The 57,671-nt window shown below is 70.2% G+C and carries 48 protein-coding genes and 1 pseudogene (2 of these 49 cut by a window edge); 16 read left to right on the top strand and 33 right to left on the bottom strand.

Annotation, left to right across the window (positions count from 1 at the left end; genetic code table 11):
* Window positions 1–1,448: the 5' portion of a glycoside hydrolase family 2 protein gene (locus BR70_RS19270; RefSeq protein WP_051596582.1), read on the bottom strand. The gene continues 1,243 nt to the left of window position 1, outside the view; 1,448 of the gene's 2,691 nt are visible here — the first part of the coding sequence; it begins with the start codon at window positions 1,446–1,448; its stop codon lies beyond the left edge, outside the window.
* A 238-nt stretch (window positions 1,449–1,686) separates the two neighbouring features.
* Between BR70_RS19270 and BR70_RS0103135 the strand changes: the two genes are divergently transcribed.
* Both BR70_RS0103135 and BR70_RS0103140 read left to right on the top strand, forming a co-directional pair.
* Window positions 1,687–2,106: a hypothetical protein gene (locus BR70_RS0103135; protein ID WP_027464885.1), complete on the top strand. Its 420-nt coding sequence runs from the start codon at window positions 1,687–1,689 to the stop codon at window positions 2,104–2,106.
* 73 nt (window positions 2,107–2,179) lie between these two features.
* Window positions 2,180–3,010 carry an aldo/keto reductase gene (locus BR70_RS0103140; protein WP_027464886.1) on the top strand — a complete coding sequence of 277 codons (831 nt, stop codon included), beginning with the start codon at window positions 2,180–2,182 and terminating at the stop codon, window positions 3,008–3,010.
* Between the two features lie 55 nt (window positions 3,011–3,065).
* On the opposite strand, the gene BR70_RS0103145 is transcribed toward BR70_RS0103140, so the two are convergent.
* Entirely contained in the window at window positions 3,066–4,211 is a 1,146-nt protein-coding gene (locus BR70_RS0103145) for a class I SAM-dependent methyltransferase (RefSeq protein WP_027464887.1), read from the bottom strand.
* A gap of 122 nt (window positions 4,212–4,333) precedes the next feature.
* Between BR70_RS0103145 and BR70_RS0103150 the strand changes: the two genes are divergently transcribed.
* Complete coding sequence (locus tag BR70_RS0103150) at window positions 4,334–6,418, top strand: Ig-like domain-containing protein (protein ID WP_027464888.1); 2,085 nt, start codon at window positions 4,334–4,336, stop codon at window positions 6,416–6,418.
* Window positions 6,419–6,457: 39 nt separating this feature from the next.
* On the opposite strand, the gene BR70_RS0103155 is transcribed toward BR70_RS0103150, so the two are convergent.
* The 4 genes from BR70_RS0103155 to dnaK all read right to left on the bottom strand — a co-directional run bounded on the left by BR70_RS0103155 (window position 6,458) and on the right by dnaK (window position 10,568).
* Window positions 6,458–6,868 carry a heat shock protein transcriptional repressor HspR gene (locus BR70_RS0103155; RefSeq protein WP_027464889.1) on the bottom strand — a complete coding sequence of 137 codons (411 nt, stop codon included), beginning with the start codon at window positions 6,866–6,868 and terminating at the stop codon, window positions 6,458–6,460.
* Window positions 6,869–6,994: 126 nt separating this feature from the next.
* Window positions 6,995–7,999: a DnaJ C-terminal domain-containing protein gene (locus BR70_RS0103160; RefSeq protein WP_027464890.1), complete on the bottom strand. Its 1,005-nt coding sequence runs from the start codon at window positions 7,997–7,999 to the stop codon at window positions 6,995–6,997.
* A gap of 41 nt (window positions 8,000–8,040) precedes the next feature.
* Window positions 8,041–8,700, bottom strand: a complete 660-nt coding sequence (locus BR70_RS19275) for a nucleotide exchange factor GrpE (RefSeq protein WP_081827213.1) — start codon at window positions 8,698–8,700, stop codon at window positions 8,041–8,043.
* Window positions 8,701–8,702: 2 nt separating this feature from the next.
* The gene (gene dnaK, locus BR70_RS0103170) at window positions 8,703–10,568 is read right to left on the bottom strand and encodes a molecular chaperone DnaK (protein WP_027464891.1); all 1,866 of its coding nucleotides are present in this window, start codon (window positions 10,566–10,568) and stop codon (window positions 8,703–8,705) included.
* 264 nt (window positions 10,569–10,832) lie between these two features.
* On the opposite strand from dnaK, the gene BR70_RS0103185 reads away from it, so the two are divergent.
* A complete protein-coding gene (locus BR70_RS0103185) occupies window positions 10,833–14,366 on the top strand; it encodes an Ig-like domain-containing protein (RefSeq protein WP_155896751.1) in 3,534 nt (1,177 codons plus the stop codon).
* Between the two features lie 102 nt (window positions 14,367–14,468).
* A complete protein-coding gene (locus tag BR70_RS0103190; protein ID WP_027464893.1) occupies window positions 14,469–14,894 on the top strand; it encodes a DUF3060 domain-containing protein in 426 nt (141 codons plus the stop codon).
* 212 nt (window positions 14,895–15,106) lie between these two features.
* Here BR70_RS0103190 and BR70_RS0103195 read toward each other — a convergent pair whose 3' ends face one another.
* The 5 genes from BR70_RS0103195 to BR70_RS0103215 form a co-directional block, all read right to left on the bottom strand.
* Complete coding sequence (locus BR70_RS0103195; RefSeq protein ID WP_027464894.1) at window positions 15,107–16,198, bottom strand: NAD-dependent epimerase/dehydratase family protein; 1,092 nt, start codon at window positions 16,196–16,198, stop codon at window positions 15,107–15,109.
* A complete protein-coding gene (locus BR70_RS22070; protein ID WP_027464895.1) occupies window positions 16,195–17,061 on the bottom strand; it encodes a glycosyltransferase family 2 protein in 867 nt (288 codons plus the stop codon). The genes BR70_RS0103195 and BR70_RS22070 overlap by 4 nt, the downstream gene beginning before the upstream one ends.
* The gene (locus BR70_RS22075) at window positions 17,058–18,203 is read right to left on the bottom strand and encodes an O-antigen ligase family protein (protein WP_197019610.1); all 1,146 of its coding nucleotides are present in this window, start codon (window positions 18,201–18,203) and stop codon (window positions 17,058–17,060) included. Before BR70_RS22075 ends, BR70_RS22070 begins: the two co-directional genes overlap by 4 nt.
* Before the next feature lie 110 nt (window positions 18,204–18,313).
* On the bottom strand, window positions 18,314–19,357 hold the full coding sequence (locus BR70_RS22080; RefSeq protein ID WP_027464897.1) for a glycosyltransferase family 4 protein: 1,044 nt from the start codon (window positions 19,355–19,357) through the stop codon (window positions 18,314–18,316).
* A 41-nt stretch (window positions 19,358–19,398) separates the two neighbouring features.
* Entirely contained in the window at window positions 19,399–20,151 is a 753-nt protein-coding gene (locus tag BR70_RS0103215; protein ID WP_027464898.1) for a WecB/TagA/CpsF family glycosyltransferase, read from the bottom strand.
* Window positions 20,152–20,234: 83 nt separating this feature from the next.
* On the opposite strand from BR70_RS0103215, the gene BR70_RS0103220 reads away from it, so the two are divergent.
* Window positions 20,235–21,497, top strand: coding sequence for an MATE family efflux transporter (locus tag BR70_RS0103220; protein ID WP_027464899.1), 1,263 nt, complete (start codon window positions 20,235–20,237; stop codon window positions 21,495–21,497).
* Window positions 21,498–21,573: 76 nt separating this feature from the next.
* Here BR70_RS0103220 and galE read toward each other — a convergent pair whose 3' ends face one another.
* From galE to BR70_RS0103235, 3 genes are all read right to left on the bottom strand, one after another.
* Entirely contained in the window at window positions 21,574–22,533 is a 960-nt protein-coding gene (galE, locus tag BR70_RS0103225) for a UDP-glucose 4-epimerase GalE (protein WP_027464900.1), read from the bottom strand.
* 76 nt (window positions 22,534–22,609) lie between these two features.
* Window positions 22,610–24,028, bottom strand: coding sequence for a tyrosine-protein kinase domain-containing protein (locus BR70_RS0103230; protein ID WP_027464901.1), 1,419 nt, complete (start codon window positions 24,026–24,028; stop codon window positions 22,610–22,612).
* Window positions 24,028–25,134: a polysaccharide pyruvyl transferase family protein gene (locus tag BR70_RS0103235; RefSeq protein ID WP_027464902.1), complete on the bottom strand. Its 1,107-nt coding sequence runs from the start codon at window positions 25,132–25,134 to the stop codon at window positions 24,028–24,030. The genes BR70_RS0103230 and BR70_RS0103235 overlap by 1 nt, the downstream gene beginning before the upstream one ends.
* Before the next feature lie 83 nt (window positions 25,135–25,217).
* On the opposite strand from BR70_RS0103235, the gene BR70_RS0103240 reads away from it, so the two are divergent.
* Together BR70_RS0103240 and BR70_RS22085 are read left to right on the top strand one after the other, a co-directional pair.
* Window positions 25,218–26,402, top strand: a complete 1,185-nt coding sequence (locus tag BR70_RS0103240; protein WP_027464903.1) for an acyltransferase family protein — start codon at window positions 25,218–25,220, stop codon at window positions 26,400–26,402.
* An 86-nt stretch (window positions 26,403–26,488) separates the two neighbouring features.
* Window positions 26,489–27,676: an ankyrin repeat domain-containing protein gene (locus BR70_RS22085; RefSeq protein ID WP_081827214.1), complete on the top strand. Its 1,188-nt coding sequence runs from the start codon at window positions 26,489–26,491 to the stop codon at window positions 27,674–27,676.
* Between the two features lie 106 nt (window positions 27,677–27,782).
* Here BR70_RS22085 and BR70_RS0103250 read toward each other — a convergent pair whose 3' ends face one another.
* The 7 genes from BR70_RS0103250 to BR70_RS0103280 all read right to left on the bottom strand — a co-directional run bounded on the left by BR70_RS0103250 (window position 27,783) and on the right by BR70_RS0103280 (window position 36,636).
* Window positions 27,783–28,979 carry a glycoside hydrolase family 1 protein gene (locus BR70_RS0103250; RefSeq protein ID WP_155896753.1) on the bottom strand — a complete coding sequence of 399 codons (1,197 nt, stop codon included), beginning with the start codon at window positions 28,977–28,979 and terminating at the stop codon, window positions 27,783–27,785.
* A gap of 24 nt (window positions 28,980–29,003) precedes the next feature.
* On the bottom strand, window positions 29,004–29,876 hold the full coding sequence (locus tag BR70_RS19300) for an alpha/beta fold hydrolase (protein ID WP_051596585.1): 873 nt from the start codon (window positions 29,874–29,876) through the stop codon (window positions 29,004–29,006).
* Window positions 29,873–31,669: an ABC transporter ATP-binding protein gene (locus tag BR70_RS0103260; RefSeq protein ID WP_027464905.1), complete on the bottom strand. Its 1,797-nt coding sequence runs from the start codon at window positions 31,667–31,669 to the stop codon at window positions 29,873–29,875. Before BR70_RS0103260 ends, BR70_RS19300 begins: the two co-directional genes overlap by 4 nt.
* Window positions 31,666–32,607 (bottom strand): ABC transporter permease, encoded by a 942-nt coding sequence (locus BR70_RS0103265; RefSeq protein WP_027464906.1) that lies wholly within the window; start codon window positions 32,605–32,607, stop codon window positions 31,666–31,668. The genes BR70_RS0103260 and BR70_RS0103265 overlap by 4 nt, the downstream gene beginning before the upstream one ends.
* Complete coding sequence (locus tag BR70_RS0103270) at window positions 32,604–33,584, bottom strand: ABC transporter permease (protein ID WP_027464907.1); 981 nt, start codon at window positions 33,582–33,584, stop codon at window positions 32,604–32,606. The genes BR70_RS0103265 and BR70_RS0103270 overlap by 4 nt, the downstream gene beginning before the upstream one ends.
* Window positions 33,581–35,323, bottom strand: a complete 1,743-nt coding sequence (locus tag BR70_RS0103275) for an ABC transporter substrate-binding protein (RefSeq protein WP_231495633.1) — start codon at window positions 35,321–35,323, stop codon at window positions 33,581–33,583. Before BR70_RS0103275 ends, BR70_RS0103270 begins: the two co-directional genes overlap by 4 nt.
* Before the next feature lie 212 nt (window positions 35,324–35,535).
* The gene (locus BR70_RS0103280; RefSeq protein WP_027464909.1) at window positions 35,536–36,636 is read right to left on the bottom strand and encodes a LacI family DNA-binding transcriptional regulator; all 1,101 of its coding nucleotides are present in this window, start codon (window positions 36,634–36,636) and stop codon (window positions 35,536–35,538) included.
* Between the two features lie 228 nt (window positions 36,637–36,864).
* On the opposite strand from BR70_RS0103280, the gene BR70_RS23085 reads away from it, so the two are divergent.
* Complete coding sequence (locus tag BR70_RS23085) at window positions 36,865–37,014, top strand: hypothetical protein (RefSeq protein ID WP_155896754.1); 150 nt, start codon at window positions 36,865–36,867, stop codon at window positions 37,012–37,014.
* A 79-nt stretch (window positions 37,015–37,093) separates the two neighbouring features.
* On the opposite strand, the gene BR70_RS0103290 is transcribed toward BR70_RS23085, so the two are convergent.
* Window positions 37,094–37,795, bottom strand: a complete 702-nt coding sequence (locus tag BR70_RS0103290) for a GntR family transcriptional regulator (protein ID WP_231495634.1) — start codon at window positions 37,793–37,795, stop codon at window positions 37,094–37,096.
* Window positions 37,796–37,893: 98 nt separating this feature from the next.
* Between BR70_RS0103290 and BR70_RS0103295 the strand changes: the two genes are divergently transcribed.
* A complete protein-coding gene (locus BR70_RS0103295) occupies window positions 37,894–39,105 on the top strand; it encodes an MFS transporter (RefSeq protein WP_027464911.1) in 1,212 nt (403 codons plus the stop codon).
* A 138-nt stretch (window positions 39,106–39,243) separates the two neighbouring features.
* Here the strand turns inward: BR70_RS0103295 and BR70_RS19305 are convergent, their stop codons facing one another.
* On the bottom strand, window positions 39,244–40,407 hold the full coding sequence (locus tag BR70_RS19305; protein WP_051596586.1) for a baeRF2 domain-containing protein: 1,164 nt from the start codon (window positions 40,405–40,407) through the stop codon (window positions 39,244–39,246).
* Between the two features lie 231 nt (window positions 40,408–40,638).
* Between BR70_RS19305 and BR70_RS0103305 the strand changes: the two genes are divergently transcribed.
* The 4 genes and pseudogenes from BR70_RS0103305 (at window position 40,639) to BR70_RS0103320 (ending at window position 47,070) form a co-directional block, all read left to right on the top strand.
* Complete coding sequence (locus BR70_RS0103305) at window positions 40,639–41,997, top strand: extracellular solute-binding protein (RefSeq protein WP_035807941.1); 1,359 nt, start codon at window positions 40,639–40,641, stop codon at window positions 41,995–41,997.
* A pseudogene (locus BR70_RS0103310) lies at window positions 41,994–42,953 on the top strand (carbohydrate ABC transporter permease); the annotation flags it as partial. The gene BR70_RS0103305 and the pseudogene BR70_RS0103310, both read left to right, overlap by 4 nt.
* A gap of 152 nt (window positions 42,954–43,105) precedes the next feature.
* Complete coding sequence (locus BR70_RS0103315; protein WP_027464914.1) at window positions 43,106–44,041, top strand: carbohydrate ABC transporter permease; 936 nt, start codon at window positions 43,106–43,108, stop codon at window positions 44,039–44,041.
* Complete coding sequence (locus BR70_RS0103320; RefSeq protein ID WP_027464915.1) at window positions 44,038–47,070, top strand: glycoside hydrolase family 2 TIM barrel-domain containing protein; 3,033 nt, start codon at window positions 44,038–44,040, stop codon at window positions 47,068–47,070. Before BR70_RS0103315 ends, BR70_RS0103320 begins: the two co-directional genes overlap by 4 nt.
* Before the next feature lie 106 nt (window positions 47,071–47,176).
* Here the strand turns inward: BR70_RS0103320 and BR70_RS0103325 are convergent, their stop codons facing one another.
* Window positions 47,177–47,602: a DUF3151 domain-containing protein gene (locus BR70_RS0103325; RefSeq protein ID WP_051596587.1), complete on the bottom strand. Its 426-nt coding sequence runs from the start codon at window positions 47,600–47,602 to the stop codon at window positions 47,177–47,179.
* Between the two features lie 274 nt (window positions 47,603–47,876).
* On the opposite strand from BR70_RS0103325, the gene BR70_RS0103330 reads away from it, so the two are divergent.
* Window positions 47,877–49,448, top strand: coding sequence for an ABC-F family ATP-binding cassette domain-containing protein (locus BR70_RS0103330; protein WP_027464917.1), 1,572 nt, complete (start codon window positions 47,877–47,879; stop codon window positions 49,446–49,448).
* Between the two features lie 18 nt (window positions 49,449–49,466).
* On the opposite strand, the gene BR70_RS0103335 is transcribed toward BR70_RS0103330, so the two are convergent.
* The 4 genes from BR70_RS0103335 to BR70_RS0103350 form a co-directional block, all read right to left on the bottom strand.
* Complete coding sequence (locus BR70_RS0103335) at window positions 49,467–50,162, bottom strand: SDR family oxidoreductase (protein ID WP_027464918.1); 696 nt, start codon at window positions 50,160–50,162, stop codon at window positions 49,467–49,469.
* Between the two features lie 10 nt (window positions 50,163–50,172).
* Entirely contained in the window at window positions 50,173–50,664 is a 492-nt protein-coding gene (locus BR70_RS0103340; protein ID WP_027464919.1) for a VTT domain-containing protein, read from the bottom strand.
* 70 nt (window positions 50,665–50,734) lie between these two features.
* Window positions 50,735–51,766, bottom strand: a complete 1,032-nt coding sequence (locus BR70_RS0103345; RefSeq protein WP_027464920.1) for a YihY/virulence factor BrkB family protein — start codon at window positions 51,764–51,766, stop codon at window positions 50,735–50,737.
* A gap of 4 nt (window positions 51,767–51,770) precedes the next feature.
* Window positions 51,771–52,286, bottom strand: a complete 516-nt coding sequence (locus BR70_RS0103350; protein WP_027464921.1) for a hypothetical protein — start codon at window positions 52,284–52,286, stop codon at window positions 51,771–51,773.
* A gap of 63 nt (window positions 52,287–52,349) precedes the next feature.
* Between BR70_RS0103350 and BR70_RS0103355 the strand changes: the two genes are divergently transcribed.
* Window positions 52,350–53,090 carry an MBL fold metallo-hydrolase gene (locus BR70_RS0103355; RefSeq protein ID WP_027464922.1) on the top strand — a complete coding sequence of 247 codons (741 nt, stop codon included), beginning with the start codon at window positions 52,350–52,352 and terminating at the stop codon, window positions 53,088–53,090.
* 169 nt (window positions 53,091–53,259) lie between these two features.
* On the opposite strand, the gene BR70_RS0103360 is transcribed toward BR70_RS0103355, so the two are convergent.
* The 5 genes from BR70_RS0103360 to crtI all read right to left on the bottom strand — a co-directional run.
* The gene (locus BR70_RS0103360; RefSeq protein ID WP_027464923.1) at window positions 53,260–54,303 is read right to left on the bottom strand and encodes a Gfo/Idh/MocA family protein; all 1,044 of its coding nucleotides are present in this window, start codon (window positions 54,301–54,303) and stop codon (window positions 53,260–53,262) included.
* A 75-nt stretch (window positions 54,304–54,378) separates the two neighbouring features.
* On the bottom strand, window positions 54,379–55,305 hold the full coding sequence (locus tag BR70_RS0103365; protein ID WP_027464924.1) for a prenyltransferase: 927 nt from the start codon (window positions 55,303–55,305) through the stop codon (window positions 54,379–54,381).
* Window positions 55,302–55,715 (bottom strand): lycopene cyclase domain-containing protein, encoded by a 414-nt coding sequence (locus BR70_RS19310; RefSeq protein WP_051596588.1) that lies wholly within the window; start codon window positions 55,713–55,715, stop codon window positions 55,302–55,304. The genes BR70_RS0103365 and BR70_RS19310 overlap by 4 nt, the downstream gene beginning before the upstream one ends.
* Entirely contained in the window at window positions 55,712–56,044 is a 333-nt protein-coding gene (locus BR70_RS0103375; protein ID WP_027464925.1) for a lycopene cyclase domain-containing protein, read from the bottom strand. The genes BR70_RS19310 and BR70_RS0103375 overlap by 4 nt, the downstream gene beginning before the upstream one ends.
* Window positions 56,044–57,671: the 3' portion of a phytoene desaturase family protein gene (crtI, locus tag BR70_RS0103380; protein WP_231495635.1), read on the bottom strand. It continues 13 nt past the right edge of the window; only the last 1,628 of its 1,641 coding nucleotides appear in the window; its start codon lies off the right edge, out of view; the stop codon is at window positions 56,044–56,046. The genes BR70_RS0103375 and crtI overlap by 1 nt, the downstream gene beginning before the upstream one ends.

The raw sequence follows: 57,671 nt of genomic DNA on the forward strand, positions 1-57,671 counted from the left end.
GGGTCGACGGCGTCGACGATGGTCGGCAGCAGGTCGAGGTAGTAGTCGAGTCCCCAGCCCCGGTCGCCCAGCTCCGCACCCCAGCCGTCGGCGTCGTGCAGCCAGATGTTCTCGTTGTTGCCGTTCCAGACCACCAGCGAGGGGTGGCGGGCGAGGCGGGCGACGTTGTCGCGCGCCTCGGCGATGACCTCGCTGCGGATGGGCTCGACCTCGGGGTACGCCGAGCACGCGAACGGGAAGTCCTGCCAGACCAGCAGACCGAGTTCGTCGCAGACCTCGTAGAAGTCGCGCGATTCGTACACTCCGCCGCCCCAGACGCGCACGAGGTTCGTGCCGAGCGAGGCCGCGGCACCCAGCCGGGACTCGAGTCGGGCACGATCAACGCGCGAGACGATGACGTCGTCGGGGATCCAGTTGACGCCCCGGACGTCGATGAGCGTGCCGTTGACGTGCACCGCGAAGGGGCGGCCGATGCCGTCGACCTGGGTCTCGATGCGGGTCGACCGGAACCCGGTGCGGAACGTGTCGCGGTCGAGCACCTCGCCGTCGACGGTCTGCAGCTCGACCACGACGTCGTACTGCGGCTGCGCGCCGTAGCCGCGCGGCCACCAGCGCCGCGCCTCGGGGACGCGCACGGTGACGACCGTCTCGTCGTCCTTCGGGGTCAGCTGCGCGCGGGACCGCTGACGTGTGGTGCCGCCGTCCTCGGTCTCGCCGCTGACGGTGACGACGAGCACGAGGTCGTCGTCCTCGCCGTCCTGGTCCAGGTCGTTCATGCCCGAGCGCTCGACGGTGATGTGCGCATCGAGCACGCCCTCGCCGGCCTCGACGTCGACGAGCGGGCGGACCTCGCGCAGGCGCGCGGTCGACCAACGCTCGATCGCGACCGGCCGCCAGGGGCCGCTCGTGACCGCCGTCAGCCCCCAGTCCCAGCCGAAGTTCGACGCCATCTTGCGGATGTACGGGAACGGCTCGTCGTACGGGCCGGGCATGCTGCCGGCCTTCGCGGCGACCCGGCCGGCCTCGCGGTAGGGCGACTCGAACAGGATCTCGAGGTCCTTCGTGGTGCCGCCGGATCCCGTCTGCACCCGGGCGTCGAACCGGTACCGGCGGTGCATGTTGCGGGTCGTGCCCACGACGACGCCGTCCAGGCTGAGCTCCGCGACCGTGTCCAGGCCGTCGCAGACCAGGTCGACGCGCTCGTGGCCCCGCGGGTCGACGTCGACCGTGCGGCGGTAGGCCCAGTCGGCGCGACCGACCCACTTGGCGGGCTGCTCGTTCAGGTGGAACGTCGGGTCCGGCAGCAGGCCCTCCCGCTCCAGGTCGGTGTGCACCTGGCCAGGCACCGTCGCCGGGATGGCACGGCCCGCGACACCGTCCGGCGCGCCGGTTCCCCCGGCCAGGGTCACTGTCCAGTCGTCGCGGAGTTCCTCGCGTTCGAGGGTCATGCGGGTCCTTCTCTTCGGCGGCAGGGTGTCCGTCAGCCTCGGTCGGGGACGCCGACCGGCGGTCCGACCCACGGCCGGTTCCCACGGCCTGGAGGCTCGGCACCGGTTGCCCGGGCGTCGTCACGTCGCGCGCGCGAACGGGTTGCGCTCGCGCGAGGGGTGCTCGGCGATGCTAGTACGGGATGCTTTCGGCAACCTAGGTGGTGACAGGGGCGGGTCGCGCGGGCAAGGTGGGAACGTGATCACCGTCGAACTCGCCAGGTCCCTCCGTGACGCCGGCCTCCGCTGGCACCCCGAGACCGGGGACCGGTTCGTGATCGACAAGCCCGGCATCGACGACGACGTCTACACGGTGTCGGAGATGACCGTCGAGCGGCACGACTCCCCCACCGGCACGATCCTCGGCTTCAACGGCACCACCGAGTGGGCGCTCGACTCGGTCACCGCCACCGAGTCGCTCTGGCTGCCCCGCGAGGACCAGCTCCGCGAACTCCTCGGGCCCTCGTTCATCGGACTGACCCGGGTGCAGGTCGGCGGTCGCGTGGTCTTCACCGTGACGGCGACGATCGGCGGGGCCGACCGGAGCTTCGCGTCCGAGGTGCCGGCGATCGCGTACGGGCAGGCCCTGCAGGCGTACATCACGGCTGCGCTCGCCTGAACGGCGCGCCCGGGGTCGCCGTTCCTGGGTGTTGGCGGAATGGGCGCTGAGGGGCGTTTGGTTGCATGACACCATGACCGTTCCGAACATCACCCTGAACGACGGCAAGACCATCCCGCAGCTCGGCTTCGGTGTCTTCCAGATCGACCCCTCCGAGACGAAGGCCGCCACACTGGCCGCGCTCGAGGTCGGCTACCGCCACATCGACACCGCCGAGATGTACGGCAACGAGAAGGAGGTCGGTGAGGCGATCGCTTCGTCCGGCATCCCGCGCGAGGAGATCTTCGTCACCTCGAAGCTCAACAACGGCTTCCACGACCCGGCCGCAGCGCTGGAGAACGGCAAGAAGTCGGCCGACCTGCTCGGTGGCTACACCGACCTGTTCCTCATCCACTGGCCGCTGCCCACCGTCTCGGACTTCGTCCCGACGTGGAAGGCCCTCGAGGAGCTGTACCACGCCGGCACCGCCCGCTCGATCGGCGTCTCGAACTTCCAGGCGCACCACCTGCACCGCCTGCGCGCCGAGACCGACGTCCCGCCGTCGGTCAACCAGATCGAGGTGCACCCGTACCTCGTGCAGGACGACCTCCGCGCCGTGAACCGCGAGCTCGGCATCGCGACCGAGGCGTGGTCCCCGATCGCGCAGGGCCTCGTCCTCGACGACGAGACCATCACCCGCGTCGCCGCGTCGGTCGGCAAGTCCCCGGCCCAGGTCGTCCTCCGCTGGCACATCCAGCGCGGCGACATCGTGTTCCCGAAGTCGGTCACGCGCGCCCGCGTCGAGGAGAACTTCGCGATCTTCGACTTCGAGCTCTCGGACGAGGACATGACGGACATCACCGCCCTCGACAAGGGGCACCGCACGGGCCCCGACCCCGACACGTTCGACTACGTGCCGGCCTGATCGGTCCCAGCACCGTCGCGAGAGCCGTCCGGGTCAGCCCGGGCGGCTCTCGCCGTCAGCGGTTGGTCGCGACCGAGGCCGTCACCGTGAACTTCGGGGTCCGGACGACCTCACGGGTCGGCCCCACCAGGCGCGAGAGCACCGGCCGGTAGCGCAGGTGCGTGTTCCAGACGCACCACAGTTCACCGCCGGCCTGGAGGATCGTGGCCGCGTTCCGGAACATCGCCTCGGCCGTGTCGGTGGTCACCGTGGTGTCCGCGTGGAACGGCGGGTTGCAGAGCACGAGCTGGGCGGACCCCTCCGCGAGCTCGTCGCCCGCGTCGGTCCGCAGCACCGTCACCCGGTCGGCCACACCGTTGGCCTCCGCCGTCGCACGCGTCGACTCGACCGCGATCCGGGACACGTCGGTGGCGATCACCCGCACCGACGGTCGCCGCCGGGCGACCGCAGCTGCGATCACGCCGTTGCCGCTGCCCAGGTCGACGATCGTGCGCGCGGTCGGGACCGCCTGGTCCATCGCGTCGAGCAGCACCCGGGTGCCCTGGTCGAGCGACGTCCCGGCGAACACACCGCCGTGCGCCACCAGGGTCATACCGAGGTCGTCGACGTGCACCGAACGGGGCCAGGGGTTCGTCGTGGCGGCGCGGTTCGCCTGTGCGCGCAGGGGGTCCTGCGTGATGAGCAGTCGCGACTTGCCACGACCTCGTGATGCCGTGACCTCGCCGAACGAGCGCCGGAGCACGTCGTTCTGCGTCACGTGCATGTACTTCACGTTGCCGCCGCAGAGCAGCACCACGTCGGGCGCCGCGAACCGGGCGACCGCGCGGGCGATCTCGTCGAGCCGATCGTGCGACTTCGACAGCCGCAGCACCACGAGCCGCACGTCGCGGAAGGCATCCTCGAGTGAGTCGGGGTGGTGGAAGCCGCGCAGCCCGAACGTGCCGGCGTTGGCCTCGAGCGCCCGCTCCCCCACCAGGGAGTCCTGCACGACGCGGATGTCGCTCGCCCCGTACTGCGTGATGAGGCCGAGCGTCAGCACCCCGTACCGGTCGTCGACGACCGCGACCTCGTCGGGCTGCCGGAGTGCGTCGCCGTGCACGTGCGGTGCTTCGTCGAGCAGGAAGCGGTCGGTGCCGTCGATCGCGATGAGGTCGGGCGCGTCGTCGTCGCGTCGGCGGAAGAGGTCGGCGAAGTCTGGCACCGCGTCAGCGTACCCGGCGGCGGCCAGCGCCGGAGCCAGTGGCCATCGCACTCACAATGCGAACAGGTTGTATATTTCACATGTCGGTATCCTGAGGGTCCCCCCCACCAGAAGGAGCCCTCATGGCATCCACCTCGTTCCGGAGCGCCGCAGTCGTGTGCGGCGTCCTCACCGCGTCTCTCGGCTTCGGCCTGCTGACGCCGGCCGTCGCCACCGCGGCACCAACGTCCACCGCACCTTCCACCTCGGAGCCCGCAGTGCGCGCCGACATCCCCGACTTCGACGCGCTGCCCGTCGACCCCTCGCTGACGGCCCCGAAGTTCTACCAGGACTGGAGCACACCGTTCGGATCTCGGGTCCTCGCGGGCGACGCAGGCGGCGATGACCTCTGGCTGGTCCTCGGTGACACGGTCTACGACCGCGCGACCGGCGGTGGCGCGTTCTTCATCACCGTGCAGAACCGGCTGGAGGACGCCGGTCTCGAGGTGATCCGGGTCCACACCGCAGCCGACGGCACCCAGACCCGCGGCGAGCGCATCCCGATCCCCCGCACCATCAAGATCGACGGACTGCAGGAGCAGAACACGTTCACGCCGGGCACCACCCACTTCGCCGGCAGTGCAACCGCCGGTGCCACGGTCGTCGCGAAGGACACCGCGTCGGGCGCCACCCTGTTCACGACCGAGGTCAGCGGGGCACGCAACGGGACCGGCACCTGGAACGCCGATGCCGACCTCACCGACTCCGACCACGTGATCACCCTCACGCAGACGACGACCGACGGCCGAACGAACGAGCTCCGCGACGTCCGGTTCTCGCCGGCGGCATCGGACGCGCCGCAGGCGCCGACGGTCGTGCAGAAGGGGCGCGTCCTCGACGGGTCGTTCGTCGTGGCGGGTTCCGTCGCTGAGGACGTCGACTCGGTCGTCGTGCAGGACGAAGCCGGCTCCACCATCGCCGACGCCAGCCTCGGCGAGACCGGCTACTCCGCTCGACTCCCGCAGGACCGCGTCGGCTCCACGGTCTACGTCGTCGGACGCGCCGCCGACGGCACCTCGTCGGCCCGCGTGCCCGTCGCCCTCGAGCAGCTGCCGATCGACCCGACTGCCGCCGCACCGTCCCTCCGGTCCGTGTTCGTCTACCCGGACGGGCGCGTCCAGGTGGTCGGGGAGCGCGATGACGCTCCTGGGCTCTGGATCCTCGACGGAGACCGCGTCGTCGGGCACACCACCCGCGCCGATGCGGTGTGGAGCTACACGATCGCCGCCGCCGCGACCGGTAAGCAGCTCGACATGGTCAACCTGGTCTTCGACGGCCGCGACTTCAGCGGGACGTCCGAGCGTGTGGCGCTCCCCCGCCTCCTGCAGGTCGACGGCATCGCCGACGACAACACCTACGCGCCCGGTGCCCGCACGTTCTCCGGCAAGGCCGAGGCCGGCGCAACCGTCACCGCCACGGACCAGGACGGCCACCAGGTGTTCAGCGCCGAGGTCACCGGCTCACGCTCCGGCGTCGGCACGTGGAAGGCGGACGCGGACCTCACCAGCGCCAAGGGCTACGAGCTCACCTTCACCCAGACCACCGCGGACGGCCGTACCTCGGTCATGCGCGACATCGCGTTCGCCGCCGAAGACGACTCGGTCGCACCGGTGGTGGTCGAGACCCCCGAGATGAACGGCACCGCGACCGGGCCCCGCCCCACCTTCACCGGTACCGGCCAGGCCGGAGCCACGATCGAGATCCGCGGCACCACCCGCGCCGTCACGACCGCGAAGGTCAACGCTGACGGCAACTGGAGCGCCGAGTCGAACATCGACCTCGCCCGCGGCAGCTACGTCCTCACCGCGAAGCAGACCGCCCCCGGCAACGCCACCAGCGAAGCGCCCGTCCACTTCACCATCGCCGCCGCCGCGGCAGCGCCGATCGCGGTCACGTCTCCCGAGACGAACGGCACCGAGACCGGGCCCCGCCCACCTTCACCGGTACCGGCCAGGCCGGAGCCACGATCGAGATCCGCGGCACCACCCGCGCCGTCACGACCGCGAAGGTCAACGCTGACGGCAACTGGAGCGCCGAGTCGAACATCGACCTCGCCCGCGGCAGCTACGTCCTCACCGCGAAGCAGACCGCCCCCGGCAACGCCACCAGCGAAGCGCCCGTCCACTTCACCATCAACTGAGCCCCGGCTCACAGAACGCCCCCGGTGACCAGATGGTCACCGGGGGGCGTTCTGCGCTCTCCGACACTCAGCGCGGCCCGCGGTACAACACGATCTGCGTGTTCCGCTGCGGCCGCGACCCCGCCTTGAGCGAGATCGCCGCACCACTCGCGGTGGCGGCGAAGACCCGTGCGCCGGGCCGGTTGATGAGCTGGTCGGCCAGCGCCGACTCGAGTTCCCGCACCCGGTCGCGGAGCGCCTTGTTCTCGTTCTCCAGGTCGAGCACCCGCCGGATGCCCTCCAGCGACACCCCCTCGGAGCCGAGGCGCGCGATCTCGCGAAGCTGCACCACGTCGCGCATGGAGTAGCGCCGCGACCCACCCCGGGTGCGACCCGGCACGACGAGGCCGAGCCGGTCGTACTGCCGCAGCGTCTGCGGGTGCATCTCGGCGAGCTCCGCCGCGACCGCGATCGCGAAGACGGGCGAGTTCTCGTCCATGTCGGTCATGGCGCGTTCCTTTCCGTCGTCCGCGTGGGGTGAAAACCAGCCTGGAGGAACGGCGAGCGTCCGTCAGGAAGCCGCGCCGTTCCTCCAGGCTGGTTCTACTGCATTCGGTGCGCGACGCTAGTCGCGCGCCTTGGCGAGGAGGTCCTCGCGGGGGTTCTCGTCGGGCAGCGCAGCCGCGAGTGCCTCGACTGCCTCGCGCTGCTTGTCCGACAGGTGCGACGGCACCGCGACCTGGACGGTCGCGAGCAGGTCACCCGTGCCGTTCTTCGTCGTGACGCCGCGGCCCTTGACGCGCAGGACGCGACCCGACGGCGTGCCGGGGGCGACCTTGAGCTTCACGGGCGAACCGCCGAGCGTCGGGACCTCGATCGTCGCGCCGAGCGCTGCCTCGGTGAACGTCACGGGGACGTCCACACGCAGGTTGAGCCCGTCGCGCTCGAACACCGGGTGCTTCCGCACCGACACGGCGACCACGAGGTCCCCGGCCTCACCACCGTCGGGCGAGGGCTCGCCGCGGCCGCGCAGACGGATCTTCTGGCCGTCGGCGACACCCGCGGGGATGCGAACGTTCACCGGTCGGCCGTTGCCCTGCGACAGCTTGACGGTGTCACCGGCGATCGCCGTCGTGAAGTCGAGGGTCGTCGACGCCGTGACGTCGCGGCCCTTCGTCGGCCCACCGAAGCCGCGGTAGCCGCCGGAGGTCTGGCCGAAGCCACCACCCCCGCCGAACATCCCGCCGAGGATGTCCTCGAAACCGCCGGCGCCGCCGGGGCCGCTCTGGCCGAAGCGGACGCGCTGTCCGCCACCGCCCTGCTGTCCGAACATCCCGCCGAAGACGTCCTCGAACCCGCCCTGGCCCCCGCCGCCCGCCGTGAAGCGAGCGCCGGAGCCCATGGCACGGACCTGGTCGTACTCCTGGCGCTGCTCCTTGTCGGAGAGCACCGAGTACGCCTCGCTGATCTCCTTGAAGCGGTTCTCGGCGGCGGCGTCACCCGGGTTGGAGTCCGGGTGGAACTGCCGCGCGAGCTTCCGGTACGTCTTCTTCAGCTCGGCGTCCGAGGCGTCCTTGGACACGCCGAGGACCTTGTAGAAGTCCTTGTCGAACCAATCCTGACTGGCCATGGATCACCTGCCTTCTTCTGTCGTCACCGTGGGGACCCGGCTCAGGCCGGGACCGCCACCGCGACCTTGGCCGCGCGGAGGACCCGCTCACCGAGCTTGTAGCCCGGCTCGACGACGTCCGCGACGGTCTGTCCGGTGGCACCCGGGGTGGGGAGCTGGACGATCGCCTCGTGGATGTTCGGGTCGAACGCCTCGCCCTTCTCGCCGATCTGCACGAGCTTGAACTTCTCGAAGCCCCCGCGGATCTTCTGGCCGATGACCTGCATCGGACCCTCGGCGAGGTCACCGTGGGCCTCAGCCCGGGTGAGGTCGTCGAGCGCCGGCAGCAGTGCCCGCACCACTTCGGCGATGGCGACTTCGCGGTTGGCCTCACGGTCACGCTCGACGCGCTTGCGGAAGTTGACCAGCTCGGCCTGCGCCCGGAGCATGTCCGCACGCATCTCGGCGACGAGGTCGCGGTCCTCGGTGCTCAGCTTGTCCTCGGCGATGCCGCGGGCGGCGTCGGCGAGCAGCGCTTCGTCCTCCGGGGAGAGGTCGTTCGCTGCATCCGCCGCCGGGCCCCCGGCGGCGGGGCCGTCCGTCGGTACTTCGACGTCGGGCCCCTCCGCCTCGATGAGGTCCTCGGGCTCGGCCGCGTTCGTGGCGTCTCCCTCGACCTGGGGTTCTTCCTCGTTCGGCACGTTGTCCTTGGGATCCGTCATCGTTACTTCTTGTCCTTGTCGTCCTCGTCGTCCACGACCTCGGCGTCGACGATGTCCTCGTCGTCGGCCGGCTGCTCACCCGCGGGCTGCTCGCCACCGGCGGCGCCGGCTGCTGCGTCCTGCTGGCTGTAGATGGCCTGGCCGAGCTTGCCCTGCGACTCGTTGAGCTTGTCGAAGGCGGACTTCACGGCGTCGTCGTCCTCGCCCGCGAGTGCGGACTTGAGCGCGTCGACGTCGGCCTGCACCTCGGACTTGACGTCCGCGGGGAGCTTCTCGTCGTTCTCCTTGATGAGCTTCTCGATCGAGTAGACGAGCTGCTCGGCCTGGTTGCGACGCTCGTTGGCCTCGCGACGAGCCTTGTCCTCGGCAGCGTGCTCCTCGGCTTCGCGGACCATGCGCTCGATGTCCTCCTTCGGCAGCGACGAGCCGCCGGAGATGACCATCGACTGCTCCTTGCCGGTGCCCTTGTCCTTCGCGGACACGTGCACGATGCCGTTGGCGTCGATGTCGAAGGTGACCTCGACCTGCGGGACGCCACGGGGAGCCGGTGCGATGCCGGTGAGCTCGAAGGTGCCGAGCGGCTTGTTGTCGCGGGTGAATTCGCGCTCGCCCTGGAAGACCTGGATGGCGACCGACGGCTGGTTGTCGTCAGCGGTCGTGAAGGTCTCGCTCCGCTTGGTCGGGATCGCGGTGTTGCGGTCGATGAGCTTCGTCATCAGGCCGCCCTTCGTCTCGATGCCGAGCGACAGCGGCGTGACGTCGATGAGCAGGACGTCCTTGCGCTCGCCCTTCAGGACACCGGCCTGCAGTGCGGCGCCGACGGCGACGACCTCGTCCGGGTTGACGCCCTGGTTCGGGGACTTGCCACCGGTCAGCGACTTGACGACCTCGGCCACGGCGGGCATGCGGGTCGAGCCACCGACGAGCACCACGTGGGCGATGTCGTTGACCGAGACACCGGCTTCCTTGATGACGTCGTTGAACGGCTTCTTGGTGCGGTCGAGCAGGTCGGAGGTCATCTGCTCGAACTGTGCGCGCGAGATGGTCTCGTCCAGGTTCAGCGGGCCCTCGGCGGTGAGCGTCAGGTACGGGAGCTGGATGTTCGCCGACATCTGCGACGACAGTTCCTTCTTGGCCTGCTCAGCCGCTTCCTTCAGGCGCTGCTTGGCGATCTTGTCCGTGGACAGGTCGACGCCGTGCTCGTCCTTGAACTTCTTGACCAGGTAGTCGACGATGCGCTGGTCCCAGTCGTCGCCACCGAGGCGGTTGTCACCGGAGGTCGCGCGGACCTGGATCGTCGAGAAGTCGTCGTCCTTGCCCACCTCGAGCAGGGAGACGTCGAACGTGCCGCCACCGAGGTCGAAGACCAGGATGAGCTCGTCTTCCTTGCCCTTGTCGAGGCCGTAGGCCAGAGCGGCCGCGGTCGGCTCGTTGATGATGCGGAGGACGTTGAGGCCGGCGATCTCACCGGCGTCCTTCGTGGCCTGGCGCTCGGCGTCGTTGAAGTACGCCGGGACGGTGATGACCGCGTCCGTGACGTCTTCGCCGAGGTACTGCTCGGCGTCGCGCTTGAGCTTGCCGAGGGTGCGGGCCGAGATCTCCTGCGGCGTGTACTTCTTGCCGTCAATCTCGGTGGTCCAGTCGGTGCCGACGTGACGCTTGACCGACGCGATGGTGCGGTCGACGTTCGTCACGGCCTGGCGCTTGGCGGTCTCGCCGACCAGGACCTCGCCGTCCTTCGTGAACGCCACGATCGACGGCGTGGTGCGCATGCCCTCGGCATTGGCGATGACGGTGGGTTCGCCACCTTCGAGAACTGCGACGACGGAGTTGGTGGTTCCGAGGTCGATGCCTACTGCACGTCCCATGTGTTGCTCCTCTTGCTTGGGGGTAAGTCGTTGGACTTGCGTCCGATGGACTCAACTCTACTCCTGAGTCGCCTGGAGTCAACTTCAGGACGATGAACCTGCGCCAGTCCCACTCAACCCACAGGTGATTCCCCAAAGCGATAGCACGACCGTATGTTGGTATTTCACGTGATATTCTGAATACACATGCGCCGTTGGAGTTTTTCCACGGGCGTGCCCCTTCCCGCACAGCCGCCGTCGCGCGGCCTGTCCTGAAAGATGCACATGTCTCACAAGAAGAGGGCATCGACTGCCCTCAAGTCCATGGGTGCGGCCGGGCTGGCCGCTGCCACCATCGTGTCCGGCCTCTCCTTCGGCGCGACGGCAGCGACGGCGTCCCCCATCCAGACGAATTCGTTCTCCACGCCCTTGGTGTTCAAGGCCGGCGACAGCTACCGCGCCTACACCATTTCCGGTAAGGACGGCGCCGTCACGAAGTTCACTGCAACCGACTACAGCACGTACAGCGCAGCGGCAGCCCGCGCGACGTCGGCATCGTTCCCGGATGTTGGAACAACCGGGTACATCAACGTGGGATCCGCTGGGTGCCTCGGGCTCTTGTACTCCACCAGGACTTTCCTCGGCGCGGACCCGGGCTACTGCCAGAGCACCAACCCCGCACTTTGGTCAGTTTCACGATCCGGCGTTGTCTACAGCGCAACCTTCGGCAGGTACGCCGGGGGGAACGTCACCGACGACGGCAGGACCTGGGCGGGTCCCGGAACCGAGGCGAACACGCTCGCTGGCGATCGGTTCGAGCAAGTCGCGCTCACCGCGCAGGTGACGAAGGTGAACAACATCGCGAAGACCGCCGTGGTGTCGGGCACCGCGACGCCGAACGGGACGGTGACGATCGGCGGAAAGACCGTCGACGTGAACTCGAGCGGCAACTGGTCGATGACCGTCGAAGGACTCTCCGTCGGAGCGAACTCCCTCACCGCGACGCAGCGCTTCAACAACTCGCAGGTCGACCAGAAGACCGTCACCGCGACGATCGTCGAGGGCGGCACGCTCGTCGGTGTCGACCAGGGCCCGATCGAGCTCGAGCGCGGCGAGAGCACCCCGGTGCCGTTCGTGGTCGAGAACCGCGAGGCGCGCACGAACACCGACGGCACCGTCACGCTCGAGGCGCCCGAAGGTACGACCTTCGACGAGCAGACCACCGTGCAGGGCCAGTGGCGCCAGGTCGGTGGAACTGGTTGGGAGAACTCCACCTCGATCCCGCTGACGAACGGGAAGCCCTCGAACGACGGCAAGACCATCACCTTCGACGTCGACTGGGCCGCCAACCACGGCGCGAACGAGCAGTACCGCTTCATGGTCGGTGTCACCGCTGCCGATGACGCCCCCGCCGGTTCCGACGCAATGGGCTTCTCCATGCCGGGTACCAGCAGCAAGGGTGACTTCCTGGCCGAGGGTACGACGACCACGACGATCGAGACGAACGTCGTCGACCTCGTGGCGAACATTGCGTCGATCGACCACGCAGGCAAGACCGCGGTCATCTCGGGTACCGCAACCCCGGGCGCGACGATCACGATCGGCGACAAGAGCGTCGAAGCCGACGCCGAGACCGGTGCGTGGAGCATCACGGTCGACGATCTCGACCGCGGGACGAACCCGCTGCACATCGTGCAGGAGATCGACGGCGAGGAGCACGACTCGAAGGACCTCGACGTCGTCATCAACGATGCCGCGATCTCGGGCCAGGACGGCACCGCTGTCACGCTCGAGCGTGGCGAGGTCACCTCGGTGGGGTCCCTGTTCAAGACCAACGGTTCGATCAGCCGCCCGCAGGGCAAGGTCGAGTTCACCGCGCCCGAGGGGACGACCTTCGCCGCGGACCAGGGCACGATCGAAGGTTCGTTCAAGAAGCCGGGTGAGGACGCCTGGACGAACGCCTCCATGACCCTGACCAACGGGGTCCGCTCCGATGACGGCACGAAGTACACCTACGACTTCGCGACCACCACCACGACCTGGAACCTCCCCGACGCGTCGCTGATGCGCTGGAACATCAACGTGAGCACGCCCGAGAACGCCGACGCCGGCACCTTCCCGATGCGCACCGTCCTGAGCGGCACCGCCGTCGAGGGCGCGTTCAACACCACGAGCACCACGCAGGCCACGATCGATGAGGCCGTGAACCCGGTCGCTCCGATCGTCGTGGAGACTCCGGCGAACGGGTCGACCGCGACCGACAAGCGTCCGGTGTTCTCCGGTACGGGCGACGAAGGCGCCACGATCGAGATCACGGGCTCGACCGGCAGAGTCGTCGCCACCACCACCGTCAAGGACGGCAAGTGGAGTGTCCCGGCTGGCTTCGACCTCGTGGACGGCAGCTACATGCTCACCGCCACGCAGACGCCGCTTGAAGGGGAGAAGACGACCGCGCCGATCAACTTCGAGGTCAAGGCGATGGTCCCGGTCACGCTGACCGCTCCCGCGATCGACTCCGATGTCTCGACGCCGAACCCGGTCTTCGAAGGCCGCGGTACGGTCGGCGCGACCGTCGTCGTGCGGGGCACCTACGGCAGCGTCCTCGCCACGACCGTGGTCAAGGAGGACGGCAAGTGGTCGGTTCCGTCAGCGATCGCGCTCGCGACCGGTAGCTACGCCGGAACGGCAACCCAGACCGTCGACGGCAAGACCACGACGGCACCGTTCAGGTTCACCGTCGGCCAGAACCTCGCCCCGGTGACGCTGACCGCTCCGGCGATCGGCGCCGAGGTCACCGACACCAAGCCCGTGTTCAAGGGTGAGGGCCAGCCCGGCGCGACCGTCGAGGTCAAGGGCACCTACGGCACCCTCCTCGCCACCGCGACCGTGAAGGACGACGGCAGCTGGGAAGCTCCCTCCGACATCACCCTCGCCAACGGCACCTACGCCGGCAAGGCATGGCAGACCGTCAACGGCAAGACCACCACGGCGGACTTCCGCTTCACCGTCGTGCAGGCGATCGCCCCGGTGACGCTGACCGCCCCGGCGATCGGCGCCGAGGTCACCGACACCAAGCCCGTGTTCAAGGGTGAGGGCCAGCCCGGCGCGACCGTCGAGGTCAAGGGCACCTACGGCACCCTCCTCGCCACCGCGACCGTGAAGGACGACGGCAGCTGGGAAGCTCCCTCCGACATCACCCTCGCCAACGGCACCTACGCCGGCAAGGCATGGCAGACCGTCAACGGCAAGACCACCACGGCGGACTTCCGGTTCACCGTCGCCGCACCCATGATCCCCGTTTCACTGACCGCGCCTGCACAGAACGCGGTGGTCGTCACCCCGAACCCGGTCTTCAGCGGCAAGGGCACCCCGAACGCCGACATCACCGTGACCGGCGCCTCCGGGACCCAGCTCGCCGCAGGCAAGGTGCACAGCAACGGCGAGTTCGACCTCACCTCGACGATCGCGCTCGGAGCCGGTTCCTACTCCGGGACCGTCCGACAGGTCGCTGACGGCAAGGTGACCACCGCCCCGTTCCAGTTCCGCATCCAGTTCACTGCGGTGACGCTGGAGAGCCCGGAGATCGGGGGGACGGTGGCCAGCGGCACACCGGTGTTCTCCGGGGCGGGCACGCCCAACGCTCCGCTCGTCATCAAGGGTTCCGGCGGCACCACCCTGGCCACGGGATCGGTCAAGAACGACGGCACCTGGACGCTGACGTCGACCGTGACGCTGGCACCCGGCAGCTACTCGGGCACCGTGCTGCAGTCCCTGCCCGGTGCGGACACCACCGCGCCGTTCTCCTTCACCGTGAGCTGAGCACTCCGAATCCGGAGCACTCGTCGAGGCCCAGGCTCGCTGACCGCGACCTGGGCCTCGGCTCTTCCCATCCACACAACGCAATCGACGTCAGGATCCCTCATGCAGTTCATCAAGCCGCTCGCCATCGCCACCGCCGCCTTCGCCATCGCCACTCTCGCGGGGTGCACAGCGGCTGAGACGAACACGGCGAAGCCCAGTTCCAGCCCGACGTCCACGTCGACGGCCCCGCCCGTGGTCAAGAAGGACGTCGCGTGCAAGGACGGGACCGCGAAGGTCACCGACGACAGCGCTGAGCTCACCGTGCAGGGCGACTGCGAGAACGTCGAGATCTCCGCGTCCAATTCGCTCGTCACGGTGTCCGGAGCCGTCGAACACGTTTCGATCACGGGGGCCATCAACACGGTCCGTGCGAAGTCCGTCGGGTCGGTGACCATCGGTGCCGGCTCGAACGGCAACCTCGTGAAGGCCGGGAACACCCCCACGGTCGACGACAAGGGCGAGCAGAACGAGATCACCGCGGAGTAGCACGCGCACGAGCGCGTTGTTCCCGCACACCACGAGATGCCCCGGCTGCTCATCGCGAGCAGCCGGGGCATCTTCGTGTGCGCGCCAGTGCTCGCCTCGGTCTCTTCGGCGGGCGACGCGTGTGTCGATCAACGGCCGCCGGCCTTCCGCGGGACAGCAAGAAGCCCCGACCGCTCCACACGGGAGCGGTCGGGGCTTCTTGTGCGAGCGCCTCAGCCAGCCATCAGTGCCTCGACCGGCGTTCCGAGCTGGCCGTCGATCCAGTCCTGCAGGCGCACGACGCCGGCGTCCAGGTTCCACTGCGGCTGCCAGTCGAGCGCAGCGACCGTCGGAGCAACGTCACACGCGGCGAACCGGACGTCGCCGTCGCGGAACGCCCCGGTGATGTGCGGCGCGGGTGCTCCGTGGTGACGAGCGATCGTCCGAGCGAGATCGTTGATCGTCGAAGGCACGCCGGACCCGACGTCGAACGTCGTGGTCCCGACCGAGCGAGCGGTCCCGAGCGCAGCGACGAAGGCGTCGGCGATGTCGTCGATGAAGACGAAGTCGCGGGTGATCTCGCCGTCCTCGTAGATCGGGATACTCTGACCGGCACGGGCGAGCTGCGAGAACAACGAGACGATCCCGGTGTAGCTGTTCGTCAGGGACTGGCCGGGCCCGAACACGTTCTGCAGGCGCAGCACGGTCAACGCCGTGTCGCGCGCGCCCACCCATGCCGCGAGGATCTGCTCCTGCGACAGCTTGGTCGATCCGTAGACGCTCGTCGGATGCGGGACGTTGTCGCCGGCGCGGGCGGGCAGCGGCGCCAGTCCGTCGAAGTCCCACGCCCCACGCTCGAGCTGCCCGTGACTGCGCTGGCCCGGGTACCGGACGTCCCCCCGCTCGGAGATCCAGCGCCCCTCGCCGTACACGGCGCGACTGCTGCTGAGCAGGATCCGCTCGGGGACGATGCCGAGACGACCGAACCCGTCGAGCATGCGCGTGGTGCCGACGACGTTCACCTCGGCATGACGCGAAGCCTCGTCGAGCGATTGCGCTGTACCCGTCTCTGCGGCGAGGTGGATCACGATGTCCGGGCGGATGTCCGAGAGCACACGGTCCCAGGTCGCGCTCTTCGTGATGTCGCCCACCACGAGCTCTGCCGAGTCATGGAGTCCATCCGGTCGGACTCGCTCGGGGTGCACCTGTGGGTGCAGCGAGTCGACCACCACCCAGCGGGTGAACGAACTCGCGAGCCGCTGGGACAGGGCGCAGCCGATGAAGCCGGCACCCCCGGTGATGAGGACGGTCTTGGTGGTGTTCATCTGTTTCCGCTTCCTTCTTCTGTGGGACGGTGGAGACGCCGACGCTCGCGAACGGCGTCGCGAGCTGACACAGCGACGTACCGGAGCACCTCGACGGCGCGACGTGGTGGGGCGCTGGCAGCACGGAGGTAGGGCGCGATGGGAGTCGCACCCGCTCGAGAGCGGCCGGCCGCGAGGACACGGGCGGTGATCGCACGACGGTGCCGCTCGTTCTCCCACCAGTAGCGCCACGGCCGGACGGCTCCAGGGGACGCGTAGACCACGACGGGTGCGCGGTCGGGGACGACGGCTCCTGGGCGCCATCCGCGTGCGAACAGGTCGTAGTCCTCGCACCAACGGATCTGTGGGTCGTACCCGCCGGTGTCGAGGTACCACTCGCGGCGGAACGCACTCGCCGGGTGCGCCACCGGCATCTGACCGCGCTCGAACATCGCGTCGACGGCATCGGAGTCGGGCGGGAACCGATCGGCGAGGATCGTCCGCGAGCCACGCTGCTCGACGAGCCTGCCGAACGTCGCGACCGCGTGCGGGTTTCCCCGGAGCTGTCGGACGTGTGCCGCGAGCCTTCCAGGAAGCGCGACATCGTCCGCGTCAGCGATCGCGATCACCGCTGCGGTCGTCGCTCGGATGGCGCGGTCGCGTCCGACCGATCGACCGACGTTGTGCGGGGAACGGATCACGCGGAGCCTCGGATCGGCGAGTGATCCCAGCGCGAGATCGGTCCCGTCGGTCGATCCGTCGTCGAACACCACGACCTCCAGGGCGACCTCGGTCTGGTCGAGGAGCGAGCGCACGGCGGGGATGATCGTGTCGACGGCGTTGTAGGCGCTCATCACGACTGCGATGTCGGGGCGACCGGTCATCGGGATGCTCCGAGGAGTCCGCGGTCGCCGATTCGAGGCTCTCGTGCGCGCGCTCCCGTCGTCGGTTGCTCGGAGAGACCGACCGGGAGACCGAGCGACAGCCCGATGAGGACCGAAGCGGGAAGCAGGACGAACGGGTAGACGAGGACGTTGTCCGTGGCGGCGGCAGCGAGTGTCGCCGTCAGGGCGAACAGCGCGGCCCAGTGGATCGGCTGGTCCGTCCGTGTGATCCGCTTGATGACACGGATGAGCACGAGCAGACAGCCCAGGACGAACGGGATCAGTCCGACGAGGCCCTCGTCGTGCAGGACGCGGAGGTACTCGTTGTGCGGCTGGGTGATCCCACCGAACCGCTCCGTCACGAAGACGACCGCCGACCCCGGGCCGTGGCCGAGGAAGGGCGCGTGCATCGCGTTCTGGCTGACTGCTTCCCAGAGCGCCGAACGGCCGGAGGTGTTGATCGCGAGGCCACCGACCTCGACCGCGTTGTCCCCGACGAGGAAGCGATCACGCAGCGGTGCGAACGTCGACAGGAGCGCCCACGTGGCGAGCGCGACGCCGGTCACCGCGCCACAGGCGAGCAGGAGCCGGTGTCCTCGGCGGAGCCGGACGACGAGTCCCACCAACATCAGGATGCTGATCGCGGACGCCGTCCGGGACAGGCTGAGCACGATGGCCCCGACGATCACGAACGGAGCGGCACGGGCGAGGAGGTCCGTCGGCGGCAGCACGACCGCAGCGGCCAGCAGCACGAGAGCAGTGAGGGCGAATGCACGGGTCATGTAGACGTCCGCACCCGACACGCTGCCGACGGCGAACACGACGGCGACCAGGACACCGACACCGGCGAACACCCGGAGCGTCGCGCCGGCGATCTCCACCGTCGCCGACCGCGCAGAGAACGCGATGCCGAAGGTGAACATGGTGAGGATCGCTGCGTTCTGGAGCCCGTCGGGGTTGGGCGCGAAGACGAGACGGACGACGACGAAGCCGTAGAACAGGAGGAACGGCAGGGGAACGGCCGCGAGGCCCGCTCCCACGACGAGCGGGGCCAGCGCGATGAGCACCGCCATGACGCCGACCGAGATGAACGCCGAGAGGCTCACCGACCCCAGACCGACACGGCCACTCGTGTCGATCACGATCGCCATCCCCACCGCCACCCAGGTGAGCCAGGGAAGGGCCGGGGCTCGCCAGCGGTGCCCTGGGAACGATCGACGGCTCGGAAGGAACGCCGTGCCGGGACGGACGCTCATCGGGTGCTCTCGTCGAGGACGTGTCGCCAGGCGTCCGTGTAGGCGAGCTCGGACAGACGCGCCGAGAAGGTCCGGGAGGCGCCAGCGGACAGACGTCCGCGGAGTGCAGGGTCTCTGACCAGGGACTCGAGTGCATCGGCGAACGCTTCCTCGTCGCCGACGTCGACGAGGAAGCCGTTGACACCGTGCTCGATGAGGTCCGGAACGCCGCCGACGCGGTACGCGACCACAGGCGTGCCGCTCGCGAACGCCTCGACGATCGTCAAAGGCTGCGCCTCTTCGAGCGACGACGTGAAGGCAAGACACGTCGACACCGCCAAGGCTTGCCACTTCTCCGCCGCACCGAGCGCGCCCACGACCGCGACACGCGCCGTGGCGTCAGCGTCGACCAGTTCTCGTTCGACCGCTGCGACGACGGCTGCATCGGCGGGCGAACCCGCCAACGTGAAACGCCAGCGCTCGGTCCCGGTGCGACGGAGGAGGAGGCCGGCGATCCGCGCGAAGTCCTCGGCACCCTTACCGGGGATGAGGTTCGACAGGAAGAGGACGCTGCACGGGTCGGCTGCGGTGGTCACTGCCGGCACTGGGCCCGGCGTGTTGGCCAGACACAGTGCAGCGCGGCCAGGCAGGTCTGCGAGCAGGGACGGACCGAGTGTGACGATCCGGTCGCTCGAGCCGAGCAGACGGTCCACACACCACGCCCACAACCGACCTCGACGACGGAGGTCCTCGAAGCCGACCGAGTGCACGTAGAGCACCAGAGAACTCCGGAAGAGCCGCAGGAGCTCGGACACGGCCCAGTCGACGAGGAACGATCCGCCCCGGGTGGTGACGAACACCACGACCACCTCGGGCCGGAAACGGACGCTCGTCCAGACGACACGGGTGAGCAGGCCGAGGACCGCGACCACCTTGCGCAACGACGGCACACCGACCTCGGCGACCGTCGCACTGAACCGACGGTCGATGAGTCGTGACGATCGCCCAAGCCGCTCGAGCACGTCGAGGAAGCGGATGGTCATCACGGTCTGGCCGTGCACGGGCGGAGGAACCTGGCTGACGACCGCCACGCGTCCGCCGGTCATCGGCGTCGCCGCAAGGCCGCGCGGAGGAACACGAAGTTCCCGATGAGGTAGCGCTTCCAGAGACGGCGCGGTTCGCTCGCGAGCCGGAAGACCCACTCCAGTCCGACACGGGTCATCCACTCCGGCGCCACTGGCTTCGTCCCCGCGATGAAGTCGAACGCCACCCCGACCCCGATCGCGACCTTCCCGAGGTGTTCGGCGATCCGTCGCGTCTCGACGTCCTGCAGCGGTGTGCCGAGGCCGACCCAGATGATGTCCGGATCAGCGGCGACGATGTCGGCGTCCTGCGCGGCGAGCTCGTCGTCGGTCAGCGGCCGGAAGTACGAGCGGTGCGTCCCGACGATCGAGACGCCCGGGTACCGCCGCTCGAGTTCGGCGCGGAGGGATGCCAGCACCTCGTCCGTGTTGCCGAGCAAGAAGTGCCGGAGTCCCCGGCTCCGCCCCCGGTCCATCATGTCCGGGAACAGCGACGGGCCCCTGACCTGCGACAGCGCGCGGCCCGGGAGCACTCTCGACACCCACGTGAGGGGCTTCCCGTCCGGGTAGACGGCAGCCCCGGAGGCGATGAGCCGGTGGTAGTCCTCGTCCTGCGCGGTGAGGGAGATCACGTACGAGTTCGCCAGGTGGACGTCACCGGCACCACCGCTCTGCGCGACCGCCGCGATCTGTTCGATCGCTTCGTCACGGGTCGCGACGATGATCGGCACGCCCGCGATCTCGGTTCGCTCGAACTCGGCAAATGTCAGCATCTCGGTCCTTCACTCATCAGGCGGGTCACCCCCGGCTCGGTGATATACTAACACGTGACATCCATAATAAGAGAGGCGCGAACATGCAGCGACTCGTCCGACTCGCGCTCCCCTTCGCCGCTCAGGCGATGCTGAGCCTGGGCCAGATGGGCATCACGATCGTCGGCACCGTCCGCCTCACTCCCGACGGATGGGGCCGTTTCGCCGTTCTGCTCTCCGTGTTCTTCATGGCGGCCGGCTTCGTGCGCGGGTTCGGAGCACTGCCCGTCGTCATCTACCTGTCAGGCGACCCGGAACGGTCTCGAGCCGCACGCCGCGCTGCGGTGCTGCTCACCCTCGTCGCAGCGGCTCCCGCGTCGATCACGATCGCGGTCGTCGGTCTCGGTCTCGCAACCGCCGCATCCGGACTCGCGCTCGCAGCCGCACTCGTCACGTACGCCCTGTACGACACGACACGATCGGTCGAGATGTCGGCCGTCCGCTACGGCCGCGTCGTCTCGACCGACGCCGTGGTGATGGTGGTCCTGGCTGGACTCTGTGCTGTCGGGCTGTTGCCCGGCGTCGACGCGTCGGTGGCGCTGCCGGTGGCGATGACGATCGCGTACGGAGTGGGTGCCGCAGGACTCGCACTGCGCGGACGCCCGACCCGGTCGTGGAGCGTCCGGGTCTTCCTCGATGAGTACCGGCGGGACATCCCGTTCCTCGCGCTCGACGGCGTCCTGATCGGCACCACGATGAGCGCGGTGGTGATCGCGCTCGGCGCATCGACGTCACTCGCCGTGGCCGGCGCGTTCCGGAGCTGCACCACCCTCATCGCGGGACCGTTCCAGATGCTGCAGACAGGACTGTCCCCGACCGTCATCCGCTCGATGCGAGGCCGAGCGCTCGAGGAGCGATCGGCCGATCACCGGGATCCCACTCGAGCTGCGCCGTCGACCTTCCGCGCACGGATGCGGTCGCTCGCCTTCCCCGCAACGATCGCTGCGAGCGCGATCCTGGCTGGCGTGCTCTGGGGCACGACGGCTGCTGCGGTCGTGCCGTTCGTCCTGAGCGCCATCCAGCTGACCGCGCTCTCCGACGCAGTCCCGTTCAGCGTCGTCGCTTGCCTCCTGGTGTCAGCACTGTGGACCAGCACCGTGTTCTCGACGTTCCAGCGCTACCGCCGCTCGAACGCCGAGCTCACGACTGTGCGGGTCATCACGCTCGCGTGTTCGCTCGGCATCCTCGTCGCCGTACCGTCGGACATCGCTGTGCCCGTCCGGCTGATCGCCGCGACCGCGCCGTGGGTTGTCTTCCCTGCGCTCCATGCCGTGCTCCGCTGGGCGCCCGTGTCGCGGCGACTCTGACGAGTCCCGAGCCGAGAACGCAGCGGCTCACGGGCGCTCCGCGCGTCGATGCGAACAGCGCGCTCATCAGCGTGCGTCAGGAGTGGACTGCTCCCAGGGCGGACCGGACGATCGCGTCGAGACCGTGACGAGCCCGCCACCCGAGCTGATCGGCTGCGACGGACGGGTCCGCGACGACCGCGGCGGGATCGCCAGCACGAGCTGCGGCGACCCGCAGGGTGCTCGATCGTCCGAGGGCGCTGCTCACCTCGGCCACGACCTCTCGGACGGACGCCCCCTTGCCCGTGCCGATGTTGACCGGGCCGGCGAAGTCGCTGGCGTCACGGAGCGTGTCGACCGCAGCGAGGTGCGCCCGTGCGAGGTCTGCGACGTGGATGTAGTCGCGGATGCAGGTGCCGTCCGGGGTGTCATGGTCATCGCCGTAGACGACCGGTGACTCACCGCGAAGGATCCGATCCACCACGATCGGGATGAGGTTCTTGGCAGCCGTGTCCGCGAGGTCGTCCCAGCCGGCGCCGGCGACGTTGAAGTAGCGCAGCGAGATCGCCCGCAGCCCCCAGGCGTGGTGCGCTGCGTCGAGCATCCACTCACCGATCAGCTTCGTCTGGCCGTACGGATTGATCGGCGAACACGGGGTCCGCTCCGTGACGACGACGTCCTGCACATCGCCGTACACGGCAGCCGAGGACGAGAAGACGATTCGAGTGACTCCGACGGACCGCATCGCTTCGAGCAGGTGCCCGAGCCCTCCGACGTTGACGCTGTAGTAGCGCTCCGGCTCGGCGACCGATTCCGCGACGTCCTTGAGGGCCGCGAGGTGGATGACCGAGGACACGTCGTGCTCGCGCATGACGTCGATGAGTGCTGACGTGGCATCGGCGGCCGCGAGGTCGAGTTGGACGACGACGGCTCCGACCCGCGACCTGAGGCCGCTCGAGAAGTCGTCGACCACGACGACCGACTCGCCTCGCTCCTCGAGGAGGCGGACCACGTGCGAGCCGATGTACCCGGCGCCGCCGGTGACGAGGATTGACAAGTTCAGCTCCCAGAGGGTTCGGGGTCGGTGAGGGCGGCGCCGACCGGGCGCGCGACGGTCGAGCCGACACCGTGGGTCATGTGGTCAGACCGCGCCGGCTGCGCCGCTCCTCGGGCACCGGCTCGATGACCGGGGTGTCGCCGTCGTAGTAGGCGTACTTGCCGTAGGACCCACCACCGGCACCGCGCATCGGCAGCATCTGGCCGACCACTCCGAACGTGACCGCCTTGACCGCATCGAGCGCACGGAGTGCCGCGACGACATCCGCCTTGCGGACCTTGCCGGCGGCGGCCACGAAGAGGATGCCGGCGACCGCGCTGAGCACGGTGGCATCGGCGACCAGCAGGACAGGCGGCGCATCGATCACGACGTAGTCGAAGTTGCGCTCCAGGTGTTCCACGGTCGCACGCATCGCAGCGGAGCCGAGCATCTCGCTCGGGTTCGGGGGGATGCGTCCGGACGGGAGCACCGAGAGCGCTTGCTCACCCCACGGCTGCAGGACGTCGGCGATCTCCGCACGTCCGATGAGCAGGTCCGTCAGCCCGGCGTTCCCCTCGATGCCGAGGTAGTCCGCCACACGGGGGCGCCGGAGGTCCGCATCGACGAGGACGACACTCGCTCCGGTCTCGGCAAGGGCGATGGCCAGGTTCGCTGCGACGTAGCTCTTGCCCTCGCCCGGTCCGGAACTGGTCACCACGAACGAGCGGCCAGCGTCGCCGAGACCGACGAACTGCAGACTCGTCCGGAGCCGACGGAAGGCTTCCGACCGTGGGCTCCTCGGGTCAGCGTGGACGATGAGGGGGCGTTTCTGGGCGTCCGGATCGACGAAGATCCCGCCCAGGTAGGGGCGACGCGCGACTGCCTCGATCTGCTCCGCGGTCCGGACCCTCGTGTCCAGGTTCGTCCGGAGCACCGCGATCCCCACCCCGGTCACGAGACCCACCGCGAGGCCGATCGCGAGCATCAGCGGGATCCGTGGAGCACTCGGCGCGCTCGGCACGGTTGCCGGCGCGATCGTCTTCACGGCGATGAGGGACGGCCCGACGCTCGGCTTCTCGAGGTCCTCGGACACGACGCGTGCGAAGGACTCCCCGACGGCGTTCGCGATCTCGGCCGCACGCTTCGCGCTGGTGTCCGTCACGGAGACCTCGAGGAGCACGGTGTTGGCAGGGGACGAAGCGCTGACGAGCGGCGCGAGTTCGGCTGCCGTCATGCGCGGCTCCAGCTCGCGTCCGGCGCGATCGAGGACGATCGGGCTGTTCACGACGTCGACGTAGGTGGAGATCGCTTGTCGCGCGAAGCTCGTCCCCTGGTTCAGATCCGTACTGGCTGCGCCTTCTTGCGCACGGACCGAGACGTAGAGACGGGTCGCCGCGGTGTAGGCGGGTGTCGACGCAGCAGCGAGCGCACCACCGCTGAGGATGCCGAGCAGCGCCGTCGCCGCGATGAGGAGCCAGCTCTTCCGCAGGATCCGGACGTACTCCTGAGCCTCCATCAGGCAACTCCTCCGTGGGCACCCGCGGGTTCGACCGTCTCGAACGGGAGCGGCTCGCGGAGCTCGTCGGTCGTGGTGACGCCCTCGCGCCAGTCGGCGATCCGTTGCACCCCGTCCACGAGGCGCTGGCGGAGCACGCTCGCCTGCGCCTGGGTCGCCGAGCGCTCCAGGGGGTCGAGTGCCCGGATTGCAGCATCGACGATCTGCTGCTCCGTCGAGCCCGGAACGACCGCAGGCCGTCCACCCGTGACGCTGAGCCAGAAGTCGTCACACTTCGAGGCGTAGGCGAGCGGCACCGTGGGGACGCCCAGGCCGACCGCGGCGACGGCGCCGTGCAGTCGCTCGGTGAGCATGAGACTGCACCGGCTGATCTCCGAGGTCGTTGCGCGGACGTCGCCGTCGAACCGGTGGATCCGCGACGGGCGGTGCAGTTCGGACTGCAGGGCTCGACAGGCGGCAAGGTCGTTCGGGGACAGCGCGAACAACACGATCTCGGTGTCCGCTCCGGTCATCCCGCGCACCGCCGCTGCAACCGACCGCGGGTCGAACCGCGACACCGGATCAGCGCCGACGCTCACACCGACCGGGCCGTCGGCGTCGTGGACGTGTTCGATACCAGCCACGACCGGGTACAGCAGAGCGGGGTCGCCGACGACCGCAGGACGACCCCAGGCCCGCTCGCACTCCACCGCTGTGAGCGGACCGCGGACACCGAGCAAGATCGATCGGAGCTCCGACCAGCGCCGCCAGTCGTGCCCCTGCAGGCCCAGGGCGAACGTGTCGGTCGACTCAGCCGCCCCCGCTCCGAGTGCGACCACTGCGTCTGCGCGGTACACCCGAGCAGCATCTGCCACGTGCCGTGCCCAGTTCTGGAAGCCGAGCACCGTCCCGCCACCGAGGAGGAGCATCCGCTCGGTACGGCCTCCGGTGCGGTACGAGTGGATCGCGCTCCGGACGTCGGCGAGTCGCTCCCGTCGAGTCACCGGCGAGACCGCGTCGATCCCGAGGGCGAGACGCCAGGTCTCGAGGAGGAGTTCATCGCCGTAGTTGCCGTGCCCCGTCCAGCCGAGGTAGACGACCTCGCGCGCTGCGGTTCGTGTGGTCATGTCATTAGTATATCACCTGCAATATCCATAGCACGCGCTCGATATCATCACGTATGTTTGTATTTTGCATGTAGAATTGCTACATGCCGACCCGACAGCAGCCCTTCCGTCTCATCCAGGCCCTGCGGTACGTCGCAGCCGCCCTCGTGGTGGTCGTCCACGCGTGCTACTACTCGGCGGAGCGCTTCGACGAGCACACCCCGCAGCTCGACAGGATCGGCGGACTGGGCGTCTGGCTGTTCTTCGCGATCAGTGGTTTCGTGATGGTGCTCGTCGGCGACGACCTCGGTCAGGCGCCGGGGTCCTGGCACCGGTTCGCCCGGGCGCGGCTCGCGCGGGTCGTCCCGCTCTACTGGTTGATGACCACCATCAAGGTCGCCGCGGTGGTCCTGGCCGGCTCGTTGGTGGTCAACTCGGCCCTCAGCCCGGGCACGGTCCTTGCGTCGTACCTGTTCATCCCCAGTCACGACGAAGCCGGTGCCATCCATCCGCTCTGGGGCGTCGGGTGGACGTTGGTCTTCGAGATGGCGTTCTACGCGCTGATGACGCTCGCCCTGGCCATCCGGATCGACCCGTTGGCACTCTGCGCACCGATCCTCACGCTCGCGGCCGCCGCGTCACTCCTGCGCCCGGCCACCGGGTCAGCATGGTGGTTCTACGCCGATGACGTGACGCTCTACTTCCTCGCCGGCATGGTCATCGCCCGCGGGTGGCGAGCACGACGACCGGTCCTGACCGTCTTGTCGCTCGGCGGCATCGCGGTCTGCATGGGCACCCTGGCCTCGTTGCGAGCCGAGCGGCTCGAGGTCTCGGCGGCCGTCGTCCCGCTCGTGATCTCCGCTGTCGTGTTCTCGGCGGTCTGGCTGGACGATCGGATCGGCCGGTTCGTGCCCCGCTGGGTGATGGCCGGCGGCGCTGCCTCGTACGCGCTGTACCTCGTTCATCCGCTCCTGGCACCGGTGGTGCCCGCAGCACTCGCCGCCGTGGGCGCGTACTGGGTGCCGTGGTTCGTGGTCGTCACGATCACCGTCGGTGCCATGCTCGCCGTGGCGCCGCTCGCCCACCGCTTCGTCGACCGTCCGCTCACTCGCGGAGCCAGCCGCCTGCTGCTCCCCGGGGCTCGCTCCGGCCGTGGCCGCAGGTCCTCGAGCCGAGCAGTCGCGCGATCAGGACCTCTGGACGCAGCCCGTACCGCAACTCGGGGGACGGTCCGCGGCGGCATGTCTCCAACATCTCACATTCCGGACGGCGCTGCTCCGGAAGGGTGACACCTGTGGAGAACTGCGGAGCTGGACGAGAGCACGCAACGAGGCCCTCCGCGGGGAGACGGACCACTGCCGGGTAGGGTCGTCCCGTGCGATGGAGTCGAGTGAACTGGCCCTCCGTTGGCTACGTCTCCCTCGAGGACTTCGACGGCCAGCGCGAACACGTGACCCGGCTGCTCGAGGACGCCCCGCCGACGATCGCCGCGCTCCTGACGGTCAAGTGGACCGACTCACGGATCGAACGCTGGGTCGTGGAGTCCGCCGACGCCGTCGTCGACCCGGACGCCGACGAGGACGACGTGACGACCCCCGTCGACCTGCCGGGGCACGGTGTGCCGGACCCGGTCGTCGTGCACGCCGACATCGTGGTCCGCAACGACGAGGTGCTCGACACCCCGAGCGGCCTGTGGCGCCGCTGGAACCACGCCAGGGTGTCGCTCCGGCTGCGGGACGCCGTCATCGACCCGCCGGGTGTCGACGCCGCGGCACTGCTCGCCGGTGACGCGCACGTCGCCCGGGGCGAGCTCGAGTACCTGAACGAGCACGACGCCTGGGAACTCCGCCTGCTGATCTCCCCCGTCGGTGAGGTCGCGATCCGGTTCCGGGGCGTCCGGGTGGCGATCCGGAGCGTCGCCGAGTCCGTGTACTCCGGCCTCGAGTCGCGCCCGGCACGCGGCTGGCACGGCCCGGTGCCGGACGGTTGGGTGGAGTGGGCGACCGAGGTGGTACGGGCCGCGGCGTACGGCGACCTCGGCGGGCTGCACCTGGCCGATGACGCGCGCGACGTCGACGACGTCGACCCTCGCTGGGGCTTCGCCCCGCTGCACGCCGCCGCGTGGTTCGACCACCCCGAGATGCTCGAGGAACTCCTGCGCCGCGGGGCGACCCTGCAGCTGGAGGACACCGAGGGGCGGACGCCGCTGACGCTGGCGATCGACCGCGACGCGCGACGGGCGGTCGACGTGCTGGTCGCAGCGGGCGCCGACCTGGAGGCCCGTGACGGCGACGGCAACACCCCGATCGTCCGCGCTGCGTGGGGCGGGCACGCCGCGATCGTGCGTGCCCTCGCCACCGCGGGTGCGGACACCAGGGCGCGCGGGTCACGGGGCGCGACGCTGCTGATCGCGGCCGTCGACTCCGGCGACCTCGACACGGTCCGCGTCGTGCTGTCGCTCGACGTCGACCGGGACGCCGCCGACGACGAGGGCTCGACCGCTGCGGACCGCGCGGAGCTGCTCCGCGAGACGGCCGTCGCCGACCTGCTCGCCGCCGCCTGAGCGCTGGCCGCACCACGGCCCGTGGGCCGACCGGTGCCGGACACGACGAAGCGCGGCGGACGGGAGCAGGGCCTCCCGTCCGCCGCGCGCCTGCGGGTCGACCGTCCTAGACGGCGACCGACTCGAGGGCGTTCGCCTGTGCGACCCGCCCGTACCAGCGGGCGGAGTCCTTCGGCGTGCGCTCGAAGGTCTCGCGGTCCCACGCGACCAGCCCGAAGGTCGGTCGGAAGCCGGAGGCCCACTCGTAGTTGTCCAGGAGCGACCAGTGCTGGTAGCCGAGGACCTCGATGCCGTCCTCGATGCAGCGGTGGATGCCCTCGAGCGCGCCCTGCGTGTACGCCTGCCTGCGGGGGTCGTCGGCCGTGGCGATGCCGTTCTCGGTGATCATCAGCGGGACACCACCGGAGAGCTCCCACGCGCTGCGGAGCCCGTCGGCCGAGGCCTCGGGGTAGAACTCCCAGCCGGTCAGGGTCGTCTCGACGTCGTCCGCGACGGGCAGGGGCCCGTCCGGACCGATGAACGTGCGGGTGTAGGCCTGCACGCCGAGGAAGTCGTCGCCCGCGGCGTTCTCGAGGTACCAGTCGTCGCGCGGGTACCCGTACTCGCGGAGCATCGCGTCCGCGCCCGGCTCACCGTTGGACTTGAAGGCCTGGGTCGCGACGGTCCACCCTGACTGGAGGCCCGACACCTGTGACAACACCTCGCGCGACCGCTTGTGGCTGGCCAGCAGGGCGTCGGCGACCCCCAGGTCCGGGTTCGGCAGGCCGAAGGCCACCAGGTTGGCCGCGTCCTCGCCGCCGGCGAGCATGGCCGCGATGTTCGGTTCGTTGATCGTGCAGACGTAGCGGACGCCGTCCTGCACCACGGGGAGCGCGGCCTCGGTGTAGCGGGCGAACAGGTCGGCGGCGTCGGGTGCCCGCCAGAAGCCGTCGCGTTCGAACCAGCGCGGCACGGTGAAGTGCATGAGGGTGACGATCGGCTCGATGCCGAACTCGTGGCAGGCGTCGACCATGCGACGGTAGTGGTCGACCTCGGCACGGCTGACGAACCCGCGCTCGGGCTCGATGCGGGCCCACTCGATGCTGAACCGGTAGGAGTTCAGCCCGAGCTCGGCCGCGATGCGGATGTCCTCGCGGTACCGGTGGTAGCTGTCCGCCGCGTCACCCGAGGGCTCGACGATGGTGGTGTCCGGCTCGTGCTCGTGCACCCACCAGTTGCTGTTGACGTTGTTGCCCTCGATCTGGTGGGCGGCGGTGGCGGCACCCCAGAGGAAGCCGTCGGGGAACTGCAGCGTGGAGATGATGGTGCCTTTCAGTGCGTGTTCGAGTCAGTGCTGGCTCAGGAATGCGTCGAAGACGGCGACCGTCCCGAGCGGGTTCTCGACCTGGGGACCGTGGTAGCTCGCGGGGATGACGACGTACTCGGCGCCGGTCTGCTCGGCCATCGCCCGCTGCCACGGGATCGGCCAGGCGTTGTCCCACTCGCCGTGGGCGACGAGGACCGGCAGGCCGGTGGCGCGCAGGGCGTCGGAGGCGTCGGTGTGGTCCTCGAGGATGTGGCCACCGGCGACGACGCTGAGCGGGCTCGTCGCGTCGAAGCGGTCGCGCACCATCCGGACGTCGTCGGGAAGCTCGTCGTCGGGCCGGTAGGCCCAGAGCGGGTTCGTCGAGTCGAACAGCTGCCGGAGGTTCCCGCCGGTGTCGTGCAGGATCGTCAGCTCGGCGACCTTGCGGTACGGCCATCCGTGCGGCCCGGAGCAGAACTGCACGACGTCGCGGAACGCCGTCGGGTCCTGGAGCGCGGCGGCCCGGACGATGACACCGCCGAGCGAGTGCCCGACCAGGTGCACGGGGGCGCCGTCGTCGAGCAGGCGCGCGACCCGGACGACGTCGGCCGCTTCTTCGTCGAGGGAGTAGTCGCGGGGTTCGGTCGGTGCGGCCGAGTCGGCCTGACCGCGCCGGCTGATCGCGACCGCGGTCCACCCCGCGTCGCGGAGGACGGGCAGGAAGGTCCGCCAGTCCTCCTTCGAGCCGGTGTAGCCGGGGACGATGAGCACGGTGCCCTTCGACACCCCCTCGGGCACGATCCGGTAGGCCGTGAGTCGCCCGACCGGGACGTCGATCCCGACGACGTCGACGCCGTCCGGGGTGGGCAGGTGCCCGAACGGCGGGACCGTCGGGAAGTCGTGCAGGTTCGTCATGCGCGCAGGGTCCTCCGCGGGTTGGGAACAGCATCGAGGAGGGCGATCGTGTACGGGTCCTGCGGGTCCTGCAGCACCTGGGCCGTGTGACCCCGCTCGACCACGGCGCCCTCGTGGAGCACCATGATGTCGTCCGTGATGAGCCGCGCACTCAGCAGGTCGTGCGTGATGTAGAGGAGCGAGACGCCCCACTGCTCGCGGAGGTCCTCGAGCAGCGCGAGCACACCGGCGCGCAGCGTCACGTCGAGCATCGACACTGGCTCGTCGGCGATGATCACCTGTGGGTCGCTCGCGAGCGCCCGGGCGATCACCACGCGCTGCCGCTGCCCGCCGGAGAGCTGGTGCGGGAGCTTCTGGGCGAACTGCTCGACGGGGGTGAGCCCCACCGTCTCGAGCAGCTCGAGCACCCGGCGCCGGGCGTCGCGGCCGGTCAGCCCGGTGTAGTTCGCGATCGGCCGGGACAGCGTGTACTCGACGGTGTGCAGCGGGTTGAGCGCCGAGTACGGGTCCTGGAACACCATCTGGACCTCGGAGCGCAGGTCCCGCAGGCCGCGCTTGCCGAGGCGGGCGACGTCGAGGTCCCCGAACCGGACGGTGCCGGTGGTCGGCTTCTCGACGCCGGTGAGCAGCTTCGCGATGGTCGACTTGCCCGAACCGGACTGGCCGACCAGGGCGAGCGACTGCCCGGGCTCCAGGGTGAACGACACGTCGCGCACGGCCTGCACCGGCTGCTCACCGCGGCGGGGAGCCGGGTAGGTCTTCACGATGTGGTCGACGACGATCGGGTTGCGGGCGGCACTGCGCTCGCGGGACCCGACGGTGCTGAACGACGAGGTCGTCTCCTGCCGCTTCTCGCCGGCTTCGGCTCGGAGCGAGCGGTCCGGGAAGCCCGGCAACGACACCACCTCGGCGCGGGGGTCGGCGTAGTGCGACAGGAGCATCTGCGTGTACTCGTCCTGCGGGTCGCGGAGGATCTCGCGGGAGCCGCCGTCCTCGACGATCCGGCCCTCGTGCATGACGAGGACGCGCTCGGTGGCCTCGAGGACGATGCCGAGGTCGTGGCTGATCAGGATCGCCGTGAAGCCCTCGGTGCGCTGCAGCTCGATGATGGTGTCCATCACGGCGTGCTGCACGAGGACGTCGAGCGCCGTCGTCGGCTCGTCGAACACCATGAGCTGCGGCTCGAGCGAGAGCGCCAGGGCGATGGAGACGCGCTGCCGCATGCCGCCGGAAAGCTCCCCGGGGAACCGGGCGAGCATCGAGGTCGGCAGCTTCACCTTCTCGATGAGCTCCTTCATCCGGGCGTCCCAGCGGTCGCGCGACACGTGGCCGTGCGCCTTGAAGACGTCGATGAAGTGGTTCCGGATGGTGCGCACCGGGTTGAGCGCGTTCATGCCGGACTGCAGCACCATGGCGAAGCCGCCCTGCCGCTGCTGGCGCAGGGCTTCGTCGTCGAGGTCGCGGATGTCCTTGCCCGCGAAGACGATGCTGCCGCCGTTCGTGCGCGCCGGCGGCTTCTGCAGCCGCGTCAGCGCGTAGCCGAGGGTCGACTTGCCGGAACCGGACTCGCCGACCAGGCCGACGAACTCGCCCTTCTGCAGCTGGAACGACACGTGGTCGACGGCCTGGACGGCGCTCTGGCCGGCCGATTCGTAGACGACCGACAGGTCGCGGACGTCGAGCAGGACGGAGGCGTCGCCCTGGACGGCACCACCGTCGGACTGGAGGCCCGTGGCGGCGCCGGTGGGCGCCTCCAGGCCGTCTGCCGGGTGCGTTTCTGGCAAGCCGCTCATGCGCGCTTCTCCTTACGGGGCCGTGCGCCGTCGCGCAGCCGCGGGTTGGACACGGCGTCGACGCCGAAGTTGATCAGGGTGAGGCTCATCGCGAGGAGCGCGATGCAGAGACCCGGCGCGAAGAGCAGGATCCACTGCCCGGTGAGGAGCGCGTTCGAGTTCTGCGCCCAGTACAGGATCGTGCCCCAGCTGACGATCGACGAGTCGCCGAGTCCGAGGAACTCGAGGCCCGCCTCGGCGAGGATGGCGCTGGTGGCGGCCCCGAAGAAGCTGCCGACGATGAGGCTCGTCATGTTCGGCAGGATCTCGCGGAACACGATGCGGGTCGCGCCATCACCGGAGAACTGGGCGGCGGTGACGAAGTCCCGACCGCGCAGCGACTGCGTCTGCGAGCGGAGCACGCGAGCGCCCCACGCCCAACCGGTCACGACGATGACCGCGATGATCACCGCGATGCCGCCGTTCTGCAGGTAGGCGGCGATGACGATCATCAGTGGCAGACCCGGGATGACGAGGAACAGGTTCACGATGAACCCGATGACCTCGGCGATCCAGCCGCGGACGTAGCCCCAGCTGAGGCCGATCGCGACGGCGACGAGCGTGGACAGGATGCCCGCGACCGCGCCGACCATGACCGAGATGCGGGCGCCGTAGATGATCTGGGACAGGACGTCCTCGCCGGCGGCGGTGGTGCCCATCCAGTGGTCGGGCGTCGCGTCGGCGGACCGGGCGAAGCCGTTCTGGCTGGCGCCGTACGGGGCCAGGAGCGGGGCGAAGACCGCCACGAACACGAAGACGCCGAGGATGATGATGCCGATCCGGGCCTTCTTGTTCGACCAGACGACGCCGAACTGGCGGGCGGCGGCGCGCCACTTGGACGGCGCTGCTTGTTCTTCCGTGTCTTGCGTTCGCACGGCGATGGTTGCGTTGTTGGTCATCGACGCGTCCTCGGGTCCAGGACGCCGTACATGACGTCCACGATGAAGTTGGCGATGAGCACCGACACGGTGATCATCAGGAAGAGGGCCTGCATGAGCGGGTAGTCCTGCCCGATCACGGCGTTGAACAGCAGGTAGCCGATGCCCGGGTAGCCGAAGACCTGCTCGACCAGGACGGAACCGCCGACCACGCCACCGAGCGCCAGACCGAAGCCGGTCAGGTTCGGCAGGATCGCGTTGCGGGCCGCGTAGCGGATGGCCACGGTGCGTCCGCGCAGGCCGTTGGCCTCGGCGAAGGTCACGTAGTCGTCACCGAGGGTGTTGATCATCGCGTTGCGCATGCCGATGATCCAGCCGCCGAGGCTCGTCACCAGGATCGTGACCGCCGGCAGCACCGCGTGCTGCAGTGCGTCGCCGAAGAAGGCGCCGTTGAGCCCGGGCGTCGTCGTCGCCGAGTAGGCGCCCGTGGTCGGGAACCAGTGCAGCACGTAGCCGAGGAAGAACAGCAGCAGCAGGGCGGTCCAGAAGTAGGGGAACGTCGACATGAAGCTGCCCGACAGCGTGGGCAGCGAGTCGAGCCAGGTGCCACGCTTCCACGCCGCCGCGACACCGATCAGGGTGCCGAGGACGAACGCCAGGATCGTGACGACCCCGACCAGGATCAGTGTGTACGGCAGGGCCTTCGACACGAGGTCACCGACGGGCTGCGGGTAGAACGTGTAGCTCGTGCCGAAGTCGAGGGTGATGACCTGGTGCAGGTAGCTGACGTACTGGTCCCAGAGGTTGCCGGTCGGCACCCCGAGCTGGGCCTCGATGGCCTTCTTGGTGGCGTCGGTGACCGGACCGTTCTGGCTGAGCTTCGCGAGTGCGGCGTCCGACGGGCTGCCCGGCATGAGACGCGGAAGCAGGAAGTTCAGCGTGACCGCGGCCCAGAGGGTCAGGACGAAGAGGACGAGTTTCTGGAGGATGTACTTCACTTCTGGTCCTCCTGCTGCGCAGCCTTTTGCTCCTGCAGGATCTGCTTGCCCGCGGCGCTGTCGCGCAGCCGGAGCTTCGTGAAGATGAGCAGCGGTGCGGAGTCGTAGTTCTGCGGTGCCATGTAGGGGTCCTTCGCACTCGGCCAGCCGACGAACTTGCCGGTGTTGAACAGGCCCCAGAGTCCGCCGTAGTACATGCCGATGACGGGGAGCTCGTCGTAGACGGTCTGCTGCAGCTGGTCGAGGATCTCCTGCTGCTTCGCGGTGTCCGTCGTCGCCTTGTACTCGTCGAGCAGCTTCTGGGTGTCGGCGTTCTTGTAGCGCTCGTAGTTGTTGACGGTCGACTTGCCGACCGGCTGGTAGAACTCGCTGCTGAGCAGGGAGTTGAACGCCTGGTAGACGTCACCGTTGCCCATGCCGCCCATCGCCATGTCGAACTCGCCGTTGTTGATCGACTGCTGGTACCCGGCGGGCTGTGGTGCGCTGATCGTCACGTCGACGCCGATCGCGGCGAGGTTCTTGCGGACCTCCTGCGCCGCGCGGAGCCAGTCGGAGTAGCCGTTGGCCGTGGTGATCGTGATCGAAAGCTGCTTGCCGTCCTTGACGAGCTTCCCGCCCTGTTCCACGTACCCGGACTTCGCGAAGTTCGCCTTCGCGGCCTCGAGGTCCTGGGTGATCATGCCCTGGTCGGGGATGTCCGGGTTGAGGTAGCGCTCCTGGTTCGGCAGGATCAGACCGGTCTGGCCCGCCGCCGACAGGTTGCCCTCGGACGCGGTCTCGGCGATGGCGTCGCGGTCGAGCGCGAGCGAGATGCCCCGGCGGACGTTGACGTCGTTGAACGGCGCCTTCGTGAGGTTCGGGATGAGGCCGATCACACCGCCGGCCGGGAACCACCACTCGTTCGTCTTCGACGCGGCGCCCCAGGTGCCCTTGACGTCGGAGATGAACGAGTACGCCCAGTCGTAGCCGCGGGTGACGGTGTCCAGCTGCGTGTTCGTCGCCGGCAGGATGAGGTGCTTGATGGCGATCTTGTCGGCCTGCCAGTACTTCGGGTTCTTGTCCATCGAGTACTGCTGGTCGGTGTAGTTGCCGAGGACGAACGGACCGGTGCCGACCGGGTTCGGGTCGCGCCAGGTCGTCGGGTCCTTCACGCCGCTCCAGTGGTCCTCGCCCAGGATGTACGTCTGCCCGATGATCGTCAGGCTCGGGACGTCCTCGCTCTTGAGGTGGAAGACGACGTGGTCACCGTCCTGCTCGATGCGCTCGATGTGCTGCCAGGCCCCCTTGACGTCCATGGCGGGGAACTTCTTGAGCAGGTCGAAGGTGAAGACGACGTCCTTCGCGCTGAACGGCGAACCGTCTGACCACTCGACACCCGAGCGGATCGTCATGTCGATCGTCTTCGCATCGGGCTGGCTCCACGCGCTGGCGAGCCACGGGTTGCGCTTGCCGTCGAGGGGGTTCACCTCGATGAGGGGCTCGTACATCCACTTGGAGGCTGTCCGGGCGTTGGTGATGTACGGGTTGAAGTTGCGGTCGAACAGCGGGTTGCCGCGGTCCGCGTTGATGAGCATCGTGTCCTTGCCGATGGTGGGATCGGGTTCGGAACGGACCTGGATGCTGCAGCCGGTGGCCACGAGGGCCACTGCGGCGAGGCCGGCGATGGCCGCGACGAGGCGGCCTCGGCGGCGGGGGCCTGGGTCACGCGTGCCGCGCGTGCGCTGTGGGGGAAGCGTCATTGCTCGGTCGACCTCCATGTCGAGTCGGTACGTGCTCAATGTATGCGCTTACATCGCGGCGTGCAAGCGCGGGTGTTGTTTCGCGGGGCGGCACCGTGCGAGGTGCGTCGCGCGTGGTGCGAGGTTCCGTCCGTGGTGCGAGGTCGCGAGGCTCGCACCGAACACGGAAGCCCGCACCACACGCCCCTCGCACGGTGCGAGCTGCCGCACGCCTACAGCGCGGGCGGGCAGCTCTCGCGCAGCAGCACCTCGACGGGCAGGCGCACGGCGCGCGGCGGCCCCTCGCGGCGCTCCAGCCGGTCCACGATCGCCAGGACGGCAGCACGGCCGAGCGCCCCCATCGGCTGGTGCACGGTCGTCAGGCGCGGCGACGAGAACCGACCGGCGTCGATGCCGTCGAAGCCGGTCACGACGAGGTCCTCGGGCACGCGGAGCCCCCGAGCAGCGGCGGCGTCGAGCACCCCGAGCGCGGACTGGTCGTTCGAGCAGACGACGGCGCGTGGGACGTCGTCCGCCAGCAGCGACACCGCGAGCTCCCGCGCCCGAGCCCGCCCGAAGTCGCCGTGCACGGTGCGCACCGTCGAGCCCGGCACCCCGTGGTCGGCCAGCGCCGCGCGGAACCCCGCCGAGCGCTCCATGTCGTCGGGCGAGTCGATGGGCCCCGCGACGTACGCGAGGGACCGGATCCCCAGGCGCCCGATCACGTGCGACGCCAGGGTCCGCATGCCCGCGGCGTTGTCCACGCTCACCGAGTCGAACCCGTGTGAGCGCCGATCGTCGGCGAGCACCACGACGGGGATGCGGCGGGCGACGTGCTCGAGCAGGTCGTCGGGCACGGTCTGTGCCAGCACAGCCAGCCCGTCGACCCGGCCGGCGACGTCGTTCACGATGACGTCGCGCGACGACCCCCGCCCGGCGGCGACCATGAGCGCGAGCCCCCGCTGCCAGGCCTCGGTCTCGGCCCCGCGCAGGACCTCGTCGAAGTACAGGTTGGACGAGAACGGCTGCGTCACGTGCCGCCGGTCGTCGACCACGCGGACGCCGCCGTCGGTGACCAGGTCCGGCCGCTCGTCGGGCACCACGTCGAACCCGGGCAGCAGCAGTCCGACGACGCCGGTGCGCTTGCCGGCGAGGGCCCGGGCATTGCCGGACGGGACGTACCCGAGGCTCCGGATCGCCGCCTGCACGCGGTCCCGGGTGCCCTCGCGGACGGCGTCGGGCGTGCGGAGCACGCGCGAGACGGTGGCGATGGAGACGCCGGCTGCAGACGCGACGTCGTAGACCGTGGGAGGTGCGGTGCGCTGGTCGGCCAACCCGTGCCTCCCCTTCGACGTCCGCTGGTGCCGCGCCTCGCGCTGTGCGGCCGGACCATCCTAGGCATGCCGTGTCCCGGGAGTTCTCCACACGGTGCCGGAAACGCTTGCGGGACAGCGGGGGTCGCGCGACACTGTTCCGACCTCAGTACGTCCCGTGAGGAAGCGCACCAGCGGGCCGCGTGCCCGCACCGATCAGGTTGCCCACACGCAGGGGAAGGACACGACATGTCACAGTCGACACGTTCCGGGAGCAAGCTCGCACTCCGCGCGAGCCACGACGAGGCCGAGGTGCGCGACGCGCTGCTCGAACGCACGGATTCGATCCGCACGTTCGACGATCTCGACGCGCCGCAGGAGACGACGGACCTGCGCTAGCGGCTCGCGCCCGGCCTCCCCCCGGACACGGCCAGGAGGCCCGGGCAGGCGCCCGCAGACCACTCACGTCCGCGGACACTCAGCCCTCGGTCGCGCCCACGATCGTCATGCCCGCCCCGCGCAGGCGTCGGCGCTCCTGCGCGATCCAGCTGAGCAGCCGGTCGTTCGTACCGGCGACGTGGGCGGCCACGAGTTCCGCTGCGCGGTCGGCGTCACCGTCGCGGACGGCGTCGATGATGGCGCTGTGCTCGTCCCACGCGGCGTCGCGCGCCTCGGGTGTGCGGACCTCGATCCAACGCGTGCGCTCGAGCCGCGTCAGGGCGTCGGCGATGGCGTCGGTGACGAACCGGTTGCCACCGAGCGCGGCGAGGTCGAGGTGGAACGTCGACCCCATCCGGATGCCGGCCTGCTGGTCGGGGGTGGGCCGGAGCGCGTCGAGGTGCCCGCGGACCTCCGCCAACTGTTCGGGGGTGGCGCGCTGGACGGCCAGCCGCACGGCAGCGGGCTCGAGGATGCCGCGGAGTTCGGCGAGCGAGGCGATCTCGTCGAGGTCGATCGGGGTGACCGTCCACGAACGACCCTCGTGCAGGATGAGCCCCTCGCGCTCGAGCCGCGACAGTGCGGCGCGGACCGGCGTGCGCGAGGCGTGGAACCGTGCCTCGAGCCCCCGCTCCGAGATGCGCTCCCCCGGTGCGATGTCGAGGGTCAGGATGGCTGCGCGCAGGTTGTCGTAGAGCTGGGCCGTCTGCGACACGGGCGCGGCGTCGGTCGTGTCGGTCACGGCGGACAAGCCTAGCGGCGTGACGGCGGGAATGGTATACCGTTCTGGTATACCAATCTGTTCCGCGATGGAACGACGACGAACGGCCGACACGACCCATGCCCACGACCGACGCCCCGCAGCGATCCACCACGACGCCGCCGGTCTCCGCCCGCGCCTGGACGATGCTCGCCCTCGGGGTCGCGGCCCAGGCGGCGGGGACGCTCGTCGTGTCCGCGCCGGCGCTCCTCATCCCCCACCTGCTCAGCCGCGGCACCTCCCTGCCGGTCGCCGGGGTCCTCGCCGCCGCCCCGACCTTCGGCATGGTCCTGACGCTCATCGCCTGGGGCGCGATCACCGACCGGTTCGGCGAGCGCGTCGTCATCGCCGGCGGGCTCGTGCTCACCACGCTGGCCGTGGTCGCCGCCTGGCTGGCCGCGGGCGACCCGGTGCTGCTCGGGTTGGCGTTCCTGGCCGGCGGCATGACGAGTGCCTCGACGAACGCCGCGAGCGGCCGGGTCGTGGTGGGGTGGTTCCCGAAGGAGCGCCGGGGACTCGCGATGGGCATCCGGCAGATGTCGCAGCCGCTCGGGGTGACGCTCGCGGCGGTCACGGTGCCGCAGCTCGCCGAGGGCTCCGGGATCCGTGCGGCGCTGGTCCTGCCGATCGTGCTGTGCGCGGTGCTCGCCGTCTGCTGCGCGATCGGGATCACCGACCCGCCACGCCCTGCCCGGGCCACGGTGGCGACGACGGCGACCGCGAACCCCTACCGGTCGAGCGGCTTCCTGTGGCGGGTGCACGCGGTGTCGGTCCTGCTCGTGGTGCCGCAGTTCACCCTGTCGACGTACGGGCTCGTCTGGCTCGTGGGCCTCGGCTGGTCGACACCCGCGGCCGGGCTGCTCGTCGGCGCCGCGCAGTTCGTCGGGGCGGTCGGCCGGATCCTGGTCGGTAGTTGGAGCGACCGGGCCGGGTCCCGCGTCGGACCCCTGCGGATCGTCGCGGTGAGCGCCGCGGTGGTGATGGCGGTGCTCGCGGTCGTCGACGCGACGCACCTGGCCGGGGCTGCGGTGTTCCTGGTGCTCGCGACGAGCGTGACGGTCGCCGACAACGGGCTGGCCTACACGTCGGTCGCCGAGGCGGCGGGACCGTTCTGGTCGGGGCGTGCGCTCGGGGCGCAGAACACCGGGCAGTTCATGGCGGCGAGCGCCGTCGGTCCGGGCATCGGCGCGCTGGTCGGTGCGCTCGGGTTCGCGGCGTCGTTCGGCATCGTGGCGGTGCTCCCGCTGTTGGCGGTCCCGCTGGTGCCCCGACGCGACCGGTCGCACGACTGACCGTTCGCCCCCGTTCGTTCCTTCCCAGGACACGTGCGATGGGTTGCAGGAACGGGCGTACCTGGTCGGAAGAACCGACCAGGTACGCCCGTTTCGACCAGGTACGCCCGTTTCGACCTGGTCAACTCGCGCCCCGGCTCACGCGGGGACCACGGGCCCGACCGGCCAGCGGAGCAGCGCAGCCGCAGGGGCACCTCCGGGCAGGGACGCCGCGTTGACGAGCACGAGCTCGGCGTCCGTCAGGACCGACGCACGGACGAGCGCGCACACGGCGGGGACCGCTGCGATGACCGGCACACCCGCAGCCTGCTCCGGCGCAGTGGCCGCCCAGGGTGCACCCGCAAGGGCGAGCAGCGTCCGGTCCCCGACGGCGACGGCGTCGAGCGCGACCGTGGCGCCCTGCGCCTGCTGGAGCGCCTCGACGACCGGCCCGAGTCCAGTCACGACCTGGTTGTCGCCGCGGCCGACGTGGGTCCGCAGGGCGTCCTCGAGGTCGTGGCGACGGGTGGCGACGACACGGGCGAGTGCGGTCTCGACGTGTTCGACGAAGGCCTGCTTCGACCCGGTGTCGGCACGAGGGTCGCCCGGGAACACCGACACGAGCGTCCGGGTCTCCGTCGACAGCGCCTTCACCAGCAGCTCCCGGGCGGTGACGTCACCCGCGACGACGACCAGCCCGGGGCGAATCGTCCGCACGGCCTCGTCGACGGCGGCCGCGGTCTCGGACGAGTTCTGCTTCCAGATCTCCTCGGTGTGCTGCTGCCAGTGCGGCTGCTTCCACCCGGTGCCGGCCTTCGCGTAGTGCAGGGTGTCGTTCCGCCCCCGGACCTGCTGCTCGGTCGTGTCCTCTGCGACCGGCGCGTGCCCGAGGCGGTAGGCGCGGAACGCCCCGCCCTCCTTCCCGGCGTGGACCACCAGGAACGGCAGGTCGACAGGCCGGTGCGCGACGAGCGGCACGAGGTCCGGCACAGCGCCGACCCCGACCGATTCGGGGCCGTGCAGTGAGCCGGGCAGGACCTCGCTCAACACGACCGTGTCGTCGTGCACCAGGACGTACCGGCCGACGGGCGACGGGACACCCGGCTCCTGCTCGAACTCGGCCGCGACCAGCTCGACGACGGCGTCACCGGCACCCTGCGCCCGGAGCGCTTCCTCGACTGCCCGGAGCTTCAACGCGGCCTGCCGTCGGGGATCCTCGACGTTGCCGGAGACGTCGGCGTACGCCCAGGCCCAGGTGCCTCCGCCCTCCAGCCGCTCTCCCAGGATCCGGTGCAGTTCGCTCGTCGCATTGGTCGACGTCATGGCAGCTCCTCTCGGACGGATGCCGGAGCCGATGAGCCCCGGCGCTCTCACGTGCGACCACACTCCACCCGACGACCTGATCCCGTCCGCAGTCGTGAGGGAACACCCAGGCGGCCCTGCACCTGCCTCGGCGCCGCGCCCACAGCAACGAGTCGGCCACGAAACCACAACGGCGTTCGGTTCTGTGGTTGGGTGTGGACAACCCCGATCAACGACGAACGGAGTGCGGCAATGGCGCCACGACCACGACCCATCACGAGACGACACCTGTTGGGCTTCGGCCTCGGCACCGCGGCGGCGGGACTCCTCGCCGGCTGTGCGGTCCCGGGCTCGACCAACGTCAACAAGGCGGCCCTCGTGCCCGCCGCGGCCTCGGGTGAGACCGTCCAGCTCACCTACTGGGCCTGGCTCAAGGACCTGCAGAAGGTCTGCGACGTCTGGAACGAGACACATCCGAACATCCAGGTGTCGGCGAACTGGATCCCCGGCGGCAACAGCGGCGGGTACCAGAAGATGTACTCCGCGCTCGCGGCCGGCGGCGGCCCGGACATCGGGCAGGTCGAGCTCCGGCAGATCCCCGAGTTCATGCTCGCGAACGGCCTGGTCGACCTGGCCCGGTACGGCGCGAAGGACTTCGAGTCGAAGTACGACGAGGCCGCGTGGGCGCAGGTGTCGTTCGTCGACGGCATCTACGGCATCCCGCAGGACACCGGCCCGATGGGGTTCTACTACCAGACCGCGATCCTCGAGCAGGCCGGCGGCGAACCCCCGACGACGTGGGACGAGTGGCGTGACCTGGCCGACAAGGTCCGGAGCACCGGGAAGCAGAACTACCTCGAGGTGTTCCCGGTCGCCGACGCCTCACCGTTCGCCGCGTACGCACAGCAGGCCGGCGCGCGCTGGTTCAAGGTCGACGGCGACGAGTGGGTCGTCGACATGACCGACGACAAGACCCTGATGGTCGCGGACTTCTTCGACGGTGTGATCGACGACAAGCTGGTCGACACGAGTGCCGGCGCGTACTCCCCCGGGTGGTACGCCGCGGCCGCGAGCGGCAAGATCGCCGCGGTCACCAGCGCCAGCTGGGGTGACGCCCTGATCGAGTCGGTGCAGGGCGGCGAGGGCAAGTGGAAGGTCGCCCCGATGCAGAAGTGGGGCGCCGACGGCTTCGGCTCGAGCGCCATCGGCGGTTCGACCGCCGCGGTCCTGGCGAACGCGAAGCACCCGAAGGAGGCGCTCGAGTTCATCACGTGGATGACCACCTCGAAGGAGGGCATCGACGCGATGATCAAGCACTGCGGCATCGGCTGGTCGCCCGCCGTCGACTACATCGGGGCGCAGCGCGAGAAGCCGTCGAAGTGGTTCTCCGGCCAGAACTACAACGAGGACGTCTTCGTGCCGGCCTCGAAGGAGCAGAACATCGACTGGTCGTGGTCCCCGGTGACCCAGTCGGCCTTCACCAGCCTGCAGAACCAGTTCCGCCGCAAGCTCACCTCGGGCCTGAAGCTCAGTGACGCCGTGGAGCTCGCACAGCGGGAGATCGTCCAGTCCTTCAAGGACAAGGGCCTCAGCGTCAGGACGGCACGATGACCCAGCAGACCACCACCCCACGGTCCACCGGCCGACCGGCAGGCGGCACCCCCGCGTTCCGCACGAGCACGAAGGCCACGAGCGCGCAGAAGCGTGCCCCGTGGATCCTGCTCGCCCCGTTCCTGGCGCTGTTCCTGCTGACGTTCGTCATCCCGATCATCAGCGCTCTGTTCCAGTCGTTCACCACCGTCGACCGCGAGGGCCTGTTCGGCGAGGACGGCGTCGTCGGCCGGTTCGCCGGGTTCGACAACTACGCGATCGCCCTGCAGGACAGCGGGTTCGTCGCCTCGATCGGCCGCATGCTGCTCTTCGGCATCGTCCAGGTCCCGGTGATGATCATCGCCTGCACGATCCTCGCGCTGCTGCTCGAGTCGGCGAGCGCCCGCTGGCCGGGCTTCTTCCGGGCCATCTACTTCATGCCGTACGGCGTCCCCGGGGTCATCGCCACGATCCTGTGGTCGTTCCTGTACGTGCCCGGCCTGTCACCGATCGTGTCGCTGCTGCAGTCGATGGGGCTGCAGCCGGACTTCCTCGGCGCGAACAGCGTGCTTTGGTCGATCGCGAACATCGTCACGTGGACGTACACCGGCTACAACATGCTCATCATCGTGGCGCAGCTGAAGTCCATCCCCGGCGAGGTCTACGAGGCCGCCAAGGTGGACGGAGCGAACGCGTTCCAGGTCGCGTGGCGGATCCAGATCCCGCTCATCGCGCCGGCCCTGGTGCTCACGACGGTGTTCTCGATCATCGGCACCCTGCAGCTCTTCGCGGAGCCGCAGATCCTGTCGACGGTCGCCCCGGCGATCGACACCGAGTACACGCCGAACTACGCCGCTTACACGAACGCGTTCGCGTTCAACGAGTACGGCGTCGCGAGTGCGCAGGCGGTCATCATCGCGCTGGCCGCGTTCATCCTGTCGTTCACGTTCCTCGCGCTGACGAACCGACCACCCAAGGACGAACGCGACCGACGCAAGCGCGCACGGCGCGACGGCCGGGAGGCCCGCACCGCGCTCCGGACGCGCGCTGCGGCGGGCAGCACGGTCACCACCCAAGCCGACCCGGGCCTCCAGGCCGGTCGCGTCGCGACCACCGAAGGGACTGACCGATGACCAGCGAAGCCATCGAAGCGCCGGCCACGGCGAAGACCGCCGTCCCGGTCGACACCACGTCGATCTCGGCGCACCAGCGACGGAAGCTCGACCGGTCGCCGCGCTCGCAGATCGTCGTCACGGGGATCCTCGTCGTCGTCGCGCTGTACTTCATCGTCCCGCTGTACTGGGTCGTCATCGCAGCGACGAAGACCACGGGCGCGCTGTTCTCGACCAACGGGTTCTGGTTCGGCGGCGAGTTCGCGCTCTGGAGCAACCTGCAGCAGGTGTTCACCTACGACGGCGGCATCTTCGTCCGGTGGATCGCGAACAGCATCCTGTACTCCGGCGTCGGTGCGGTCCTGGCCACCTACTTCGCCGCGGCCGGCGGGTACGCGCTGGCGAAGTACGACTTCCGGGGGCGCCAGTTCGTGTTCGGCACGATCCTCGGCGGCGTGCTCGTGCCCGGGACCGCGACGGCGCTGCCGCTGTTCCTGCTGTTCTCGTCGATGGGCCTGACGGACACGTACTGGAGCGTGCTCATCCCGAGCCTGGTGTCGCCGTTCGGCCTGTTCCTGTGCCGGGTGTACGCCGCCGCGTCGGTGGACACCACCCTGCTCGAACAGGCTCGCATCGACGGTGCCGGTGAACTGCGGATCTTCCACACCGTGGTGCTCCGGCAGATGACCCCGGCGCTCGTCACCGTGTTCCTGTTCCAGGTGGTCGGGATCTGGAACAACTTCTTCCTGCCGCTCATCATGCTGGCAGACCAGAAGCTGTACCCGATAACACTGGGTCTGAACAACTGGCGCTCGCAGGTCGACCGCCTGCCGGAGTTCTACCAGCTCACCACCGGCGGGGTGCTCGTCTCGGTCATCCCGCTCGTCATCGCCATCATCGTCCTCCAGCGCTTCTGGCGTGGAGGCCTCACGGAAGGATCGGTCAAGGGTTGACCCACTCCGCACTCTCGTCCACCGCACCCGGCTCCGACTCGCGGCTGGCACCCCGTGCCTGGCTGCACACCGACGCCCCGTCCCTGTCGCTGAACGGGGACTGGCGGTTCCGGTGGTCGCCCGTTGCCTCGGTCTCCGAGGACTTCGCGACCGAGGGTGGGGAGGACGACGACCCGGCCTGGGGCGAGCTCCCGGTGCCGTCGCACTGGGTGCTGCACGGGCACGGCGCTCCGAGCTACACGAACCTGCAGTACCCGTTCCCGATCGACCCGCCGCACCCGCCGGAGGAGAACCCGACAGGTGACCACCGCCGCACGTTCGAGCTGCCGTCGTCGTTCGACGGTGCCGGCCGGGTGCTGCTGCGGTTCGACGGGGTCGAGTCCCACTTCCGGGTGTGGCTGAACGGGACGCTCGTGGGGTGGTCGACGGGCTCCCGCCTGGCGACCGAGTTCGACGTCACCGAGCTGGTGCGCCCGGGAGCGAACGAGCTCGCGGTCCGGGTGCACCAGTGGTCGGCGGCGTCCTACCTGGAGGACCAGGACCAGTGGTGGCTGCCGGGCATCTTCCGTGACGTCACCCTGCTCGCCCGGCCCACGGCGCCGATCGACGACGTGTTCGTCCAGGCCGGTTGGCGAGCGACGCTCGGCACGGCCGCCTCGGCGGGCACCGCGGCGTCGGGACGGCCGGAGACGGGGACCGGCACGATCACGTTCCCGACGCTCGACGCGGTGTTCCCGGTGCGGTTCGCGGTGCCCGACCTGGGCGTCGACGTGACCTGGGCCACGGCGGACGACGTCGCGCCGATCGAGGTCGAGGGCGTCGAGCCGTGGAGTGCCGAATTGCCGAAGCTGTACGACGCGACGCTGTCGACCGGCTCCGCGGCGGCCGGCGCGGCCGGCGAGACGGTGTCGCTCCGGCTCGGGTTCCGCACCGTGTCGATCGTCGGCGACCGGTTCCTGGTGAACGGCGAGCGCGTGGTGTTCCACGGCGTGAACCGGCACGAGACCCACCCCGTGCGCGGCCGGGTGTTCGACGAGGAGCACGCCCGCGCCGACATGGCGCTGATGAAGCGGAACAACGTCAACGCCATCCGAACCTCGCACTACCCGCCGCACCCCCGCGTGCTCGACCTGGCCGACGAGCTCGGGTTCTGGGTGATCCTGGAGTGCGACCTGGAGACCCACGGGTTCCTGTTCACCGACTGGGTCGGCAACCCCTCCGACGACCCGGCGTGGGCCGACGCCTACCTCGACCGCATCGCCCGCACCGTCGAGCGCGACAAGAACCACGCGTCGATCGTGATGTGGTCGCTCGGCAACGAGTCCGGCACCGGCCGGAACCTCGCGGCGATGTCGCAGTGGGTGCACGACCGCGACGCCGAGCGTCCGGTCCACTACGAGGGCGACTACACGGGCGAGTACACCGACGTCTACTCGCGGATGTACCCGACGCTGCAGGAGACCGAGTCGATCGGCGGCGGCACCCCGACGCCCCTGCTCGGCTGCGGCCCGGCCGAGGCCGCACGGCAGCGGTCGAAGCCCTTCATCCACTGCGAGTACGTGCACGCGATGGGCAACGGCCCCGGGCAGATCGCCGAGTACGAGGCCCTGGTCGACCGGTACCCACGACTGCACGGCGGGTTCGTGTGGGAGTGGCGGGACCACGGCCTGCTCGCGAAGACGCCCACCGGCGAGGACTACTACGCCTACGGCGGGGACTTCGGCGAGGTCGTGCACGACGGCAACTTCGTGATGGACGGCCTGGTGCTGCCCGACGACACCCCGACGCCGGGGCTCGCCGAGTTCGCCGCCGTCGTGGCCCCGATCCGCCTGGCGGTCTCGGACACCACGGTGCTGGTCGAGAACCGGTACCACTCGGCCTCGACCGCCGGGCTCCGGCTGTGCTGGACCCTGTCGCGGAACGGCGTCGTCGAGGCCTCGGGGCGCCTGTCCACGGGCATCGTCGCGGCACGTGAGTCGGCGACGGTGCCGGTGCCCTCCGAGGTGCTCGACGCGGCCACGTCCGAACTCGCACCCGGCGACGAGCTCTGGTTCGACCTGACCATGGAACTGGCGGGGCCGACCGCGTGGGCGGACACCGGCCACGTCGTCGCACGCACCCAGCGGCTCGTCGCGGCGCGCGCGGCGGACGCACCACGGGCCTCCCGGCAGGGGTGGGACGGCGACCGACTCGGTGACGGCACCTTCAGCGCCCGCGGCGACCTGGTGTCCTGGAAGGGCCACGAGGTCGCGGGGCCCCGCCTGGAGCTCTGGCGTGCGCCGACCGACAACGACAGCCTGGCGTCACAGGGCGGCTACGAGACCGCGGACCCGGTGCTCACGCACGGTGTCGGCGACCCGACCGCTCCCCCGTCGGCGACGCGCTGGCGCGACCGAGGGCTGGACCGGCTGACGCACCGGCTGGTGTCGGTGTCGCGCACCGACTCCGGTCTGGAGCAGCGGGTGCGGGTGGCGGCGGCGAACAGCGGGTGGGGCCTCGAGGTCACGCACCGCTGGACCCTGACGTCCGACGGGCTCGTGCTGCAGACCGACACCGTGCCGTTCGGCGCCTGGGACGTCACGTGGCCGCGGATCGGGGTGCGGTTCGACCTGCCGGCGTCGCTGGCCGATGCGGACGCCACCTGGTTCGGGACCGGACCGCTGGAGTCGTACGCCGATTCTTCGCATGCTGCCCGCGTCGGCCGGTTCACCGCTCCGGTGCGGTCACTCGGGGTGGCGTACTCGCGGCCGCAGGAGACCGGGCACCGGCCGTCGCTCCGGTCGCTGGCGGTCGGGCCGTTCACGGTGTCGACGGTCGGGTCGCACCGTGCGGGGTTCACCCTGTCGCCGTGGAGCGCGCAGCAGATCGACCGTGCCGAGCACCCGTACGAGCTGCCGACGTCGGACCACCTGTACCTGTACCTCGACGCCGCGCAGCACGGGCTCGGCAGCCGGGCGTGCGGGCTCGACGTGCTGCCGGAGCACCAGCTCTGGCCGCAGGCGTTCAGTTGGAGCGTGCTGCTGGGCTAGTCGGGGTCGGCGGCGCGGCGTTCGGCGCTCGCTCGCACAACCAAAGTCCCTTCGAACCACGGGTTGCCGCGGTTCGAGGTGACTTTGGTTGTGCGGAGCGCGACGCCTACGCGCCGGCGGACAGTGCGCGCAGGGCCTCGGGGTCGCTCGCGTTCAGGAAATCGGTCAGGCGCTCGGGCTCGCCGGGCTCGTCGATCGCCTCGGCGGCACGGCGCAGGGCGAACAGCGCCCGCAAGACCCCACGGTTGGGCTCGTGCGACCACGGCACCGGGCCGACACCGCGCCAGCCGGCCTTGCGCAGCGCGTCGAGCCCACGGTGGTACCCGACACGGGCGTAGGCGTAGGACTCGAGGGTCGCGCCGCGCGCCCACGCCTCGTCGGCGAGCAACGCCCACGCCAGGCTCGACGACGGGTAGGACACCACCACGCTGGCGACGGGGGCCTCCGCCTCGATCGCGGCGGTCACCTCCGGCTCGGCGGGCAGCAGGGTCTCGGGCTTCGACGACGGGGTCGGCAACAGGTTCTCCGGCATGCCCCCAGCCTGTCATCCCTTGCGGGTGCCCGTGTCACGGGATTACCGTGGAGGTCACCTCGTCGTCATCGCGGGGCCGCCGGGGCGGGAGACCGACCGGCGGAACGGATGGCGGACACGGGGGTCCCCCGACGGAAGCAGACGGATTGCTGTCGATCACCGGTACCGCTCAGCCCACGCGCTGACACCGTGATCGCGCGCCCCGTCGGGCGCTCCACCGCACCGCGGTGGCCTCGGTGTCGTGCGCCCAGCATCGACACCGGGAGACACCCCCATGCCCACCAGTCCGTCCGTCGTCCTGCACGACGTCACCTTCGCCTGGCCCGACGGCACCGTCGCGCTCGACCACCTCACCGCCGCCTTCGGACGTGGCCGGACCGGCCTGGTCGGGAGGAACGGGGCCGGCAAGTCCACGCTGGTCCGGCTCGCGACCGGCCGGCTCCACCCCACGTCGGGCAGCCTCGCGACGTCCGGCCCCGTCGACCACCTGCCGCAACGCCTTGCAACGGGGAACGACGACACCGTCGCCGACCTGCTCGGCGTCCGGCCCACCCTCACGGCGCTCCGGGCCGTCCTGGCCGGCGACGCCACGGCCGCGCAGCTCGAGGCGGTCGGCGACGACTGGGACCTGGAGGAACGGGCAGCCGCGGTGCTCGACCGGGTCGGGCTCGACGGCACCGAGCTCGACCGGCCGGTGTCGACGCTGTCCGGCGGGCAGTCGGTGCTCGTCGCCGTCGCCGGGGTCCGGTTGCGCGCGCGGCCGATCGTGTTCCTGGACGAGCCGACGAACAACCTGGACCGCCGGGCCCGCGGGCTGCTCCTCGACCTGGTCGACGACTGGCGCGGCACCCTGGTGCTCGTCAGTCACGACCGGGAACTCCTGGAGCACGTCGACGAGACCGTGGAGCTCCGCGCCGGGGCGATGACCGTGTTCGGCGGGACGTTCAGCGCGTTCGAGGAGCACCTGGCCGTGCAGCAGGCGGCCGTCGAGCGCGAGGTCCGGGTCGCCGACCAGCGGCACCGCACCGAGAAGCGGCAGCGCATCGAGGCGGAGACCAAGATCGCCCGACGTGCGAAGGCCGGCGAGAAAGCGGGCCGCTCGATGCCGAAGATCCTGGCGAACGAGCAGCGGAAGAAGGCGCAGGAGACCGCCGGCCGACTGCGCGTCGGGTACGCGGACGACGAAGCTGCCGCCCTCGCCACCAAGCGCGAGGCAGAGCTCCGTCTGCGCGACGACGAGTCGATCCACGTCACCCTGCCCGACCCGGACGTGCCGGCATCGCGTCGGATCGCCACCGTGACCGTCCGCGGGCGTGACGTCGTCGTGCAGGGGCCGGAACGGATCGCCGTCACCGGGGACAACGGGGTCGGCAAGTCCACCCTGCTCGAGCAGCTCGTCGGCGACCCCGCTGCCCGGGAGCACCCGCTGCCCGAGACCGGAGCCGTCGCCCACGTCGACCGGATCGCGTACCTGCCGCAGCGGAAGGACAGCCTGGACGACACCGCCACGGTGCTCGACAACGTGCGCCGGGACGCCCCGCACGTGCCCGTCGCCGAGGTCCGCAACCGGCTGGCGAAGTTCCTGGTGCGCGGGGACACCGTCGACCGCCCGGCCGGGGACCTGTCCGGCGGGGAGCGGTTCCGGGTGGCGCTGGCGTCCCTGGTGCTCGCCGACCCGCCGCCGCAGCTGCTCGTGCTCGACGAGCCGACGAACGACCTCGACCTGACGAGCGTCGACCAGCTCGTCGACGCACTGCGGGCCTACCGGGGAGCACTCGTCGTGGTGAGCCACGACGAGACGTTCCTGGAGCGACTCGACCTCGACGAACGGATCGAGCTGCGATGACCCGTCGAGGGACGGGCGTCAGCGCCGTCGGGTCGGCCGGATCGCGAGCGACTCGACGGTGCCGCGCTCGGGCAGGTCGACGACGGTGCGGACCGCGGCGGCCACGTCCTCGGGTGCCAGGTAGTAGTCGGTGTCGTAGGTCTCCCCGAGCTTCGCCACGAGCTGCCGCTGCATGTCCGAGTCGGTCCGGCCCGGGTGCACGCTCGACACCCGCACGCCGTTCGCCCGCTCCTCTTCGCGCAGGGCGTCGGCGAAGGCCCGCAGCGCGAACTTCGACGCCGCGTACACGCCACCGCCGGGGCCCGAGTGGAACCCGGAGCCGCTGTTGATCGGCACGACGATGCCCCGGGCTGCCCGCAGCGCCGGCAGCGCCAACCGGGTGAGCTCGGCGACCGCGAACACGTTCGTCGCGAAGACCTGCTCCCACACCGCGCGCGGGGTGTCGGCGACGGTGGTGCCCTGCTCGACACCGGCCGAGTGCACGAGGACGTCGAGCCGATCGGGCAGCGCGGGGACCTCGCCCACGCCCAGGTCACCGACGAACGGCGCCGCGCTCGGCAGCTCTGCGACCAGGGCGTCCACGGCGTCGGCGGACCGGCCGCCCACGAGCACGTGGTGGGTGCGGCCGAGGTCGGCGGCGATCGCGCGGCCGATGCCGCGGTTGGCTCCGGTCACCAGGGCGACCGGACGGTTCTGGAGATGGTCTGTCGTCACGTGGGCCAGCCTACGGAAGCCGAGCCGGGCCTCCTGTGCGGTCGCGGCGACGACGCAGGACCGTCAGCGCGACGCCGGCGACGACCACCAGGCCCACGAGCGCCGCGATGCCCCACGGTGAGCCGGCGAGGGCCGCGACGACCGCCCAGAACACGGCGAGCCCGACCGTCGCGTACAGGAACGCCCAGGCCACGCATCCCGGAACCATCGCGATCGTGTACCGCCACCAGGCGACCCGTGCCAGCCCCGCTGCGGCGTTCATCACCGTCTGCAGGCCGACCACGACGAAGCTCACCGTCACGACGGGCAACCCCCAGCGATCGAGCAGTGCAGAACCGCGACGGACCGCCGGCGAGCGCAGCCATCCGCCCCACCGCGATCGGGACGCACCCGTGACCGCGAGCCGCGCGACCCAGTACGTGGCCTGCGCACGGCAGAACACGATCACGAAGAGCGCGAGGACGAGCCACCGGAACGGGAGCCCCTCGAGGAAGGACGGCACGCTCGCACCGTAGCGTCCCGACCCGGAGAGCGCCCGTCAGCGCACCCCGTGCCGGTCAGACGAACGACGCTCAGTCGTTGTCGACGCCCTGGCGGATGCGGATGCCCTCGAGCACGTCCTGCGCCCGCTTCTCGTCCTGCTTCTCGATCTGGCGGGTGTCGCGCTCGGGGAGCTGGATGTCCTCCTCCGCTCGGATGCCGGCCTGCAGCTCGCGACCCCGCTCGATCTCGGCGTCGAACTCGGCACCGAAGAGCAGGGCGTTGTTCGTGATCCAGATCCACAGCAGGAACACGATGACCCCACCGAGGGAGCCGTACGTGGCGTTGTAGTTCGAGAAGTTCCCGACGTAGAACCCGAAGCCGACGCTGGCGATGATCCAGATGAGGATCGCCAGGATCGAGCCGCCGCTGACCCACCGGAACTTCGGCTGCTTGACGTTCGGCGACCAGTAGTAGAGCACTGCGACGACGATGATCGCGATGACGAGCAGGATCGGCCACTGCACGATGAGGAGCACGGTCGCGGCGACGTCGCCCAAGCCGATGACGTCGCCGAAGCTCCGGGCGAGTGGTCCGCTCACCAGGACCAGCAGACCGATCACGAGCAGGACGACGGTGGTCACCGTGACGCCGAGCATGGTCGGGCGGAGCTTCCAGACCGGTCGGCCCTCGCGGACGTTGTAGATCCGGTTCATGGCACGGCCGAACGCGCCCACGTAGCCGGAGGCCGACCAGAGGGCACCGACGACACCGACGATGAACGTGATCGGGGCGGCGGGCGAGCGGACGAGTCCCTCGAGCGGCTCCTTGATCAGGTCCACGACCTGGTCCGACCCGATGTTGCCGATGATCTGCAGCATGGTCTTGATCGTGTTGTCGGCCTGCCCGACCAGGCCCAGCAGCGACACGACCGCCAGCAGCCCGGGGAACAGCGCGAGCACCGAGTAGTACGTCAGGCTCGCCGCCAGGTCGGTGCACTGGTCGCTCGTGAACTCGCGCAGCGTCTTCTTCAGCGTGTAGACGAGCGTGGGCTTCTTGAGGTCGGTGGGGTTGTCGGGCTTCCGGGCGTCGTCTGGGTCCGGCTTGTGCTCTTCGTGCGCCATGTGACTACCCTCTCGCCTTCACGGCCTGCTTCGACCGCTTGACCGCCTGCTTGCGGTTCTTGTTCGCCCGTCGCTGCACCGCCGCGATGCCGACCTGCTGCTTCACGCGGGCGCGGTGCGCCGGGTCCTGCTCGAGCGCTTCCTCGGCCGCCTTGGCCCGCGCCTTCCGACCCTTGCGGCCTGTCTGCGCCTGCTCCTTCACCGAGGGGGCGTCGCCACGCGCACCGAAGGGCAGCAGCGCGGTGAACGCCGAGTTCGCCGGCGGCTGGGCCAGGTGCCCGGCGGGGCGGTTCCGCAACGCGATGCCGAGGACGATCGCCGCGACGCCGGTCAGTCCGGTGATGCCCATCGCCACCAGGGGCGTGGGGTCGCGGTGCCACCGCTGCTTCGTCTTCGCGACGGCGAGCCGCGTCCGGGCGGGCAGGTCCGCACGTCGCTTCAGCTCCGTCACGGTGTCCGTGATGCCCTCACGGGTGCGCACGTTGGCGAGTTCGAGCTCGGGCAGACTGTCCTTGGCCATTCCCCATTTCGTACACGTCCCACCCGGGATCGTGCCCAGCAGGCCGCGTCTACCGTGCCGCACATGCTCTTCCGGGACGCCGCCGAGGGGATCCACCGCCTCGAGATCGCACACACCAACACGTACCTCGTCGAGACCGGCGATCGGTTGCTCGTCGTCGACGCGGGGTTGCCCGCCGCGTGGCCGCACCTGCAGCTCGCCGTGCACGACCTGGGCTACACGCCCGACCAGGTCGAGGGGCTCCTGCTCACGCACGGGCACTTCGACCACGTCGGCACCGCCACACGGATGCACCGCGACTGGGGCACGCCCGTGTTCGTCCACCCGGGCGATCGGCACCTCGCCGCGCACCCGTACTCCTACCGGCCGCAGACCAACCGCTTCGGGTTCGTCGCGCTCCACCCGGGTGGGCTGCGCCCCCTGGGCCGGATGCTGCTGGCCGGTGCGGTCACGGTCGACGGCATCGCGGACACCGAACCGATGGAGAGCCGCGCCGACGTGCCGGGCAACCCGTGGATCATCGAGACCCCGGGGCACACCGACGGCCACGTGGCGCTGCACTTCGCCGACCGCGACGCCGTGATCGCCGGAGACGCGCTCGTCACCTTCGACCCGTACACGGGCGGGATCGGACCCCGGATCGTGGCACCCGCGGCGACCTCCGACGTCGACACGGCGGTCGCGTCGCTCGACCGGCTCGCGGACACCGAAGCGAAGCACGTGCTGCCCGGCCACGGGCCGGGCTGGTCGCTCGGCGTGCGGCGGGCCGTCGCGCAGGCGCGGCGGGTGGCCGGGGCCGCCTGACGCGGCGACCAGCTCGCGAGTCCACGCGCTCAGCGACACCTCACGGGCGCTCCGACGCGTGGACTGTCGGTGAGCGCGAAACGTCGCCGAAGGGGCGTGACGCGACCAGAGCCGGCCTGGAGGCGCGGTGCGGTCCCGCCCCGCGCCTCCAGGCCGTGGGTGGTCGCGGTCAGGACGGGACGACCACGTCCTCGGGCAGACCGGACGCCGCGGAGCGGCCGGCGGCCTCCATCAGTGCGAGGCTCCGCAGGTTGTCGCGCCCGCTCGTCTCGGGAGCGGGGCCGCCCTGCACCGAGCGGGCGAACGCCTGCAACCCACCCTGGCGGTCGGTGTGCGCGAGCACGGGGAGCTCGACCGGCTCGGCGACGTCGTCCTGCGTGCGGCGGACGGTGACCCGGTCGCCGTCGACGGCGTTCGGCTCACCGTCGCGGCTCGTGAACCAGAGCTCGCCGTCCTCGCCCTCGATGCTCCACTCGCCGGCCCAGGCGGTGCGCGGGCCACGGCTCAGCCAGCTGCCGCGGTAGTTGACGACCGTGCCGCCGTCGAGCTCGATGATCATCGAGGCGACCGCTTCGTCCTGGTACTTGCTGTAGGCGGGGTAGCTCGCCTTGGCGAAGACGCGGACGGCCTCTTGCCCGGTGATCATCCGGAGCAGGTCGAAGTGGTGGATCGCCATGTCGTTGATCATCGCGTGCGGGAACCGGTAGTGCGGGTACGTCTCGGCGGGCTGGTCGTTGTCCCACTGGCGGAAGTCGACGTTGATCGCGGAGACCTCGCCGACGACGTCCGCCTCGAGCATCTCCTGCACCACCCGCGGCGCCGGGTACCAGCGGTAGTTCTGGCTGACCTGCAGCACCAGGCCGAGCTCCTCGGCGCGACGGACCGCGGTGACGGCCTCGTCGGTGGTGTTGGCGAACGGCTTCTCGACCAGGACGTGCTTGCCGGCGTCGAGGGCCTCGAGCGCGAGCGGCACGTGCGTCACGGCCGGGGCGGTGATGACGACGGCGTCGGCCTCGACCGCGGCGAGCGCCTCGGTCAGGGACCCGAACGCCGCCGAGGCCGGGAGCCCGAGGTCGGTCCGCACGGCCTCGAGCGTCGGCGCCGACGGGTCGACGATCCCGACCACCTGCACTTCCGACACCTCTGGGATGGCGGTGCGGGCCCAGTTGCCGCCCCACCCTCCGAGACCGACGTGGATGATCCGGACGCTCATGCGTGCACTCCTTCGTGGCTGCCGTCGTGGCTGGTGTGTCGCACCACGGACGCCGCGGTGCGTGCGTCCAGTCTGTCAGTGCGTGAAGGCGTACGCGATGAGCGCCATCGTCACGATGAAGCCCGCCAGGTAGTTGATCCAGAGGAACCGCTTCCACCCGGCGTTCGCGGCCTCGGCACCCTGGTCCGTGATGTTCCACCACGGCAGCACGTTGAGCGCGTACGGCACGACGACGACCGCGGCGATCGGGCCCGGGAACGCCGAGAACAGCAGCGCGACCCCGGCGACCAGGTAGGCGACGAAGGCCAGGCGGACGGTGGCCCGGGCACCGATCACGGTCGCGACGGAGCCGATGCCGCCGGCGCGGTCGGCCAGGACGTCCTGCACGGCACCGAACGCGTGCGAGGCCACACCCCACAGGAAGAACGCGATGCAGACGGCGACGAGTTCCCCGGTCCAGTGCGGGCCGGCCAGGGCGAGGCCGTAGATCGCCGGTGAGACGAAGTGGGTGCTCGACGTGAGCGAGTCGAGGAACGGCTTCTCCTTGAACCGCAGCCCCGGTGCCGAGTACGCGATGACCGCGAACACGCTGATCGCCAGGACGAGCCACGACCACGGCCCGTTGCCGCTGACGGCGCCGAGCACCACGAGCGCGACGAGGAAGGGGACGTTCGTGACGACGACGGCCCACAGCGTGGTGCGGTGGACGCTCTTGTCGAGCAGGGCGCCCTCGACACCGCCCTTGCGCGGGTTGCGGAGGTCGGACTCGTAGTCGAAGACGTCGTTGATGCCGTACATCGCCAGGTTGTAGGGCACCAGGAAGTACACGACACCGACCAGGAACGCGACGAGCGAGAACCCGCCGCCGCCCTCGACGCCGACCCCGCTGCCGAGCAGGTACGCGGCGCCGAACGGGTAGGCGGTGTTCACCCAGCTGATCGGGCGTGACGACACGAACAGGGCGCGCAGGGTCGACGGCCTGGAGGCGGTGCTGGCGTTCACTTCATGTCCTCTGCTGGTGCTGGCTCCGCTGGTACTGGGGTCGGGTCGGGCGCGGGGCGCGCGCCGGTCCGGTCGAACAGGACCCACAGGCTGGGCAGCAGCACGATGGCGGACATCGCGTAGGCGAGGTCCTCGACCGGGATCGCACCGATCTTCGCACCGCTGATGAGCGAGGGGTCGTAGGCGACGATCCGCAGCGTGACGATGACGTTGTCGAACACCATCGTCATCACGAGCAGCGCGATGCCGGCGATCACGGACGTGAGCATCGCGACCCGGCGCCCGAGGGCCGGCCGTCGACCCGCCGCACGGGCCCGGCGGGCGGCGACGACGCCGGCGGCCACGGCCACGACGGCCGTGACGCCGAAGAACGGCAGGGCCAGGAGCGCGTAGGCCCCGGTGCCGTTCACGCACGCCGCCGATCGGTCGCCCGCTGCACCAGGGGCCGGACGAAGCCGACCAGGTCCATCGTCGAGTAGCAGAGCAGCAGCAGGAAGAAGAGCTCCTCGAGCGGGACCTCGGGCGCCAGGAGCACCCCGGTGAGCAGGTTCTGCGGCCCGATGAAGAAGATGCCGGCAGCGACACCGGCGACGTCCCACACCATGAAGAACGCGACACCGACGACCATCACGGCCGCCGCCCGCCACGGTGCCCGCCAGAAGAACAGCCGGAAGCGGGCGTCCAGCACGGTCATGCCGACCAGGGACACCACCAGGCCGGCGAGGTAGACCCCGGGCATCAGGCGGTCTCGGTCCGGTCCCGCGGAGCCCCGAGGGGCGTCGGCAGCGGCTCGGTGCTCCGGTCGCCGTGGATGCGCTTGAGCAGGACCTCGGCGCTGATCAGGCACATCGGCAGACCGATCCCCGGGATCGTCGAGGCGCCGACGTAGTACAGCCCCTCGACCTTCTTCGACGCGTTCTTCTCGCGGAAGAACGCACTCTGCTTCAGGGTGTGCGCCGGGCCGAGCATCGAGCCGTTCCAGGCGTTCAGGTCGTCGGCGAAGTCGCGCGGCCCGATCGTCCGTCGGACCCGGATGCGGTCGCGCAGGTCCGGCACCCCGGCGCGCTCGGCCAGCACGTCGATGGCACGGTCCGCGATCTGCTCGACCTGGTAGTCACCGGCACCGTCGATGCCGCCCTTGCCGATCGACAGGTCGGCGGGTAGGGGCACCAGGATGAACAGGTTGCTGGTGCCGGGCGGGGAGACGCTCGGGTCGGTCTCCGAGGGGGCGCAGACGTAGATCGAGGCGGGGTCCGGCACGTGCCGGTCGTCTCCGAAGATCGCGCCGAAGTTCGCCTTCCAGTCCGCGGTGAACACCAGGGTGTGGTGCAGCAGGCCCGGCGTCGGACCGTCGATGCCGAGGTACACGAGCACCGCGCTCGGACCCGGGTCGCGCTTCTTCCAGTGGTCGGCGCCGTGGGTGCGGTGCTCACGGTCGAGCAGCTGCATCTCGGTGTGCTGCATGTCGGCAGCGCTGACCACGAGGTCGGCGGGGGCCGTGTGCTGCACGCCGTCGCGGTCGCGGTGGACGACCCCGGTGGCGATGCCGTCCTCGACGACGATCCGTTCGACCTTCGCACCGGCGATGATCTTCGCGCCCTCGGCCCGGGCGACCCGCTCGACGGCGGAGATCACCTCGGTGATGCCGCCCTTCGGGTACAGCACGCCGTCGGCCAGGTCGAGGTGGCTCATCAGGTGGTACATGCTCGGTGCCGCGTACGGGCTCGTGCCGAGGAACACCGCCGGGTAGCCGAGGATCTGCCACAGTCGACGGTCGCGCACCGCGGTCTCGGCGAAGGTGGAGAGCGGCTCGAGCAGCAGGCGCGCGAGCTTGGGCAGGCGACGCAGGACGTCGGGTGCGGCGAGCTTCGTGAGGTCCTGGAAGCTCGTGTAGAGGAACCGGCGCACTGCCATCGTGTAGGTGTCCTCGGCCGACGCGAGGTACTTCCGCATCCGCTCGCCGGCACCGGGCTCGATGGACTCGAACAGCGCGATGTTGGCCTCGGCGTCGGCCCGCAGGTCGATCGGCTCGTCGTGGCCCTCGCTGTAGACGCGGTAACCGGGGTCGAGCTTCACCAGGTCGAGTTCGGCCTCGGCCGACGTCCCGAGCAGCTGGAAGAAGTGGTCGAAGACCTCGGGCATGAGGTACCACGACGGCCCGGTGTCGAACCGGAACCCGTCCTGCTCCCACGAGCCGGCACGGCCGCCGAGCTGCGTGCGCTGCTCGAGCACCGTCACCGAGAAGCCGTCGCGTGCGAGCAGCGCGGCGGCCGCCAGGCCGCTGATGCCGCCGCCGATGACGACGGCGCGGCGTGCGGGCACCTTGCGCCGGGTGGTGGTGGCGACCGTCGTCGGTCGGGAGGCGC

Source organism: Curtobacterium sp. UNCCL17 (genome assembly GCF_000686685.1).
Lineage (GTDB): Bacteria > Actinomycetota > Actinomycetes > Actinomycetales > Microbacteriaceae > Curtobacterium > Curtobacterium flaccumfaciens.

What these genes read in the sequence shown, in the direction of transcription:
- dnaK (WP_027464891.1), bottom strand. Translation starts at nt 10,568, where the DNA reads ATGGGACGTGCAGTAGGCATCGACCTCGGAACCACCAACTCCGTCGTC.
- BR70_RS0103345 (WP_027464920.1), bottom strand. Translation starts at nt 51,766, where the DNA reads ATGGCGCACGAAGAGCACAAGCCGGACCCAGACGACGCCCGGAAGCCC.
- BR70_RS0103220 (WP_027464899.1), top strand. Translation starts at nt 20,235, where the DNA reads ATGCAGCGACTCGTCCGACTCGCGCTCCCCTTCGCCGCTCAGGCGATG.
- BR70_RS0103265 (WP_027464906.1), bottom strand. Translation starts at nt 32,607, where the DNA reads ATGACCAACAACGCAACCATCGCCGTGCGAACGCAAGACACGGAAGAA.
- BR70_RS19275 (WP_081827213.1), bottom strand. Translation starts at nt 8,700, where the DNA reads ATGACGGATCCCAAGGACAACGTGCCGAACGAGGAAGAACCCCAGGTC.
- BR70_RS0103215 (WP_027464898.1), bottom strand. Translation starts at nt 20,151, where the DNA reads ATGCTGACATTTGCCGAGTTCGAGCGAACCGAGATCGCGGGCGTGCCG.
- BR70_RS0103240 (WP_027464903.1), top strand. Translation starts at nt 25,218, where the DNA reads ATGCCGACCCGACAGCAGCCCTTCCGTCTCATCCAGGCCCTGCGGTAC.
- BR70_RS0103330 (WP_027464917.1), top strand. Translation starts at nt 47,877, where the DNA reads ATGCCCACCAGTCCGTCCGTCGTCCTGCACGACGTCACCTTCGCCTGG.
- BR70_RS19300 (WP_051596585.1), bottom strand. Translation starts at nt 29,876, where the DNA reads ATGACGAACCTGCACGACTTCCCGACGGTCCCGCCGTTCGGGCACCTG.
- BR70_RS0103325 (WP_051596587.1), bottom strand. Translation starts at nt 47,602, where the DNA reads ATGCCGGAGAACCTGTTGCCGACCCCGTCGTCGAAGCCCGAGACCCTG.
- BR70_RS0103190 (WP_027464893.1), top strand. Translation starts at nt 14,469, where the DNA reads ATGCAGTTCATCAAGCCGCTCGCCATCGCCACCGCCGCCTTCGCCATC.
- BR70_RS0103315 (WP_027464914.1), top strand. Translation starts at nt 43,106, where the DNA reads ATGACCAGCGAAGCCATCGAAGCGCCGGCCACGGCGAAGACCGCCGTC.
- BR70_RS22070 (WP_027464895.1), bottom strand. Translation starts at nt 17,061, where the DNA reads ATGACCGGTCGCCCCGACATCGCAGTCGTGATGAGCGCCTACAACGCC.
- BR70_RS0103155 (WP_027464889.1), bottom strand. Translation starts at nt 6,868, where the DNA reads ATGGACGAGAACTCGCCCGTCTTCGCGATCGCGGTCGCGGCGGAGCTC.
- BR70_RS19305 (WP_051596586.1), bottom strand. Translation starts at nt 40,407, where the DNA reads ATGACGTCGACCAATGCGACGAGCGAACTGCACCGGATCCTGGGAGAG.
- BR70_RS0103355 (WP_027464922.1), top strand. Translation starts at nt 52,350, where the DNA reads ATGCTCTTCCGGGACGCCGCCGAGGGGATCCACCGCCTCGAGATCGCA.
- BR70_RS0103235 (WP_027464902.1), bottom strand. Translation starts at nt 25,134, where the DNA reads ATGACCACACGAACCGCAGCGCGCGAGGTCGTCTACCTCGGCTGGACG.
- BR70_RS0103350 (WP_027464921.1), bottom strand. Translation starts at nt 52,286, where the DNA reads ATGGCCAAGGACAGTCTGCCCGAGCTCGAACTCGCCAACGTGCGCACC.
- BR70_RS0103160 (WP_027464890.1), bottom strand. Translation starts at nt 7,999, where the DNA reads ATGGCCAGTCAGGATTGGTTCGACAAGGACTTCTACAAGGTCCTCGGC.
- BR70_RS0103140 (WP_027464886.1), top strand. Translation starts at nt 2,180, where the DNA reads ATGACCGTTCCGAACATCACCCTGAACGACGGCAAGACCATCCCGCAG.
- BR70_RS0103150 (WP_027464888.1), top strand. Translation starts at nt 4,334, where the DNA reads ATGGCATCCACCTCGTTCCGGAGCGCCGCAGTCGTGTGCGGCGTCCTC.
- BR70_RS0103295 (WP_027464911.1), top strand. Translation starts at nt 37,894, where the DNA reads ATGCCCACGACCGACGCCCCGCAGCGATCCACCACGACGCCGCCGGTC.
- BR70_RS0103375 (WP_027464925.1), bottom strand. Translation starts at nt 56,044, where the DNA reads ATGCCCGGGGTCTACCTCGCCGGCCTGGTGGTGTCCCTGGTCGGCATG.
- BR70_RS0103195 (WP_027464894.1), bottom strand. Translation starts at nt 16,198, where the DNA reads ATGAACACCACCAAGACCGTCCTCATCACCGGGGGTGCCGGCTTCATC.
- BR70_RS23085 (WP_155896754.1), top strand. Translation starts at nt 36,865, where the DNA reads ATGTCACAGTCGACACGTTCCGGGAGCAAGCTCGCACTCCGCGCGAGC.
- BR70_RS0103275 (WP_231495633.1), bottom strand. Translation starts at nt 35,323, where the DNA reads ATGACGCTTCCCCCACAGCGCACGCGCGGCACGCGTGACCCAGGCCCC.
- BR70_RS0103360 (WP_027464923.1), bottom strand. Translation starts at nt 54,303, where the DNA reads ATGAGCGTCCGGATCATCCACGTCGGTCTCGGAGGGTGGGGCGGCAAC.
- BR70_RS0103230 (WP_027464901.1), bottom strand. Translation starts at nt 24,028, where the DNA reads ATGGAGGCTCAGGAGTACGTCCGGATCCTGCGGAAGAGCTGGCTCCTC.
- BR70_RS0103305 (WP_035807941.1), top strand. Translation starts at nt 40,639, where the DNA reads ATGGCGCCACGACCACGACCCATCACGAGACGACACCTGTTGGGCTTC.
- BR70_RS0103185 (WP_155896751.1), top strand. Translation starts at nt 10,833, where the DNA reads ATGTCTCACAAGAAGAGGGCATCGACTGCCCTCAAGTCCATGGGTGCG.
- BR70_RS0103260 (WP_027464905.1), bottom strand. Translation starts at nt 31,669, where the DNA reads ATGAGCGGCTTGCCAGAAACGCACCCGGCAGACGGCCTGGAGGCGCCC.